General features: G+C 71.2%; 56 protein-coding genes. 30 read left to right on the top strand and 26 right to left on the bottom strand.

Translation table 11 applies throughout. The features are described 5' to 3' along the window. The first annotated feature begins 256 nt into the window (after positions 1-256). Both AC068Z_RS37475 and AC068Z_RS37470 read left to right on the top strand, forming a co-directional pair. The gene (locus AC068Z_RS37475; protein ID WP_019758351.1) at positions 257-475 is read left to right on the top strand and encodes a helix-turn-helix domain-containing protein; all 219 of its coding nucleotides are present in this window, start codon (positions 257-259) and stop codon (positions 473-475) included. A 141-nt stretch (positions 476-616) separates the two neighbouring features. After that, positions 617-1,408: an enoyl-CoA hydratase/isomerase family protein gene (locus AC068Z_RS37470; protein ID WP_478566492.1), complete on the top strand. Its 792-nt coding sequence runs from the start codon at positions 617-619 to the stop codon at positions 1,406-1,408. Positions 1,409-1,442: 34 nt separating this feature from the next. Here the strand turns inward: AC068Z_RS37470 and AC068Z_RS37465 are convergent, their stop codons facing one another. Next, positions 1,443-2,186, bottom strand: coding sequence for a nucleopolyhedrovirus P10 family protein (locus AC068Z_RS37465; RefSeq protein ID WP_478566489.1), 744 nt, complete (start codon positions 2,184-2,186; stop codon positions 1,443-1,445). Between the two features lie 88 nt (positions 2,187-2,274). Here AC068Z_RS37465 and AC068Z_RS37460 point away from each other — a divergent pair, with 88 nt between their 5' ends. From AC068Z_RS37460 to amaP, 5 genes are read left to right on the top strand one after another with little or no spacing between them, the layout of a single operon-like run. After that, positions 2,275-2,763, top strand: coding sequence for an Asp23/Gls24 family envelope stress response protein (locus tag AC068Z_RS37460; RefSeq protein ID WP_478566486.1), 489 nt, complete (start codon positions 2,275-2,277; stop codon positions 2,761-2,763). A 31-nt stretch (positions 2,764-2,794) separates the two neighbouring features. Then, complete coding sequence (locus tag AC068Z_RS37455) at positions 2,795-2,986, top strand: hypothetical protein (RefSeq protein ID WP_478566483.1); 192 nt, start codon at positions 2,795-2,797, stop codon at positions 2,984-2,986. Positions 2,987-2,991: 5 nt separating this feature from the next. After that, positions 2,992-3,363, top strand: a complete 372-nt coding sequence (locus tag AC068Z_RS37450) for an Asp23/Gls24 family envelope stress response protein (protein WP_478566480.1) — start codon at positions 2,992-2,994, stop codon at positions 3,361-3,363. After that, positions 3,360-4,025, top strand: coding sequence for a DUF6286 domain-containing protein (locus AC068Z_RS37445; RefSeq protein ID WP_478566477.1), 666 nt, complete (start codon positions 3,360-3,362; stop codon positions 4,023-4,025). Before AC068Z_RS37450 ends, AC068Z_RS37445 begins: the two co-directional genes overlap by 4 nt. After that, positions 4,022-4,609 carry an alkaline shock response membrane anchor protein AmaP gene (amaP, locus tag AC068Z_RS37440; protein WP_478566474.1) on the top strand — a complete coding sequence of 196 codons (588 nt, stop codon included), beginning with the start codon at positions 4,022-4,024 and terminating at the stop codon, positions 4,607-4,609. The genes AC068Z_RS37445 and amaP overlap by 4 nt, the downstream gene beginning before the upstream one ends. A gap of 9 nt (positions 4,610-4,618) precedes the next feature. Here amaP and AC068Z_RS37435 read toward each other — a convergent pair whose 3' ends face one another. From AC068Z_RS37435 to AC068Z_RS37415, 5 genes are all read right to left on the bottom strand, one after another. Next, complete coding sequence (locus tag AC068Z_RS37435) at positions 4,619-5,374, bottom strand: SDR family oxidoreductase (protein ID WP_478566472.1); 756 nt, start codon at positions 5,372-5,374, stop codon at positions 4,619-4,621. A 5-nt stretch (positions 5,375-5,379) separates the two neighbouring features. Next, positions 5,380-7,164: a glycoside hydrolase family 15 protein gene (locus AC068Z_RS37430; protein ID WP_478566469.1), complete on the bottom strand. Its 1,785-nt coding sequence runs from the start codon at positions 7,162-7,164 to the stop codon at positions 5,380-5,382. Between the two features lie 140 nt (positions 7,165-7,304). Then, positions 7,305-8,102 carry an SURF1 family cytochrome oxidase biogenesis protein gene (locus tag AC068Z_RS37425; RefSeq protein ID WP_478566465.1) on the bottom strand — a complete coding sequence of 266 codons (798 nt, stop codon included), beginning with the start codon at positions 8,100-8,102 and terminating at the stop codon, positions 7,305-7,307. A 49-nt stretch (positions 8,103-8,151) separates the two neighbouring features. Beyond that, positions 8,152-8,385 (bottom strand): hypothetical protein, encoded by a 234-nt coding sequence (locus tag AC068Z_RS37420; RefSeq protein WP_478566462.1) that lies wholly within the window; start codon positions 8,383-8,385, stop codon positions 8,152-8,154. Between the two features lie 79 nt (positions 8,386-8,464). Then, a complete protein-coding gene (locus AC068Z_RS37415) occupies positions 8,465-9,451 on the bottom strand; it encodes a DEDDh family exonuclease (RefSeq protein ID WP_478566459.1) in 987 nt (328 codons plus the stop codon). A gap of 158 nt (positions 9,452-9,609) precedes the next feature. On the opposite strand from AC068Z_RS37415, the gene AC068Z_RS37410 reads away from it, so the two are divergent. After that, on the top strand, positions 9,610-10,320 hold the full coding sequence (locus AC068Z_RS37410; RefSeq protein WP_478566456.1) for a VIT1/CCC1 transporter family protein: 711 nt from the start codon (positions 9,610-9,612) through the stop codon (positions 10,318-10,320). Between the two features lie 4 nt (positions 10,321-10,324). On the opposite strand, the gene AC068Z_RS37405 is transcribed toward AC068Z_RS37410, so the two are convergent. Further along, positions 10,325-13,390: an NACHT domain-containing protein gene (locus tag AC068Z_RS37405; protein ID WP_478566453.1), complete on the bottom strand. Its 3,066-nt coding sequence runs from the start codon at positions 13,388-13,390 to the stop codon at positions 10,325-10,327. A gap of 155 nt (positions 13,391-13,545) precedes the next feature. On the opposite strand from AC068Z_RS37405, the gene AC068Z_RS37400 reads away from it, so the two are divergent. The 3 genes from AC068Z_RS37400 to AC068Z_RS37390 are packed head-to-tail and all read left to right on the top strand — an operon-like array spanning position 13,546 to position 16,147. Further along, a complete protein-coding gene (locus AC068Z_RS37400) occupies positions 13,546-14,409 on the top strand; it encodes a sterol desaturase family protein (RefSeq protein ID WP_478566450.1) in 864 nt (287 codons plus the stop codon). Then, positions 14,406-15,071: a lysoplasmalogenase gene (locus AC068Z_RS37395; RefSeq protein ID WP_478566447.1), complete on the top strand. Its 666-nt coding sequence runs from the start codon at positions 14,406-14,408 to the stop codon at positions 15,069-15,071. Before AC068Z_RS37400 ends, AC068Z_RS37395 begins: the two co-directional genes overlap by 4 nt. A gap of 32 nt (positions 15,072-15,103) precedes the next feature. Further along, complete coding sequence (locus AC068Z_RS37390) at positions 15,104-16,147, top strand: zinc-dependent alcohol dehydrogenase family protein (protein ID WP_478566444.1); 1,044 nt, start codon at positions 15,104-15,106, stop codon at positions 16,145-16,147. Positions 16,148-16,188: 41 nt separating this feature from the next. Here the strand turns inward: AC068Z_RS37390 and AC068Z_RS37385 are convergent, their stop codons facing one another. From AC068Z_RS37385 to AC068Z_RS37370, 4 genes are all read right to left on the bottom strand, one after another. Next, positions 16,189-17,190: a CopD family protein gene (locus AC068Z_RS37385; RefSeq protein ID WP_478566441.1), complete on the bottom strand. Its 1,002-nt coding sequence runs from the start codon at positions 17,188-17,190 to the stop codon at positions 16,189-16,191. 101 nt (positions 17,191-17,291) lie between these two features. Then, a complete protein-coding gene (locus tag AC068Z_RS37380) occupies positions 17,292-18,629 on the bottom strand; it encodes a CoA transferase (RefSeq protein WP_478566438.1) in 1,338 nt (445 codons plus the stop codon). Positions 18,630-18,673: 44 nt separating this feature from the next. Then, entirely contained in the window at positions 18,674-20,176 is a 1,503-nt protein-coding gene (locus tag AC068Z_RS37375) for a S8 family peptidase (RefSeq protein ID WP_478566758.1), read from the bottom strand. Positions 20,177-20,202: 26 nt separating this feature from the next. Continuing rightward, a complete protein-coding gene (locus AC068Z_RS37370) occupies positions 20,203-21,726 on the bottom strand; it encodes a S8 family serine peptidase (protein WP_478566435.1) in 1,524 nt (507 codons plus the stop codon). A gap of 298 nt (positions 21,727-22,024) precedes the next feature. Here AC068Z_RS37370 and AC068Z_RS37365 point away from each other — a divergent pair, with 298 nt between their 5' ends. The 3 genes from AC068Z_RS37365 (at position 22,025) to moaA (ending at position 25,155) form a co-directional block, all read left to right on the top strand. Next, positions 22,025-22,381 carry a DUF485 domain-containing protein gene (locus tag AC068Z_RS37365; RefSeq protein WP_478566432.1) on the top strand — a complete coding sequence of 119 codons (357 nt, stop codon included), beginning with the start codon at positions 22,025-22,027 and terminating at the stop codon, positions 22,379-22,381. Continuing rightward, a complete protein-coding gene (locus tag AC068Z_RS37360; protein ID WP_478566429.1) occupies positions 22,378-24,018 on the top strand; it encodes a solute symporter family protein in 1,641 nt (546 codons plus the stop codon). Before AC068Z_RS37365 ends, AC068Z_RS37360 begins: the two co-directional genes overlap by 4 nt. A 147-nt stretch (positions 24,019-24,165) precedes the next feature. Then, the gene (gene moaA / locus AC068Z_RS37355; RefSeq protein WP_478566426.1) at positions 24,166-25,155 is read left to right on the top strand and encodes a GTP 3',8-cyclase MoaA; all 990 of its coding nucleotides are present in this window, start codon (positions 24,166-24,168) and stop codon (positions 25,153-25,155) included. 4 nt (positions 25,156-25,159) lie between these two features. Here the strand turns inward: moaA and AC068Z_RS37350 are convergent, their stop codons facing one another. After that, the gene (locus tag AC068Z_RS37350; protein WP_478566423.1) at positions 25,160-25,378 is read right to left on the bottom strand and encodes a hypothetical protein; all 219 of its coding nucleotides are present in this window, start codon (positions 25,376-25,378) and stop codon (positions 25,160-25,162) included. Positions 25,379-25,592: 214 nt separating this feature from the next. Then, positions 25,593-25,991: a DUF3099 domain-containing protein gene (locus AC068Z_RS37345; RefSeq protein WP_478566420.1), complete on the bottom strand. Its 399-nt coding sequence runs from the start codon at positions 25,989-25,991 to the stop codon at positions 25,593-25,595. A 202-nt stretch (positions 25,992-26,193) separates the two neighbouring features. Between AC068Z_RS37345 and AC068Z_RS37340 the strand changes: the two genes are divergently transcribed. After that, positions 26,194-26,472 carry a GlsB/YeaQ/YmgE family stress response membrane protein gene (locus tag AC068Z_RS37340; RefSeq protein ID WP_478566417.1) on the top strand — a complete coding sequence of 93 codons (279 nt, stop codon included), beginning with the start codon at positions 26,194-26,196 and terminating at the stop codon, positions 26,470-26,472. Between the two features lie 83 nt (positions 26,473-26,555). Here AC068Z_RS37340 and tyrS read toward each other — a convergent pair whose 3' ends face one another. The 3 genes from tyrS to AC068Z_RS37325 all read right to left on the bottom strand — a co-directional run bounded on the left by tyrS (position 26,556) and on the right by AC068Z_RS37325 (position 30,942). Further along, on the bottom strand, positions 26,556-27,824 hold the full coding sequence (gene tyrS / locus AC068Z_RS37335) for a tyrosine--tRNA ligase (protein ID WP_478566414.1): 1,269 nt from the start codon (positions 27,822-27,824) through the stop codon (positions 26,556-26,558). A 43-nt stretch (positions 27,825-27,867) separates the two neighbouring features. After that, positions 27,868-29,250 carry a metallopeptidase TldD-related protein gene (locus AC068Z_RS37330; protein ID WP_478566411.1) on the bottom strand — a complete coding sequence of 461 codons (1,383 nt, stop codon included), beginning with the start codon at positions 29,248-29,250 and terminating at the stop codon, positions 27,868-27,870. Positions 29,251-29,418: 168 nt separating this feature from the next. After that, positions 29,419-30,942 (bottom strand): TldD/PmbA family protein, encoded by a 1,524-nt coding sequence (locus AC068Z_RS37325; protein ID WP_478566408.1) that lies wholly within the window; start codon positions 30,940-30,942, stop codon positions 29,419-29,421. 244 nt (positions 30,943-31,186) lie between these two features. Here AC068Z_RS37325 and fabG point away from each other — a divergent pair, with 244 nt between their 5' ends. The 3 genes from fabG to AC068Z_RS37310 all read left to right on the top strand — a co-directional run bounded on the left by fabG (position 31,187) and on the right by AC068Z_RS37310 (position 33,219). Then, a complete protein-coding gene (gene fabG, locus AC068Z_RS37320; RefSeq protein ID WP_478566405.1) occupies positions 31,187-31,891 on the top strand; it encodes a 3-oxoacyl-[acyl-carrier-protein] reductase in 705 nt (234 codons plus the stop codon). A 5-nt stretch (positions 31,892-31,896) separates the two neighbouring features. After that, the gene (fabI, locus tag AC068Z_RS37315) at positions 31,897-32,664 is read left to right on the top strand and encodes an enoyl-ACP reductase FabI (RefSeq protein WP_478566403.1); all 768 of its coding nucleotides are present in this window, start codon (positions 31,897-31,899) and stop codon (positions 32,662-32,664) included. A gap of 219 nt (positions 32,665-32,883) precedes the next feature. Further along, a complete protein-coding gene (locus tag AC068Z_RS37310) occupies positions 32,884-33,219 on the top strand; it encodes a hypothetical protein (protein WP_478566400.1) in 336 nt (111 codons plus the stop codon). Here AC068Z_RS37310 and AC068Z_RS37305 read toward each other — a convergent pair. Next, on the bottom strand, positions 33,200-33,889 hold the full coding sequence (locus tag AC068Z_RS37305; protein WP_478566397.1) for a FadR/GntR family transcriptional regulator: 690 nt from the start codon (positions 33,887-33,889) through the stop codon (positions 33,200-33,202). The two genes, AC068Z_RS37310 and AC068Z_RS37305, sit on opposite strands and share 20 nt — an antisense overlap. Positions 33,890-33,971: 82 nt before the next feature. Here AC068Z_RS37305 and AC068Z_RS37300 point away from each other — a divergent pair, with 82 nt between their 5' ends. The 4 genes from AC068Z_RS37300 to AC068Z_RS37285 all read left to right on the top strand — a co-directional run bounded on the left by AC068Z_RS37300 (position 33,972) and on the right by AC068Z_RS37285 (position 36,429). Beyond that, positions 33,972-35,288, top strand: a complete 1,317-nt coding sequence (locus tag AC068Z_RS37300) for a CynX/NimT family MFS transporter (protein ID WP_478566394.1) — start codon at positions 33,972-33,974, stop codon at positions 35,286-35,288. A gap of 49 nt (positions 35,289-35,337) precedes the next feature. Further along, positions 35,338-35,457 carry an SGM_5486 family transporter-associated protein gene (locus tag AC068Z_RS37295; RefSeq protein WP_284048361.1) on the top strand — a complete coding sequence of 40 codons (120 nt, stop codon included), beginning with the start codon at positions 35,338-35,340 and terminating at the stop codon, positions 35,455-35,457. A 184-nt stretch (positions 35,458-35,641) separates the two neighbouring features. Beyond that, the gene (locus tag AC068Z_RS37290) at positions 35,642-35,845 is read left to right on the top strand and encodes a hypothetical protein (protein WP_478566389.1); all 204 of its coding nucleotides are present in this window, start codon (positions 35,642-35,644) and stop codon (positions 35,843-35,845) included. A gap of 65 nt (positions 35,846-35,910) precedes the next feature. Further along, the gene (locus AC068Z_RS37285) at positions 35,911-36,429 is read left to right on the top strand and encodes a SixA phosphatase family protein (RefSeq protein WP_478566387.1); all 519 of its coding nucleotides are present in this window, start codon (positions 35,911-35,913) and stop codon (positions 36,427-36,429) included. Positions 36,430-36,667: 238 nt separating this feature from the next. On the opposite strand, the gene serB is transcribed toward AC068Z_RS37285, so the two are convergent. Both serB and AC068Z_RS37275 read right to left on the bottom strand, forming a co-directional pair. Then, positions 36,668-37,876 (bottom strand): phosphoserine phosphatase SerB, encoded by a 1,209-nt coding sequence (gene serB, locus AC068Z_RS37280; RefSeq protein WP_478566384.1) that lies wholly within the window; start codon positions 37,874-37,876, stop codon positions 36,668-36,670. Positions 37,877-38,015: 139 nt separating this feature from the next. Next, complete coding sequence (locus AC068Z_RS37275; RefSeq protein WP_478566381.1) at positions 38,016-40,106, bottom strand: streptophobe family protein; 2,091 nt, start codon at positions 40,104-40,106, stop codon at positions 38,016-38,018. Positions 40,107-40,346: 240 nt separating this feature from the next. Between AC068Z_RS37275 and AC068Z_RS37270 the strand changes: the two genes are divergently transcribed. After that, positions 40,347-42,842 carry an ABC transporter ATP-binding protein/permease gene (locus tag AC068Z_RS37270; protein WP_478566755.1) on the top strand — a complete coding sequence of 832 codons (2,496 nt, stop codon included), beginning with the start codon at positions 40,347-40,349 and terminating at the stop codon, positions 42,840-42,842. 80 nt (positions 42,843-42,922) lie between these two features. On the opposite strand, the gene AC068Z_RS37265 is transcribed toward AC068Z_RS37270, so the two are convergent. The 3 genes from AC068Z_RS37265 to AC068Z_RS37255 all read right to left on the bottom strand — a co-directional run bounded on the left by AC068Z_RS37265 (position 42,923) and on the right by AC068Z_RS37255 (position 45,749). Further along, positions 42,923-43,669, bottom strand: a complete 747-nt coding sequence (locus AC068Z_RS37265) for a transglycosylase SLT domain-containing protein (protein ID WP_478566378.1) — start codon at positions 43,667-43,669, stop codon at positions 42,923-42,925. A gap of 296 nt (positions 43,670-43,965) precedes the next feature. Next, on the bottom strand, positions 43,966-45,054 hold the full coding sequence (locus AC068Z_RS37260; RefSeq protein WP_478566375.1) for an S-adenosylmethionine:tRNA ribosyltransferase-isomerase: 1,089 nt from the start codon (positions 45,052-45,054) through the stop codon (positions 43,966-43,968). After that, the gene (locus AC068Z_RS37255; protein WP_478566372.1) at positions 45,051-45,749 is read right to left on the bottom strand and encodes an SDR family NAD(P)-dependent oxidoreductase; all 699 of its coding nucleotides are present in this window, start codon (positions 45,747-45,749) and stop codon (positions 45,051-45,053) included. The genes AC068Z_RS37260 and AC068Z_RS37255 overlap by 4 nt, the downstream gene beginning before the upstream one ends. A gap of 217 nt (positions 45,750-45,966) precedes the next feature. On the opposite strand from AC068Z_RS37255, the gene AC068Z_RS37250 reads away from it, so the two are divergent. The 3 genes from AC068Z_RS37250 to chpE all read left to right on the top strand — a co-directional run bounded on the left by AC068Z_RS37250 (position 45,967) and on the right by chpE (position 48,173). Then, the gene (locus tag AC068Z_RS37250; RefSeq protein WP_478566369.1) at positions 45,967-47,112 is read left to right on the top strand and encodes a GAF domain-containing sensor histidine kinase; all 1,146 of its coding nucleotides are present in this window, start codon (positions 45,967-45,969) and stop codon (positions 47,110-47,112) included. Then, entirely contained in the window at positions 47,105-47,746 is a 642-nt protein-coding gene (locus AC068Z_RS37245; protein WP_478566366.1) for a response regulator, read from the top strand. The genes AC068Z_RS37250 and AC068Z_RS37245 overlap by 8 nt, the downstream gene beginning before the upstream one ends. A 178-nt stretch (positions 47,747-47,924) precedes the next feature. Further along, positions 47,925-48,173 carry a chaplin ChpE gene (chpE, locus tag AC068Z_RS37240; protein ID WP_478566363.1) on the top strand — a complete coding sequence of 83 codons (249 nt, stop codon included), beginning with the start codon at positions 47,925-47,927 and terminating at the stop codon, positions 48,171-48,173. A gap of 139 nt (positions 48,174-48,312) precedes the next feature. On the opposite strand, the gene AC068Z_RS37235 is transcribed toward chpE, so the two are convergent. Beyond that, complete coding sequence (locus tag AC068Z_RS37235) at positions 48,313-49,101, bottom strand: hypothetical protein (RefSeq protein WP_478566360.1); 789 nt, start codon at positions 49,099-49,101, stop codon at positions 48,313-48,315. A 151-nt stretch (positions 49,102-49,252) separates the two neighbouring features. Here AC068Z_RS37235 and AC068Z_RS37230 point away from each other — a divergent pair, with 151 nt between their 5' ends. The 3 genes from AC068Z_RS37230 to AC068Z_RS37220 all read left to right on the top strand — a co-directional run bounded on the left by AC068Z_RS37230 (position 49,253) and on the right by AC068Z_RS37220 (position 51,642). After that, on the top strand, positions 49,253-50,044 hold the full coding sequence (locus tag AC068Z_RS37230) for an ABC transporter ATP-binding protein (protein WP_451724438.1): 792 nt from the start codon (positions 49,253-49,255) through the stop codon (positions 50,042-50,044). Between the two features lie 54 nt (positions 50,045-50,098). Then, positions 50,099-50,530: an NfeD family protein gene (locus tag AC068Z_RS37225; protein WP_478566357.1), complete on the top strand. Its 432-nt coding sequence runs from the start codon at positions 50,099-50,101 to the stop codon at positions 50,528-50,530. A gap of 158 nt (positions 50,531-50,688) precedes the next feature. Beyond that, positions 50,689-51,642: an SPFH domain-containing protein gene (locus AC068Z_RS37220; protein WP_478566354.1), complete on the top strand. Its 954-nt coding sequence runs from the start codon at positions 50,689-50,691 to the stop codon at positions 51,640-51,642. A 54-nt stretch (positions 51,643-51,696) separates the two neighbouring features. Here the strand turns inward: AC068Z_RS37220 and AC068Z_RS37215 are convergent, their stop codons facing one another. From AC068Z_RS37215 to AC068Z_RS37205, 3 genes are all read right to left on the bottom strand, one after another. Further along, complete coding sequence (locus AC068Z_RS37215) at positions 51,697-52,203, bottom strand: HNH endonuclease (RefSeq protein WP_451724434.1); 507 nt, start codon at positions 52,201-52,203, stop codon at positions 51,697-51,699. A gap of 146 nt (positions 52,204-52,349) precedes the next feature. After that, the gene (locus AC068Z_RS37210) at positions 52,350-52,889 is read right to left on the bottom strand and encodes a YbhB/YbcL family Raf kinase inhibitor-like protein (protein WP_478566351.1); all 540 of its coding nucleotides are present in this window, start codon (positions 52,887-52,889) and stop codon (positions 52,350-52,352) included. A gap of 41 nt (positions 52,890-52,930) precedes the next feature. Further along, positions 52,931-53,713 (bottom strand): sporulation protein, encoded by a 783-nt coding sequence (locus AC068Z_RS37205; RefSeq protein WP_478566348.1) that lies wholly within the window; start codon positions 53,711-53,713, stop codon positions 52,931-52,933. 139 nt (positions 53,714-53,852) lie between these two features. Between AC068Z_RS37205 and AC068Z_RS37200 the strand changes: the two genes are divergently transcribed. After that, positions 53,853-54,503, top strand: coding sequence for a DNA-3-methyladenine glycosylase (locus tag AC068Z_RS37200; RefSeq protein ID WP_478566345.1), 651 nt, complete (start codon positions 53,853-53,855; stop codon positions 54,501-54,503). Positions 54,504-54,898 lie beyond the last annotated feature (395 nt).

Here is a 54,898-nt window from a genome sequence, read left to right as displayed (position 1 = left end):
GTGTGTCCTACACCCATTTTCCGGCCGAGCCCTTTGTCGACAAGGGCTCGGCCGTCGTGCATCCCTGACCTGGCACTTCGCGGAACAACCCGTTCGGCGGTACGGACACGGCCTCACGGAATCAGGGATTCCCTTTGTGTGGACCTGCTCCTGTCGTCACATCCATGTCGCACGGACCTTGCCGAATGGGTGGCCATGAAGCCCGGGAGGGGTGATCATGAGGAGACCAGAGCGCACTTCCCATGAGGAGGCACGGGTGGCCGAGACTCTGAAGAAGGGCAGCCGGGTAACCGGCGCCGCGCGCGACAAGCTCGCGGCAGACCTGAAGAAGAAGTACGACTCCGGTGCGAGCATCCGGGCGCTGGCCGAGGAGACCGGCCGCTCGTATGGCTTCGTACACCGGATGCTCAGTGAGTCGGGCGTCACGCTTCGTGGGCGTGGCGGGGCTACACGCGGCAAGAAAGCCGCGGGCTGACCCCGGGCGGCCCATCGGCTTCGATGGTGGCCACCCGGTCGCTCTCCCCCTGAGCCCTAAAACGGGCCCGGGGGAACCCCAGACCGGCCGGGTGGTTACTGTGCAGTCACTTAAGCGACCGCACAGCATCGGAGGCGCACCATGGCTTCGCTCGAACCGGCTCTCGACAAGGACGGCGTACGACTCACCGTCGACGACGCGGTCGCCACGGTGACCCTGACCAACCCCGACAAGCGCAACGCGCAGAGCCCCGCTCTGTGGCGCGCGTTGACCGAGGCCGGTCGGCTGCTGCCCGGATCCGTCCGGGTCGTCGTGCTGCGGGCCGAGGGCAAGTCCTTCTCGGCCGGACTCGACCGGCAGGCGTTCACGCCGGAGGGCTTCGACGGCGAGCCGTCGTTCATCGATCTCGCGCGCGGCAGCGACGACGAGCTCGACGCGACCATCGCCGAGTACCAGGAGGCGTTCACCTGGTGGCGGCGCAGTGACCTCGTGTCCATCGCCGCCGTCCAAGGACATGCCATCGGGGCGGGCTTCCAGCTCGCTCTCGCCTGCGATCTGCGCGTCGTCGCGGACGACGTGCAGTTCGCCATGCGGGAGACGAGCCTCGGCCTGGTCCCGGACCTGACGGGCACCCACCCCCTGGTGGGCCTCGTCGGCTACGCCCGGGCGCTGGAGATCTGCGCCACCGGGCGCTTCGTCACGGCCGAGGAGTCCGTCAGCACCGGCCTGGCCAATGTCGCCGTGCCCGCGGACCAGCTCGACGACGCGGTGCGCGACCTCACGGCCGCCCTGCTCGCCGCCCCCCGGGACGCGGTCATCGAGACCAAGGCCCTCCTGCGCGGCGCGACCGAGCGCACCTACGAGGACCAGCGCGTCGCCGAACGCGCCGCCCAGGCGCGCCGACTCCGGGACCTGGCCGGCGTAGGAGAGTAACCGTCCGTCCGCCGGCACCCGTGCGAGTGACGGTTCACCCGACGACGGCCGTGACCAGCACCGCCACCGTCGGGTGATCCGGCAGGGCCTGCGCCACCGCCGCGCGGACCGCGCGGGCCACGTCCACGGCCCGGTGGTCCGCGGCCACCGCGATCTCCAGCCGGACATGACGGGTCGGCAGGGCGCCCTCGCTCTGCCGCTCCTCGATGTGCACCGGCCGGCCGAGGCCGCCCAGGGACCCGGTCAGGCCCGTCACGCCCGGCACCCCGAGCGCGGCCCTCGCGGCGCGGGCCTCGTCGCCGTCCGAGGGTTCGCCGGCCGACGGCGGCTCCGCGGAAGCGGGCTCCGCGGAAGCGGGCTCCGCGGTCGCCGCCTCCGCGGAGTCGTCCAGCAGCGCCGTCACCCGCAGGTCCACCTCCGCGACCGCCAGCCCCAGCCGCTGCGCGGCCGCGTCCGCCAACGTCACCCGCAGCAGCTCCGCCACCGCCGGCAACGGCTCCACCGCCGTCGCCTCGAAGTCCGCCGACACCCGCAGTTCCCCGGGCGGCAGCGCGCTCGGCGGCGGCGGTACGACGGGTTCGGGCGCCCGCTCCGGGTCGGCCAGCGCGATCCGCAGCGCGCCGAGCCGTACGCCCTCCCTCTCCCGGGCCGCGCGCCGCAACGCGCTCCCGGCCGCCTCCTCCGTGATCCACGCGCCGTCCCGCGGCCCGCCCAGCGGCACCAGCCTGCCGAGACCCAACTGGCGACGCACCGCCCGCGCCCATCCGTCAGCTGTCATTCCCCCAGCCTGCCGCATCCCCAGCGCGCTCGAGCGCAACCGCACTTACCGTGGTCAAAGGAGGACGAACCGAAAGGGACGTACGGCCATGGATGAGACAACGGAGCGGAAGCAGACTGCCGAGGCGGCCGGGCAGGAAACGGCCGTGTCGACCCGCAAGCCCACCCGGCGCGGCGGCGGTGACCCGGCGACCCGGGGACGGACCACGATCGCCGACGGCGTGGTGGAGAAGATCGCCGGACTCGCCGCGCGCGACGTGGTCGGCGTGCACGCGATGGGCAGCGGCATCAGCCGTACCTTCGGCGCGGTGCGGGACCGGGTGCCGGGCGGCGCCTCGAAGTCGGTCACCCGCGGGGTGAAGGCCGAGGTGGGCGAGGTGCAGACCGCGCTCGACCTGGAGATCGTCGTCGACTACGGCGTCTCCATCTCCGACGTGGCCCGGGCCGTCCGGGAGAACGTCGTCTCGGCGGTGGAGCGGATGACCGGCCTGGAAGTGGTCGAGGTCAACATCGCGGTGAGCGATGTGAAGCTGCCCGAGGAGGAGGAAGAAGAAGAACTGGAGCCACGGATCCAGTGACCGAGCGACGCACCGCTGAGGGGAGCGCACGATGAGCATGGCCGTGGTCGGCATGATCGCCGGCATGGCACTGGGCTTCGCCGGGTATTTCGGCGGGTTCGGCGCCTTTCTGCTGGTGGCCGCCCTGGGGGCCGTCGGTTTCGTCGTCGGCCGGTTCCTCGAGGGGGACTTCGAGCTCGGCGACTTCTTCCGCACCCGCGACGACCGGCGCGACCGGCGGTGACGTAGGTGAGCGTCGATCCCGGCGAGGTCCGCGTGGAGCGGGCCGCTGTCGTGCCGCCCGCCGAGCGCGGCGCCACCCGGATCGCCGACCGGGTGGTGGCGAAGATCGCCTCCCAGGCGGCCCGCGAGGCCCTGGGCTCTCTGCCCGGGCACGCGTCACCCCCGCACGCGGGGGTGGTCGTCGCCCACGAGACGGCCCGCGTCCGGGTTCACCTCGAACTCGACTATCCCACCGACATCGGCGCCCGCTGCGCCGCCGTGCGTCGTCATGTCACCGAGCGGGTAGGCACGTTGGTGGGCATGGAGGTGCCGGAGGTCGCCGTCCAGGTGGAGCGGCTGCACCCGGCACACGGCGCGGCACAGGGGAGGACGCGATGAGCGAGCCCCAGGGCTCCGAGGGCACCACACAACGTCTGCCGGTCATTGAGCGGGCCGGATCGCAACGGTCCGCGTCGGGCGCCGACCACGACCCACCACCCGTTCTGGACAAGGACGGGCGCGAAGGCCGCTTCTGGTCGGCCCGCCGGGTCCCGGCCGCGATCGTCGCCGCACTGCTCCTGGCCCTCGCCGGACTGTTCCTCTACGACCTCGCGGCCGTGCGCGCCGGCCGGTCCGCCATGGCCTGGCGCCAGGAACTGGCCGACCAGCTCGCCGAACGCCCCCTCGACGACACCTGGGTGCTCGTCGGCGCGGGCGTCGCGGCGGCCCTCGGCCTGTGGCTGATCCTCCTGGCCGCCACCCCGGGCCTGCGCGCCCTGCTGCCGATGCGCCGCACGCATCCCGACGTACGCGCCGGGCTCGACCGCGAGGCCGCCGCCCTGGTCCTGCGGGACCGGGCCATGGAGATCTCGGGCGTGCAGTCGGTGCGGGTACGGGCGGGCCGCAAGCGGGCCGACGTCCGTGCCCTCGCCCACTTCCGCGACCTGGACGACGTACGAGCCGACCTCGACACCGCCCTCGCCGACGCCGTCCGGGGCCTCGGCCTGTCCCGGCCGCCCTCGCTGTCGGTGCATGTACGGCGGCCCGGACGGAAGGGGTGAGAGCCGTGCTGCGGACCGTCAACCGCGTTCTGCTCGCCGTCATCGGCGTCGTCCTGCTGCTCCTCGGCGGCTCCGTGCTGGCCGTGGGCCTCGGTCTGAACCCGCCGTCCTGGTGGATCCACGACGGCACGGACGACGTGCTGCTCAGCGACTCCGAGCGCACCCGCTGGCGGGACGAGGGCTGGTGGTGGCCGGTCGTCATCGCCGTGCTCGCGGTCCTGGTGCTGCTCCTCCTGTGGTGGCTCGTCGCGGCCCTGCGGCGCCGGCGCCTGACCGAGGTCCTGGTCGACACCGGCGACGGAGAGGGCGCGCTGCTGCGCGGCCGCGCCCTGGAGACCGTACTGACCGACGAGGCGGCGACGATGGAGGGCGTGCACCGGGCGCGGACCCACCTCACCGGGCGGCGGAACGCGCCCGCCGCCCGTGTACGACTGCTGCTGGAACCGCATGTGGACCCCGGCGCGGCCCTGGCGGAGCTGACCGACGGGCCCCTGACCCACGCGCGGGAGTCGGCGGGGCTCGCCGCGCTCCCCGCGGAGGTCAGGCTCAGGGCGGCCAAGCACCGCGCGGAGCGGGTGAGTTGACCCGGGTGCTCAGAACCCGTGCCGCATTCCGCCGTCCACCGGCACCATGACGCCGGTCAGATAGGAGGCCGCGGGCGACAGCAGGAACGCCCCGGCCCGCCCGAACTCCTCCGGCGTGCCGTACCGGCGCAGCGGGATCCGCGACTCACTGGCCGCCCGGGTGGCCTCCGGGTCCGCGGACATGCCGTCCAGCTGGCGGACCCGGTCCGTGTCGATACGGCCCGGCAGCAGGCCTACGACACGGACGCCCCGCGGACCCAGCTCGTCCGCGAGGGACTTGGCGAAGCCGGCGAGTCCGGGCCGCAGCCCGTTGGAGATCGTCAGCCCCGGGATCGGCTCGTGCACCGAACCGGACAGCACGAACCCGATGACACCGCCGGCCTCCAGCTCCGCCGCCGCGGCCCGCGCGAGCCGTACCGCGCCGAGGAACACCGACTCGAACGCCGACTGCCACTGCTCGTCGGTGGTGTCGGCGACGAACCCGGGCGCCGGGCCGCCGACGCTCACCAGCACACCGTCGAAGCCGCCGAAGTGCTCGCGCGCGGCCGCGATCAACCGCTCGGGCGTGTCCGGGTCGGCATTGCCCGCCGCGACCCCGACCGCGTTCGGGCCCAGCGCCGACGCGGCCTCGGCGACCGTCTTCTCGTCCCGCCCCGAAATGATCACTTTGGCGCCCTCGGCGACGAGCTCCCGCGCGGTGGCGTGGCCCAGACCCCGCGTGGCACCCGTGACGACGAACACCCGGTCCTTCAATCCAAGATCCATGGCCCCTATCCTGCATCGTCCGGGCCGAACAGGGCGAGGGCGGTGTTCACCAGGCCGATGTGGCTGAACGCCTGCGGCAGGTTGCCCAGCTGGCGGCCGTTGGCGGCGTCGTACTCCTCGGAGAGCAGCCCGACGTCGTTGCAGAGCCCGACGAGCCGCTCGAACAGCTCCCGCGCCTCCTTCGTACGGCCCGTCATGTGCAGCGCGTCCGCCAGCCAGAACGAGCAGACCAGGAAGGTGCCCTCGCCGCCGGGGAGCCCGTCGACGGGCGACTTCTCGGCGCTGTAGCGGCGCAGGAAGCCGTCGTGGCCGAGCTCCTTGTACACCGCGTCGACGGTGCCGAGCACCCGGGGGTCGTCCGGGGGCAGGAACCCCACGCGCGGGATGAGCAGCAGCGAGGCGTCCAGCTCGCGCGAGCCGTAGTACTGGGTGAAGGTGTTCCGCTCGGGGTCGTAGCCCTGCTCGCACACCTCCCGGTGCACCTCGTCGCGCATCGCGCGCCAGGCCTCCACGTCGCCGTCCAGCTCCGGGTCGCGCTCCACCGTGCGCACCGCGCGGTCGGCGGCCACCCACGCCATCACCTTGGAGTGCACGAACTGTTTGCGGCCTCCGCGCACCTCCCACAGCCCCTCGTCCGGCTGCCGCCACGCCGTGCACAGGAAGTCCATCAGGGCGACCTGGAGCGCCCACATGTTCGGTTCGGAGGGCAGGCCCGAACTCCGGGCCAGCGACAGCGAGTCCATGACCTCGCCGTAGACATCGAGCTGGAGCTGGTTCACGGCGTCGTTGCCGATCCGCACCGGACCGGTTTCCGCGAAGCCCGGCAGCCAGGGCAGCTCCATCTCGGGCAGCCGCCGCTCACCCGCCACGCCGTACATGATCTGCAGGTCCGCCGGATCGCCCGCGACCGCGCGCAGCAGCCAGTTCCGCCAGGCCTCGGCCTCCTCCTGGTACCCGGCGGACAGCAGCGCGCCGAGCGTGAGCGTGGAGTCGCGCAGCCAGCAGTAGCGGTAGTCCCAGTTGCGGACCCCGCCCAGCTCCTCGGGGAGCGAGGTGGTGGCCGCGGCGACGATGCCGCCGGTGGGCGCGTAGGTGAGGGCCTTGAGCGTGATCAGGGAGCGCACCACGGCGTCCCGGTGCGGACCGTCGTAGCGGCAGCGGGACGCCCAGGCCCGCCAGTCCCCGACGCTGGCCGCCAGGGCCTCGTGGGGGTCGATGAGCGGCGGGCGGGGCTCGTGCGAGGGGTGCCAGGTGAGGACGAACGCCACCGACTCGCCCTCGGCGACGGTGAACTCCGAGTACGTGCAGTGGTCCTCGCCCCAGGTGCGCACCTCGGGCTCGCTGCGCAGCCATGTCGAGTCCGGGCCGGCCACGGCGACCCGGTGGCCGTCGGAACGCCGTATCCACGGGGTGATCGAGCCGTAGTCGAAGCGCAGCCGGAGCGTGCTGCGCAGGGTCACTTCACCGCGCAGGCCCTCCACGATCCGGACGACGTCCGGCGCGCGGTCGCGTTGCGGCATCAGATCCGTGACGCGTACCGCCCCTTCGGCGGTCTCCCACTCGGTGTCCAGGACAAGGGTGTCCTTCCGGTAGGCGCGCCGGGTGCACTGGTCGGCGCCTTTGGGGGCGAGACGCCAGTGGCCGTTCTCCTCGTCGCCGAGCAACCTGGCGAAGCAGGCGGCCGAGTCGAACCTGGGCAGGCACAGCCAGTCGATGGATCCGTCCTTGCCGACCAGGGCGGCGGTCTGCTCGTCGCCGATGAGCGCGTAGTCCTCGATTCGGGGGTGCACGGGGAGCGGCTTCCCGCGAGAACGGAGGGGTAACCCGGGGGCAGGGGCATTCCGGCCGTACGGCTCACAGGGCGCCCGGCGCGAGAGGGGGACCGATGGCGTTCGGCGTGTGCGGTGTTGTGCTCGATGGCGCCCGGTGCTCACACCGTCGCGGGTTCCGCCTCCGCCGTGGTCTGCTCGGCCTCGCGCCGGCGCCGGTCGCGCTGTTCGCGCCGGACCAGGATGACCCAGCCGACGGGGACGCCCGCGGCGAAGAGCCACCACTGGATGGCGTAGGCGTAGTTCAGCGCGGCGTCCTCGTCGCCGGGCTCGCCGAGCTGCTGCGGGGTGTCGCCCTTCGGCTGCGGCTCGGTCTGCGCGATGTACCCGCCGAGCACCTGGGCGTCGAGGCGGCGGGCCTCGTGCTCGCTGTTGATCAGCATGATCTGCCGGTCCGGCAGCCCCTGGAGGTTCTTGATGCCGCTCGCCTCGGTCGTCTCGTCCGGCATCAGCCGGCCGGTGACGGTGAGCTCACCGCTCGGCGGGGCGGGGACCTTGGGGAACGCCGTCTGGCTCGCGCCCCGGTCCGCCGGGATCCAGCCGCGGTTGACCAGCAGCACCTTGCCGTCGTTCAGCACGAACGGAGTCAGGACGTGGTAGCCGACCTCGTCGTCGGAGTTGGTGCGGCGGCGGACGACGACCTCGGCGTCGGTGTCGAAGTGCCCCTTCGCGGTGACGGTGCGGTACCGCTCGTCGGTAGTGACGGTGTGCCCGGGGGCGGTCAGCTCCTCCACGGGGACCGGCTTCGCGTGCAGCGCGTCGGCGACCAGCTGATTGCGGGCCGTGCGCTCGTCGTAGCGGTGCATCTGCCAGATGCCCAGCCTGATCATCGTGGGGATGAGCAGCAGGGCGACCAGCGTGAGGATCACCCACTGCCGGGACAACAGGAAGCGGTACACCCCACGACCGTACATCTCGGTCGTGGGGTGCGGTCAGGCGGGTCGGGGGTCACACCTTGTCGATGATTCCCACCTTGCCCTCCGCGCGGGCGCAGTGGGCGCCGCAGTACCAGTGGCCCTCGACCTCGACGCCCTGTCCGATGATCTGGACGCGGCAGTGCTCGCAGATGGGTGCCATGCGATGGATCGCACACGCGAAGCAGTCGAAGACGTGCACAGCGCCCTGTGCGCGGATCTCGAAGGTCATTCCGTAGTCATTGCCGCAAACTTCGCATCTCGCCATGCGCCACAGGGTGGGCCGTCGGCACGGAACGAGCGAGCGCGCGCGGGGCGAGTCGCGCGGCAATCACCCATCCGTACGGTCACTGCTCCGACGCCGGTTCCACATCCCCGAGGAGTTGCCCGAACCCGGCCTCGTCCACCACCGGTGTGCCGTACTGCCGGGCCTTGACCACCTTGGACGTGCCCGAGTCGGGGTCGTTGGTGACGAGCAGGCTGGTCAGCCTCGAGATGCTGGTCGCCACATGCAGCCCGGCCTCGATCGCCCGGTCCTCCAGGAGGTCGCGCTCGACGGAGGTGTCACCGGAGAAGGCGATCCGCATGCCCTGCTTGAGCCTTTTGCCCTCTTCATAACGACCTGGGTTGGGATACGGGCATGCGGGCCGCTTCCGGGACGGCCGCCAACTCGTCGGCCGGTAACCGCCGCCGTAGCCGGACTGCTGCCGGGGCACGGCGTGGTCCGTCCACTCCGTCAGCGGGCGGCACTCGTGCAGCGGCAGCCGTACGCCCCCCGCGGCCGCGGCCTTCAGGCTCGGCCGGAACGCCTCCGCCAGCACGCGCGCGTCGTCCAGCGCGTGGTGCGCGCGCTGCTGGACCACCCCGAAGTGGGCGGCCAGCGACTCCAGCTTGTGGTTGGGCAGCGGCAGGCGCAGCTCCTTGGAGAGCGCGATGGTGCACAGCCGGTGGCGCACCGGGGCCTCGCGCTTCGCGCGCGCGTACTCGCGCGCGATCATCTGCCAGTCGAAGACGGCGTTGTGCGCCACGAGCACGCGGTCCGCGAGGCGGGTGGAGAACTCCTCGGCGATGTCCGTGAAGAGGGGCGCGCCCTCCAGTACGTCGCTCGTCAGACCGTGGATCCACACCGGGCCCGGATCGCGCTCCGGGTTGACCAGCGTGTACCAGTGGTCCTCGACCTCGCCGCGCGCGTCCAGCCGGTACACGGCCGCCGAGATTATCCGGTCGTCCCGGGCCAGTCCGGTGGTCTCCACGTCAACGACCGCGTATCCCTTCGGATACGCGGCCGGCCACGCTGTGGGGGAGGACGCTTCGGTCGTACGGTCTTCGAGCATGGTCACTGAGGATACGGGCCGGGACTGACAGTGCCGTCCGGGGTCCCGCCTCGGTACCCCGTCAGGTGACGGGTCGCGCCCGTCCGTTCGAGTGCCGGCCTCGGGCGGGCGCCAAGTCCCTTCCCGTGCCGGGCCGTCCGGAATGTCATTCTCCGGGTGTGACGGAACCAGCGCATGACGAGGCCCGTGGCGGATCGCTCGGCGAACGGCTGAACTGGCTGCGGGCGGCGGTCCTCGGCGCCAACGACGGCATCGTGTCCACCGCCGGGCTCGTGGTCGGTGTCGCGGGCGCGACCGACGACCGCGCGGCCCTGCTGACGGCGGGCCTGGCCGGGCTGCTCGCCGGGTCCATGTCGATGGCGGCGGGCGAGTACGTCTCCGTCTCCACCCAGCGCGACTCGGAGCGGGCCGCGCTCGCCGCGGAGAAAAGGGAGTTGCGCGAACGGCCCGAGGAGGAACTGGCCGAGCTCGCGGACCTCCTCCGGCGGCGTGGCCTGTCCGGCGACGTCGCCCAGGAGGCGGCCGTGCAGCTCACCGAGCGGGACGCGCTGCGGGCGCACGCGCGCGTGGAGCTGGGGATCGACCCGGACCGGCTGACGAACCCTTGGCACGCGGCGTGGGCGAGCTTTCTGGCGTTCACCGCGGGGGCGCTGCTGCCGCTGCTGGCGATGGTCCTGCCCCCGGCCTCGGCCCGGGTCGCGGTCACGGTCGTCTCGGTCCTGGCGGCGCTGGTGCTGACGGGGTGGAGCAGCGCGCGATTGGGGGCGGCGGATCCGGGGCGGGCGGTGCTGCGGAATGTGGGGGGTGGGGCGTTGGCCATGGGGGTCACGTATGGGGTGGGGTCTTTGTTGGGGGCGGCGGGGGTGTGACGGGTCAGTCGATGTACAGGCGGTCCAGGGGGATGAGGTCCTTGCCGGTGATTTGGTCGCAGTCGAAGAGGCGGATCTTGAGGCGGGGCAGACCGGCCAAGGGGGCTAGGTCGAGTGGGCCGCAGCGGGAGAACGAGACGGATTCCAGTGCGGGAAGGTCGGCGAGGGCCGCAAGGTTTGCCACGTCCGGAGAGCCCGCCAGGTGGATGGTCGACAGGCCCTGGTGGGGCAGTACCGCAGCGAGGTCGACGCGGGTCACGTCCAGGGTCTGGAGGGTTTTCAACGGCGCGAAGGGCCCGGCCGCGAGGAAGGCCCGCCACTGGTGCTCGTCGTTGACGGTGAGCCACTCGAGGGAAGTCAGGGCTTCGAGTCCGTCAAGTTTCGTGGCGCAGGCCTGCTGGAAGAACCCGAGGCCGATGAGCTGGGGAGCGAAGGCCCATTGGTCCAGATTCGTTTCCCGGGGCACGAAGTCCAGGGTGAGGTGCCGGAGGCTCGGCAGGTCGGAAAGGGGCGCCAGGGAAAGCCTGTCGGCGAGCCCGTACAGATAGATGTGCGTGAGCGCGAGCCCGGAGAGGGTGCCGAGATCCCTGATCGAGGCGCAGCGGTTGAGCGACAGGTCACGCAGGTGCGCCAGCGCCCGGAGCGGTGAGAGGTCATCGACAAGGTTGTTGTCGGTCAGCCACAGGGAGGCCAGGGGAGTGTGCGCGAGCACGGCGGGCGGGATGCCGTGGTTGCCGATCAGGTTCAGGGCCGTGAGGTGCGGCAGGCGCGGCAGGAGCGCCATCTTCTGGGTGTCCTCCATGCTGAGGATCTGGCCGGCCGCAACGGTGCCTTCGAGGATCGCCTCGAAGTACTCGACAGTGTCGAACGACGGCCAGGCGAAGTTGAGTTCGGCGCGCACAGGCGGGCGCTGATCGGTCCGGAAGCGCTTGATGACTTCCAGGCCGCCGTCGCCCCCGACCCGGCAGGCCGTCCCGACCACCGCCGCAGCCTCACGATCCGTCAGTTCGTCGGGCCCCGGCAACAGCTCCAGGACCAGTTCGCCGGCCCTGGCGAGCTGTTCCGCCTGCCTGAGATTCCTCGGCGGAACCAACTCCGCCATCCGCCCCTCCACCTCCCCCCGAACCCCCGGATCCAACTCCGGCGCATGCTCCAGGCTCGCCGCGGCCAGCAGCACCAGCCGCTCCCGGTGCCGCCGCACCTTGTCCGCCCGCCGCAGCAACTGCCGTAGCAGCCGCGTCCGTTCCTCCACGCGCGCGTGCCCGACAGCCATGCGGACCACGTCGTCCCACTGGTCGTCGTGGGCGTTGCGGACCAGGACCCCGAAGTCACGGGCTTCCACCGCCGCCTTCGCACCCAGGTAGTCCTGGAAGGTGCGGTGGACGAAGTCCACATAGCCCGGCACCGGCTCGCGCAGCAGCCCGCTGCGGATCAGGAGGTGGGTGAAGACCTGCTCGGCGTCGCCCTGTTCGCGCACCTGGGGCATGGCCGCCAGCCACTCGTCCAGCATCGCGATGACGTCCTGCCGGTCCGCCTCGACCTGCTGGTTGCGGATCATCCAGTAGGCGAGCCGTTGCAGCAGGGCCGTCTGTTCGTCGCGGGAGAGGGACACGCCCTCCACGGACGTGATCTCCCGCTCGGTGTCCCGCCGTACCAGCAGCATGTCCAGTGCCGCGTCGTACAGCTCCTTCCGGGCGCGGGGCAGGTGCATCCGCCGGTCCCGGTGCAGGGCGCACAGCAGGGCGCACATGAGCGGGTTGGTGGCGAGGCGGCCCAGGTCGCGGCGGGTGGTCAGGGCCTCGCTCAGGCCCGCCTCGTACCGGTCGAGTTCGGCCCGCTCCGCCTCCGGGACGCACTCCAGGCGGGCCGCGTCGTGCCAGTGCCGGACGAAGGCCTTGATGTCGACCCGTTCCATCGGCAGCAGGGTCTGTGCGGTGAAGTCCTGGGCCGCCAGCCAGTCCTCGGGGACCGCCGAGGGGCGGGTGGTGATCACGTACCGCGCCTTGGGGAACGCCGTGAGAAGCGACTTCAGCCACTTCTCCGTGCGCTCGCGCAGCCGTACGGGGACTTCGTCGACCCCGTCGACCAGGACCAGCGCCCGCCCGTTCGCGAGGAGTTCCTCCACCCAGCCGTCCGGCGCCCGCAGCGGTACGCCCGCGGCGGGGAGGAAGTCCTCGGGCATCGGCAGCCCGTCCGGTCCGTGGAAGGAGCGCAGGCGCAGGACGAAGGGCACGCAGCGGTTCCAGGCCGCGAGTTGCGGGCCGAAGCTCTGCCGGGCGGCGTTCAGGGCCAGCCACTGGAGCAGGGTCGACTTGCCCGAGCCGGCCGGGCCGCGCAGCAGCAGGCGGTGGCCCGCCGTGGCGAGCGCCTGCTCCACCTTCACGGGTGTCTGCGGCTCCTGGGGCATGCCGTCGCGCTGCGGCTCGTGGCGCCGGGCACCGCTCACCGCGAGGCTCAGGTAGGCCGTGTCCAGCGCCCACTCGGCCCGCCGCCGGCCGCCCAGGGTGAGCCCGAACAGTTCCAGCCGGGAGTGCGTCTCGGCGACGAAGCGCGCGTACCGCCCCTCGAAGTCCGGAGTCTCCCCTTGCGGGCGGCTCCGGAGCAGGTCACCGGTGCGCCGCGTCTGCTCCACCGCCGCCCGCGCGGGGAACGTCGGCTGCGCGGTGAGCTGTTCGACCAGGTGCTCGCAGCACAGGACGAGCAGTTCGCCGTAGAGGTCCCGGGCGCGGTCGGCCAAGTCGGCGACGGGCCGTCGCAGCTCCTCGGCCAGCCGCCCCGGATCCAGGTCCACCGCGAACAGCCGGTCCGCGTCGAGCGGTCCCGCCGCGGCGAACGTGTCCTGCACGGCCGCCACCGCCGCCAGCCGCTCGTGCTCCGGCAGCGAGCCGTACGCCCCCGCGATCCGCTCGCCCAGCACTCGCGCCAGCCGGTCCGGACCCGTCGGCCTCGGCAGCGGCCGTAACGGCTTCGCGACCAGGCCCGCGCCCGGCCGCGGCGCCAGGGCCGACTTCACAACCGTCTGGACCACCGTCGACGCAAGCCGCAGCAGAACGACCTCGAACCCCTGCATCCCACCACCCCCCTCTGCTCCGCATCGTAGATCCGCCCACTGACATCGCCGACGGCGATTGGCGGAGATCACCAACAAGTAAGCGCGTACCCCCGGTAATACTTGTGAGTAACAACCCCTAGCCGTGGCCGACCAGCGGTTCTACGGTGCCTAGCATGCCGAACCTGCCCGATGTCGTGCTGTGGTCGATCCCCGCCTTCGTCCTGCTCACCGTGGTCGAGATGATCAGTGTCCGGATCCATCCCGACGAGGAGGCGGCGGGCTATGAGACGAAGGACGCCGCCACCAGCCTCGGCATGGGACTCGGCAGTCTGTTCTTCGACTTCCTGTGGAAGATCCCCATCGTCGCGATCTACACGGCGATATATGAGCTCACACCACTGCGGGTGCCCGTCCTGTGGTGGACGGTGCCACTCATGCTGCTCGCCCAGGACTTCTTCTACTACTGGTCCCACCGCGGCCATCACGTCGTACGCATCCTGTGGGCCTGCCACGTGGTGCACCACTCCAGCCGGAAGTTCAACCTCACCACCGCGCTGCGCCAGCCCTGGACCTCGCTGACCGTCTGGCCGTTCTACGTCCCTCTCATCGCCTGCGGTGTGCACCCGGCCGCGCTCGCCTTCTGCTCCTCGGCGAACCTCGTCTACCAGTTCTGGATCCACACCGAGCGCATCGACAAGATGCCCCGCTGGTTCGAGTTCGTGTTCAACACGCCCTCCCACCACCGTGTCCACCACGCCTCGCAGGGCGGCTACCTCGACCGCAACTTCGGCGGCATCCTCATCGTCTGGGACCGGCTGTTCCGCTCCTTCGTCGCCGAGACCGACCGTCCCGTCTTCGGTCTCACCAAGAACATCGACACGTACAACCCGATCAAGGTCGCCACGCACGAGTACGTCTCCATCGCCAGGGACCTGAAGAAGGCGCGCACTTGGCGGCATCGGGCCGGGCACCTGCTGCGCGGCCCCGGCTGGCAGCCCGCCCCCGCGGAACCGGCCCGGGAGAGTGTCTCCGCGTGACTCCGCGCCGCGCTCTGCTGCTCGCCTTCGGCCTGGCCGCCGTCGTCGACCTCGGCTCCCTGGCGGCCGGCTACGACCCCGGGCATCTCGTCGCCAAGCCGCTGCTGATGCCGCTGCTCGCCGGGTACGCCGTCCTGTCGGGGGCGCCCCGGCTGCTGGTCGCCGCGCTGCTGTTCGGCTGGGGCGGGGACGTCCTGCTGCTGTCCGACGCCGAGCCCGCGTTCCTCGCGGGCATGGGCTCCTTCGCCGCCGGGCACGTCTGCTACCTCTTGCTGTTCAAGGGGCGCGGTGGCCACCAGCCGTTCCTCCTCGCCGGGTACTGCGTCGCCCTCACCACCACCGTCGCCGCCCTCTGGCCGGATCTCCCGGCCGATCTGCGCGTCCCGGTCGCCGGGTACAGCCTGCTGCTCACGGCCATGGCCTACCGGGCCGGCGCCCGGTTCGGCACGGTCGCCGGGCTCGGCGGCGCGCTCTTCATGGTCTCCGACACGCTCATCGCCACGGGGGTGGCGGAGTGGCCGCAGGCTCCCCGGCCCGACCTGTGGATCATGCTCACCTATATTGCCGCGCAGTTCCTGCTCTGCACCGGCACACTCAGAGCTCTCGAAGCGCGTCCCTACCCCGCGGCGACGTACGGTGAGGTGCGCTCGACCACCCCCTGAGCGCAGTTCACGACACCGCAGGAGAACCCACCATGCGCGCCACCACCATCCACGCCCCGTACGACATGCGGGTGGCGGACGTACCCGACCCCGTCGTCCAACTGCCCACCGACGCCGTGGTCCGGGTGCTGCGCGCCTGCATCTGCGGCAGCGACCTGTGGGCCTACCGCGGAGAGGCGGCCCGGCAGCCGGGGCAGCGGATCGGGCACGAGTTCCTCGGTGTCGTCGAGGAGACCGGCTCCGACGTCTCCGGCGTCCGCACGGGCGACCTGGTCGTCGCGCCCTTCATGTGGTCCGACGGCTCGTGCGACTACTGCCGGGAGGGCCTGACGACCTCCTGCGAGCACGGCGGCTTCTGGGGCTCCGTCGGCTACGACGGCGGCCAGGGCGAGGCCGTGCGCGTGCCCTTCGCCGACGGCACCCTCGTCAAGCTGCCCAAGGACGCCGCCTCCGACGAGCGGCTGCTGTCCGCCCTGCTGACCCTGTCCGACGTCATGGGCACCGGCCACCACGCCGCCCTCGCCGCGGGCGCCCGCCCCGGCGCCACGGTCGCCGTGGTCGGCGACGGCGCCGTCGGCCTGTGCGCCGTGCTGGCCGCCAAGCGGCTCGGCGCCGAGCGGATCGTGGCGCTCGGCCGCCACCAGGTCCGCACCGACATCGCGCGCCGCTTCGGCGCCACCGACGTCGTCGCCGAGCGCGGGGAGGCCGCCGTCGAGGCCGTCCGCGAACTCACCCGCGGCCAGGGCGCGCACGCCGTCGTCGAGGCGGTCGGCACCGAGCAGTCCATGCGTACGGCCGTGAGCATCACCCGCGACGGCGGCGGCATCGGCTTCGTCGGCGTGCCGCACGGCAGCGGCACCGGACTCGACCTCGGGGTGATGTTCGACCGGAACATCGCCCTGCGCGGCGGCGTCGCCCCGGTCCGCGCCTACCTTCCCGAGCTGCTGCCCGACGTCCTGGAGGGCCGCATCGACCCCTCGCCGGTCTTCGACATGACCGTCGGCCTGGAGGGCGTGCCCGAGGGCTACAAGGCGATGGACGAGCGGGTGGCGCTCAAGGTGATGGTCGCCATCTGAAACCCTTGGCCACAGTCGCCACCTGAAACCCTTGGCGACAGTCACCACCTGATCGGCACCGGCAGCGCCGTCAGCAGCCCCGACACCGCCACGACCACGCCCAGCGCGACGACCTCCGCGCGCGCGGGGGCGCAGGCCGTGAGCGGGTCGGGGGCCCGGCTCAGCCGGATCCGCGCCCACAGGGCGAGCGCGGCGACGGCGGCCACCAGCAGCACCTTGGCGAGCAGCACGCGTCCGTACGCCGTCGTCGTCAGCTGCTCGACGATCGTCTCCGACGGCATCCGGCGCAGCGAACTGCACACCCCGGTCGCCGTGATGGCGGCGAGCAGAACGGCGGCCACGCGCGCGTAGAGCCCCAGCAGTGCCGCGCCCGCCGGTGTGCCGCCCCGCAGGCGCCGCAGGACGTGCAGCAGGCCGCCCACCCACAGCGCCGCGCACGTCAGGTGGACCAGGGTCAGTCCGGAGCCGACGAGCGGGGAGTGCTCGGTGGTCGGATGGGCGCGCAGCGCCTCGGCCACGACCACCGCGGCCAGCGGCCAGACCTGGGTGCCCGGACGCCGGGACAGCGCGCACAGTCCCGCCACGGCGAAGGCGTTGACCTCCAGCAGCGCGAGCTTGCCGTCGCGGGTGGCGTACAGGCCGCCGACGTCGAGGTCGGAGAGGCTGCCCGGCACCAGATTGCCCGTCGACACCACCGAGGCGAGCCCGAGGGCGGCGAGGAAACCGGCACCGGCCGCGTACGGCGCCCAGCTGCGGTGCGCGGCCGGGGGAGTGCCGGGCACGGAACGGGCCAGCCGGTTCACGAACAGCTCGCCCACCTGAACGCACAGCGCCGCGAACAGCACCGTCCGCAGCAGCGCGATGCCGCGGGTGCCGGGCGCGGCGGCCTCCCCGGTGTCGTGCAGCGCGGCGGACGGGCCGAGCAGCGGGATCAGCGCCCCGAGCACCACCAGGACGAGAACGGCGACGGCCCGGCCCGTACCGGGGCGCCGTGGGCGTTCGTCGGGGTCGGCCGACCCCGACGTGGGTCGTATCAAGGTCACCTCGTGATCTTCACCAGTCGCCCCAGAACCGGGCAAGCGCAGGAAAACAACTGGCGGTACGGCATTCCGGCCATGAGTACGTTTTCGGACTCCGGTACGACTCACGTCCACCGGGCGGGATCGGTTCCCCACACCCCGGGCGGCCGTGCCCAGTCCGTCGGCCCGCCCTCGAACGCCACCGGTGGCAGGGCGTACCGCAGCCGCCCGAGCGCGCTGTCCGACCCGGCCAGCCAGGGTTCGGGGCCGTCGTACGCCGGCCCGTCCGCGTTCCCCGCCTCGATCCCGGTCGTCAGCCAGTGCGCGGTGCGCGCCAGCGCCAGCCGTACGAGCCTGCCGCCGCCCTCGTCGTACCGCTCGGTCAGGGCGCGCAGGACCGCCGCCGCCAGCAGGTACCCGGTGCCGTGGTCGAGCGCCTGCGCGGGCAGCGCGCCCGGTGCTTCCGCCGAGCCCTCCAGGAGGGAGATCCCGGTGGCCGCCTGCACCAGGCTGTCGAAGCCGCGCCGCTCGCCCCAGGGCCCGTGGGCGCCCCACGCCGACACCTGGGCCACGACCACCCCCGGCCGACGCTCCGCCGGCGCCTCGGGAGCGAGCCCGAACCGGTCCAGGGCGCCCGGCCGGTAGCCGGTGACGACCACGTCCGCGGCCGCCAGCAGGTCCTCGAAGGCCTGCCGGTCCGCGACGAGGTCCAGCACCGCGGACCGCTTCCCGAACCCTGTGTCGGCGTGCTGGTCGGGCAGTTCGGGGTACCGGGGCGGGTCGACGCGCAGCACGTCCGCGCCGAGCAGGGCCAGGGTGCGGGTGGCGACGGGTCCCGCGATGACCCGTGTCAGGTCCAGCACGCGCACTCCGTCGAGCGGGAGCGCCGCACCGCCCGCCGGAAGCGCACGCGCGCGTGCCGAGTCCAGCCGCTGCCGTTCCACCAACGGCAGCCCGGCCACCACGGCCGCCTGCGGATGCCCGGCCCACTCCTCGGGCGTACGCACGGCGACGGCGAGCCCGCCGGCCGCGTGCACGGCCTCCTCGACCTCCAGCGCGGACCGCTCGAGCAGAGACTCCGGGTGCCCCGTCACGGCCAGCAGCCGCTCGCGGTGATGCGGGTAGTTGGCATGCGTGCGCACCCACCCGTCCGCCGTACGCCAGAACCGCGACAGCGAGGCGAAGTTGACCGGCGCCCGTCCATTGATCAACAGATGCCGCTCGCTCAGGAACGCCGTGGCGACGGCGCCGTCGTCCACGCGCGCGTGCGGCACTTCGGCGAGCCCGGCCCGCCGCGCCCCCAGCTCGGCGGCGGCCAGCGCGCACGCTCCCACACACGCGCGGGCCAATTGACGTACGGGGAGGCGCCCCTGAAGAGCGCCTCCCCGCACCACGGTGGAGGCCCGCGCGAGAAGAGCGGGGTCACCGCCCAGAGCGGACCAGGCATACGCGATGTCGGTCATGACTGCACTATGCAGTATTGACCGAATCAACGTATGGAGTCGGCCTACTTGGTCACCGCGTCCAGCGCGTCCGCCGTGCCCCACCCGTAGAACCCGTTCCGGTTCTTCGTGCCCTCGCACACCGCGTCGATCTTGCCGTCGCCGTCTATGTCGTACGGATCCGTGCACGGCGTGGCGTCGGCCTCCGCGTACAGAAGCGCCTTGACCAGGGCCGGCGGGGCCTTCGGGTGCGTCGACTTGATCAGGGCCGCCACGCCCGCGACATGCGGGGACGCCATCGACGTACCGGCCATGTAGCCCCATCGGCCGCCGGGCAGCGTGCCGAGGATCAGGCCGCTGGTGGCCGGCGGGGCCGGGGTCTGGAAGCGGGTCGAGTCGCCGCCGGGTGCGGCGATGTCGATCACGCCCAGGCCATGGTTGGAGAAGGACGACTTGATGCCCTTCGCACCGGTCGACGCCACCGTCACGACACCCGGCAACTGGGTCGGTATGTCAAGGCACTCGGAGGGGTCGACGACCCGGTCCGAGGGCGTGCCGTCGTTCGGGGACACCGGGTCGGTGATCTCGTCGGCCGCGAGGTCGTAGTTCTCGTTGCCGGCCGCCGCGACGTTGACCGCGCCCTTCTTCTCCGCGTAGCGCGAGGCCCGGGCGACGGCGTCGACGAGCGCGCGCTGGTCCGGGTCGTCCGTGCAGTTGAAGTACCAAGGGTCGGTGTAATAGCTGTTGTTCGTCACGTCGACGTCGTGCTCGGCCGCCCACACGAAGCCGCACACCACGGCCTCCGTGTAGAAGTACCCGGCCGTCGTCGACACCTTGATCCCGGAGACCTTCACCCCGGGGGCGACACCGGTCATGCCGACGCCGTTCTTGGCGGCCGCGATCTCACCGGCCACGTGCGTGCCGTGCGCGCTCTCCGTCGGCCCCGGCCGCCAGGCGCCCTCGGAGGTGTCCGGCTTGCCCGTCACACAGTTGACCGAGGCCTCGCGGTCGAAGTTCGGCGCCAGGTCGGGGTGGGTGTCGTCGACGCCGGTGTCGATCACCGCGACGGTGACGTCCTTGCTGCCCAGCGACTTCTCATGGGCCTGGTCCGCCTTGATGGCGGGCAGGTCCCACTGCAGGGGCTGCAACGGGTCCTCGCCGTCGACGGCCTCGACCGCCGCCGCCTCGGCCGCGCTGATCACCTTCGGCGTACCGACGTCCGTCGTCGACTGCGCGGGCAGCGGAGCGTGCCGCGTGTTGCCCGCCGAGGCCACCCCGGGCACCTCGCGCAGCGTCTTGGCGAAGTCCGGGTTCGCCGAGTGGACCACGATCACGCCGATCTGGTCGTACGACGTCACGATGGTGCCGCCGGCCTCGGCGATGGCCCGCTCCACACGCGGCGAAGGGCCGTGCCCGGAGCGGAGGTTGACGACATAGCTGAGCGCGGTCGCGTCGGCCTCCGCCTCGGCCGCCACCGACACGTTCGGCAGGAGGGCGAGCGCCGTCGCCATGACCATCCCGGCGGGGACGGCCAGCGCACGGCGAGAGCGCGGGAAGTGCGCTGTCATGGTGTCCATCACTCCTGTCCGGTGGGTCACTTGACCGCGCGCAGCGCGTTGACGATGCCGAACCCGTAGAAGCCGTTCACGCGCGGGCCGCCCGCGCACACCGCGTCCTGCGTGCCGTCGCCGTTCTGGTCGTAGGACTCGGGGCAACCCGGGTTGTCCGCCTGTGCCTTGAGCATCGCCTGCAGCGTGGCGCCCTTGGCCCACGGGTGCTTGGACTTCAGCAGCGCGGCCACGCCGGCGGCGTGCGGCGAGGCCATCGAGGTGCCCTGCAGGAAGGCGTACTGCCCGTTCGGCATCGTCGACAGGATGCGGCCGTTCTTCGAGGGCGTGTCGGGTATCTGGTACAGCCGGTCACCGCCCGGCGCGGCGACGTCGACGACGCCCTTGCCGTACGAGGAGTAGTAGGACTTCAGGTTCTGCACGCCCGTCGCGCTGACGGTCACGATGCCCGGGAGCTGGGTGGGCACGTCGTAGCACTCGTGCGGGTCGATCGTGCGCTCCACCGGGGTGGAGTCGTCCGGGCTGGTGGTGTCGACGATGGCGTCCGAGTCCAGGTCGTGGTTGGAGTTGCCCGCCGAGGCCAGGTGGAGCAGCCCCTTCTTCTGCGCGTACAGCTGGGCCCGGTTGACCGCGTCGACGATGGCCCGCTGGTCGGGGTCGTCCATGCAGTTGTAGAGCCACGGGTCCACGTAGTAGCTGTTGTTCGTGATCTCGACGCCGTGGTCGGCGGCGAACACGAAGGCGCAGACGACGCTCTCCGGGTAGAACAGCCCGTTGTCCGGGTCGCTCACCTTGATGCCGGACACCTTGACGCCCGGGGCGACGCCCGCGACACCGATGCCGTTGCGCGCGGCGGCGATCTCACCGGCCACGTGCGTGCCGTGGTAGTCGTCCGCGGTGTACGGCCGCCAGGCGCCCTCGCTGGTGTCCGCGACACCGCCCACGCAGTTGGCCGACTGGGACTTGGAGAAGTTCGGCGCGAGGTCCGGGTGGGTGTCGTCGACGCCGGTGTCGATCACGGCGACGGTCACCTTGCTGCTGCCCGGGTTGATCTTCGCCGCCTTGTCGGCGCCGATCGCGCGCAGGTCCCACTGGTCGGCCTCGAGCGGCTCGCTGTCGGGGGTGGCGGCCTCGGCCGCCCGCGCGGCCTGGGCGTCGGTCAGGAACTCGGCCGCGCCCTGGTCGGTGGTGCCGGCGGCGGTCAGCGGCGCCGTGCGCGTGGCACCGGCCGACTGGACCCCGCGCACGGCACGCATCTGCTTGCCGAAGTCGGGGTTGGCGGAGTGGGCGACGATCACCCCGATCTTGTCGTACGACACCACGACGGTTCCCCCGGCCGTGGTCACGGCCTTCTTCACCGACTCGAGCGTCCGGCGGTCCGTCTTGGTGTTCACGACGTAGGCCAGGTTCGGCGCGTCCGCCGTCTGCGCGGTGGTCTCCGCGAGCGGGGCGGCCGTCGCACCGGTCGGCAGGAAGCCGAGCGAGGCGGTCAGCGACAGCACGACGGGGACGGCCAGAGCGAGTCGGCGTCTGGAAGGCAGATGAGCCATGGGATCTCCACATCATCCGGAAACGGAACTGCCCGAGACACAGGTGGTGCTCGGGCAGGTACATGACGGGCGTGCAGGGTGAAGCTATCTCCCCGCCTCGCTGGCCAGCAATGACCCACCACAGGTGAGTTCGGAAAGAAGTGAGCCGGGTTGAACCGGTCCTCGCGTGGCGCCGTGACGTTGGACAGGAGGCCCGAGCACGATCGAGCCCCCTGGTAACCGCGAGGAACAGAGCCGCCCCATGTCCGTACCCAACCCGTCCGATGTCGCAACAGCGCCCGCAACGCGAGGAGACTCCGTGGCCACCGACGCACCGCCCCCCTCGAAACAGCAACACCGACTCCCGACCACCGAGGAGTTCACCGAGGTGCAGGAGAGCGCGGAGTTCGGTGAACTGCGCCGCTCCTACCGCTCCTTCGCCTTTCCGCTGACCGTCGGCTTCATCGTCTGGTACCTGCTGTACGTCCTGCTGTCGAACTACGCAGGCGGCTTCATGGGCACCAAGCTGTTCGGCAACATCAACGTCGCCCTCGTCCTCGGCCTCGCCCAGTTCCTCACCACGTTCCTCATCGCCTGGTGGTACGCGCGGCACGCCGCCGCCAAGCTCGACCCCAAGGCCGACGCGATCAAGTCCCGGATGGAGGGCGGCGCATGAGCGGCGCGCAGACGTTTCTCGCAGGCGACGCGCTGCTGGCGGCGGACGCCGCGAGCGAGCACCGTACGCTGATCATCAGCCTGTTCGGGGTGTTCGTCGTCGCCACCCTCGTCATCACCGTGTGGGCGGGCCGCCAGACCAAGGACGCCGCCGATTTCTACGCGGGCGGACGGCAGTTCACCGGCTTCCAGAACGGCCTCGCCGTCTCCGGCGACTACATGTCCGCCGCGTCCTTCCTCGGCATCGCGGGCGCCATCGCCCTCTTCGGCTACGACGGCTTCCTGTACTCCATCGGCTTCCTGGTCGCCTGGCTCGTCGCCCTGCTGCTGGTCGCCGAGCCACTGCGCAACTCCGGCCGCTACACGATGGGCGACGTCCTCGCCTACCGGATGCGCCAGCGCCCGGTCCGCACGGCGGCCGGCACCTCCACCATCGTCGTGTCGATCTTCTACCTGCTGGCCCAGATGGCCGGCGCGGGCGTCCTGGTCTCCCTGCTGCTCGGCATCAGCAGCGACGCCGGCAAGGTGGGCATCGTCGCCCTGGTCGGCGTTCTGATGATCATGTACGTCAGCATCGGCGGCATGAAGGGCACCACCTGGGTCCAGATGGTCAAGGCCGTGCTGCTGATGACCGGCGCCCTGCTGCTGACCTTCCTGGTCCTGCTGAAGTTCGACTTCAACATCTCCGACCTGCTCGGCACCGCCGCCGACCAGAGCGGCCACGGCGCGGCCTTCCTGGAGCCCGGCCTGAAGTACGGCGCCACCGGCACCACCAAGCTGGACTTCATCTCCCTCGGCATCGCCCTGATCCTGGGCACCGCCGGTCTGCCGCACATCCTGATCCGCTTCTACACGGTCCCGACGGCCAAGGCCGCCCGTAAGTCCGTGATCTGGGCGATCGGCCTGATCGGCTCCTTCTACCTGATGACCCTCGCGCTCGGCTTCGGCGCCGCCGCGCTGATCACCCCGGAGGAGATCACCACCTCCAACAAGGCGGGCAACACGGCCGCACCCCTGCTGGCGCTCCATCTCGGCGGCGTCGACTCCACCTGGGGCGCCATCCTGCTGGCCACCATCTCCGCGGTCGCCTTCGCGACGATCCTCGCGGTGGTCGCGGGCCTGACGCTCGCCTCCTCGTCGTCCTTCGCGCACGACATCTACGCCAACGTCATCAGGAAGGGCCAGGCCAGCGAGAAGGAGGAGGTCAGCGCCGCCCGCTGGGCGACCGTCGGCATCGGCGTCGTCTCCATTGGCCTCGGCGCCCTGGCCCGCGACCTGAACGTGGCAGGCCTGGTCGCGCTCGCCTTCGCGGTCGCCGCCTCCGCCAACCTGCCGACGATCCTCTACAGCCTGTTCTGGAAGCGGTTCACCACGCAGGGAGCCCTGTGGTCGATCTACGGCGGTCTGACCACCGCCGTCGGCCTGGTGCTGTTCTCGCCGGTCGTCTCCGGAAAGCCCAGCTCGATGTTCCCGGACGTCGACTTCCACTGGTTCCCGCTGGAGAACCCGGGCATCATCTCCATCCCGGTCGGCTTCCTGCTCGGCATCATCGGCACCTACCTGTCGAAGGAGGAGCCGGACAAGGGCAAGTACGCCGAGCTGGAGGTCCGGTCCCTGACCGGCACCGGCGCCCACTGAGTACTGCCCCCGAAGCGGCCGCGTCGTAGGGAACTACGACGCGGCCGCGTCTTACCTCGTGGGATCGGGCACTGTTGATGTCAGTGCGGTCACGTAGGCTCGCAAGTGACGGAAAATGAGTGATCCGCGACGCGGGAGGGGGCCCACGTGCTCATCGACACTTACGGCCGAGTGGCCACCGACCTGAGGGTCTCCCTGACCGACCGGTGCAACCTGCGCTGTACGTACTGCATGCCCGAAGAGGGCCTGCAGTGGCTGGCCAAGCCCGATCTCCTCACGGACGACGAGATCGTCCGCCTGATCGACATCGCGGTCACCTCCCTGGGCATCGAGGAGGTCCGCTTCACCGGCGGCGAGCCCCTCCTGCGCCCCGGCCTGGTCGGCATCGTCGAGCGGGTCGCGGCCCTGGAGCCCCGGCCCCAGATGTCCCTGACGACCAACGGCATAGGCCTGAAGCGCACCGCGCGGGCCCTGAAGGCGGCCGGTCTGGACCGGGTCAACGTCTCCCTGGACACCCTGCGCCCGGACGTCTTCAAGACCCTCACCCGCCGCGACCGCCACAAGGACGTCATCGAGGGCCTTCAGGCCGCCCGCGACGCGGGCCTGACCCCCGTCAAGGTCAACTCCGTGCTGATGCCGGGGCTGAACGAGGACGAGGCCCCCGACCTGCTCGCCTGGGCCGTGGAGCACGACTACGAACTGCGGTTCATCGAGCAGATGCCCCTGGACGCCCAGCACGGCTGGAAGCGCGACGGCATGATCACGGCCGGGGACATCCTCACCTCCCTGCGCACCCGCTTCGAGCTGACCGAGGAGGGTTCCGAGGAGCGCGGCTCGGCCCCCGCCGAGCGCTGGACAGTCGACGGCGGCCCGCACCGCGTCGGCGTCATCGCCTCGGTGACCCGCCCGTTCTGCTCGGCCTGCGACCGCACCCGCCTCACCGCCGACGGCCAGGTCCGCACCTGTCTGTTCGCCCGCGAGGAGACCGACCTGCGGGCCGCCCTGCGCTCCGGTGCCCCCGACGAGGAGATCGCCCGGATCTGGCGGCTGGCGATGTGGGGCAAGAAGGCGGGCGCGGGCCTGGACGACCCGGCCTTCGTCCAGCCGGACCGCCCGATGTCGGCGATCGGCGGCTGAAACTTTACGGCGCGCCGGGCTCTTCCCACTCCGAGAACTTCACGACGTCCTTCAGGAAGCCCCGCACGCCCAGGAACTGGGAGAGATGCTCCCGGTGCTCCTCACAGGCCAGCCAGGTCTTGCGCCGCTCCGGCGTATGGATCTTCGGATTGTTCCAGGCCAGGACCCATACGGCGGCGGCCCGGCAGCCCTTGGCGGAACAGATCGGCGTCTCGTCAGTCACGGATTTCGTCTCACAAGGCCCGTACACATGGCGACGCCGAGCAGCCACGGGGGGAGCTGCCCGGCGTCGGTCCGTCGCTCCGACGGGGGATGCGGAGCGCCTACGAAGTATGTCATGGGTCACCCGCCGCCCGGCACCGGAACAACACTATTGATCTGAGCTTTTCTTGAGCTTGGTACGGAGGTGGGTTCCGTTTGCCAGACCCCCGCCAAGGTCATTTCCGGTCATGTGTTTCGCCGGCCCCACCCGGCGTCTGGTCGGCGACCACGTCTTCCGGGACGGGTTCCGCGAAGGGCGCGTCGGCCCTCGGCCCCGCGATCATCGGACGCGTCGGAGCGGCCACGAAAGTGGAGGGCAGCGAGGGCGCGTTCTCCCGCCCGGCGTTGGCGATCACCACCGCGATGTAGGGCAGGACCGCGCCGAGCACCAACGCCACGAAGGCCACGTGCCGTTCGACGTTCCACAGGGTCGCGGCGAGGATCACAGACAGCGTACGGATCGACATCGAGATGACGTACCGGCGCTGCCGCCCTCGTACGTCTTCCTGCAGGCCCGTCCTGGCTCCGGTGATCCGGAATACCTGGCCGTTGCCCGCGCCGTGCTGCTTCCGCATCACATTCCACCATCCGCCCGCATTGGACTCACCCCTGCCGTCCACGTTACGCCTGGCCTGCGCCGCCTACGAGACCGGGGCACCTTCCGCACAGGTGAGCGACCTCAGCCGTCCCGCGTACGGCCCCACCCGACATGCGGCGTACCGCGCACGGCCGGAGACTGGGCGTAATGCTCACGTCGAGCCGTACAAGGAGGCAGCCATGGGCTGGTTGTGGGCGATCATCGTGGGGTTCGTGCTGGGGCTGATCGCCAAGGCGATCCTGCCCGGCAAGCAGCACAGCCCCCTCTGGCTGACCACCATTTTCGGCATGCTCGGCGCCATCGTGGGCAACGCCATCGCCCGTGCGGCGGGCGTCGAGGAGACCTCCGGCATCGACTGGAGCCGGCACGCCTTCCAACTGGTCGCGGCGCTCATCATCGTGGGCGTGGGGGACATGGCGTACATGGCGACGCTGGGCAAGAACAAGCAGCGCACCTGAGGTTTCGTACGACGACCTCGTACGGCGAATCCTGCGCCGAAGGGGGCGGCCCTCCCCTCGAGAGCCGCCCCCTTCGTGTGCGCTCAGGCGCCGGTGACCTCGACCGCGGCCAGGTTCTTCTTGCCGCGCCGCAGCACCAGCCACCGCCCGTGCAGCAGCTCCCCGGCCTCCGGCACGGCGTCCTCGGCGGTGACCTTCACGTTGTTCACGTAGGCCCCGCCCTCCTTGATCGTCCGCCGGGCCGCCGACTTGCTCGCCACCAGCTCCACCTCGGCGAACAGATCGACGACCGGAGCCAGCTCAGCGACCTTGATGTGCGGCACCTCGGACAGCGCCGCCGCCAGCGTGCGGTCGTCCAGGTCCGTCAGCTCACCCTGCCCGAACAGGGCACGGCTCGCGGCGATCACGGCCGCCGTCTGGTCCGCGCCGTGCACCAGCGTCGTCAGCTCCTCGGCCAGCGCCCGCTGTGCCGCCCGGGCCTGCGGCCGCTCCTGGGTCTGCCGCTCCAGTTCCTCGAGCTCCTCGCGGGACTTGAAGGACAGGATCCGCATGTACGTCGAGATGTCCCGGTCGTCCGCGTTCAGCCAGAATTGGTAAAACGCGTACGGCGTCGTCATCTCCGGGTCGAGCCAGACGGCGCCGCCCTCGGTCTTGCCGAACTTGGTGCCGTCCGCCTTGGTCATCAGCGGGGTCGCCAGCGCGTGCACGTGGGCGTGCGGCTCCAGCTTGTGGATCAGGTCGAGACCCGCCGTGAGGTTGCCCCACTGGTCGCTGCCGCCCTGCTGGAGGGTGCAGCCGTGCCGCCGGTACAGCTCCAGGAAGTCCATGCCCTGGAGCAGCTGGTAGCTGAACTCCGTGTAGCTGATGCCCTCTTCGGACTGCAGGCGCCGGGCGACCGACTCCTTGGTGAGCATCTTGTTGACGCGGAAGTGCTTGCCGATGTCCCGCAGGAACTCGATGGCCGACAGCCCGGCCGTCCAGTCCAGGTTGTTGACCATCACCGCGGCGTTCGAGCCCTCGAAGGACAGGAACGGCTCGATCTGCGCGCGCAGCCGGGTCACCCAGTTCGCGACCGTCTCCGGGTCGTTCAGCGTGCGCTCGGCCGTCGGGCGCGGGTCGCCGATCTGGCCGGTGGCGCCGCCGACCAGGGCCAGCGGGCGCAGGCCCGCCTGCTGGAGCCGGCGCATGGTGAGAACCTGCACCAGGTGACCGACGTGCAGGCTGGCCGCGGTCGGGTCGAAACCGCAATAGAACGTGACGGGACCGTCCGCGAGCGCCTTGCGCAAAGCGTCCTCGTCAGTGGACAGGGCGATCACGCCACGCCACTTCAGCTCGTCGACGATGTCCGTCACGGTTCTCGTATCTCCTTAGGAGTGCTCCGGGTCAGGTACGAGGTTATACGCCCTGACTGACAGAGCTCATATTGAAGTCCGGCACCCGCAGGGCCGGCATCGCAGCCCTAGTGAACCAGTCGCTCCACTCCCTGGGCAGCGTCTTTTCCGTGCGCCCGGCCTCGGTGGCCCGGCCCAGCAGGTCCACCGGCGACTCGTTGAACCGGAAGTTGTTGACCTCGCCGGTCACCTCGCCGTTCTCCACCAGGTACACGCCGTCCCGGGTCAGGCCGGTCAGCAGCAGCGTCGCCGGGTCGACCTCGCGGATGTACCACAGGCAGGTCAGCAGCAGCCCGCGCTCGGTGTCCGCCACCATCTCCTCCAGCGAGCGCTCGCCGCCGCCGTCCAGGATCAGGTTGTCGATGCCCGGCGCCACCGGCAGCCCGGTCAGGCCCGCGCTGTGCCGGCTGGTCAGCAGGTGCCGCAGCTCGCCCTCGCTGACCCACTCGGTGGGCGAGAGCGGCAGGCCGTTGTCGAACACCGAGGAGTCGCCCCCGGAGGAGTGGGCCAGCACGAAGGGCGCCGACTCCAGACCCGGCTCGTTCGGGTCGCTGCGCAGGGTCAGCGGCAGTTCGGTCAGCCGGTCGCCGACGCGGGTGCCGCCGCCCGGCTTGGAGAACACGGTGCGTCCCTCGGCCGCGTCCCGGCCCGACGCCGACCACATCTGGTAGATCAGCAGGTCCGCGACGGCGGTCGGCGGCAGCAGCGTCTCGTAGCGTCCGGCGGGCAGCGCGACCTTGCGCTCGGCCCAGCCGAGGCGTACGGCCAGTTCGGCGTCGAGCGCCGCCGGGTCGACGTCCTTGAAGTCACGCGTGGAGCGGCCGGCCCAGGCCGAGCGGGTGCGGTCCGGGGACTTGGCGTTCAGCTCCAGGGTCCCGTTCGGCTGGTCGTGACGCAGGCGCAGCCCGGTCGACGTACCGACGTAGGACGAGACCAGCTCGTGGTTGGCGAAGCCGTACAGCTCGCGTCCGCCCGCACGCGCGCGTGCGAAGGCCTCGCCGAGCGCGGGGGCGAAGTCGGCGAACACCGCGGAGGAGGTCTCGGCCGGCGCGTCCGTGAAGTCCGGGGACGCCGGTACGTCGGCCACCAGCGGCTGCGCGTCCTCGGCGGGCCCGGCGCCCCGCGCGGCGGCCTCCGCGGCCCGCACGAGCGGCTCCAGCTCCTCCGTGGTCACCGCGGACCGGGTGACGACTCCGGAGGCGGTGCCCTCCTTGCCGTCGACGGTCGCGACGACGGTGAGCGTACGCCCGCGCGTCACGCCGTTGGTCGTGAGCGCGTTGCCGGCCCAGCGCAGGTTGGCGGTGGACTGCTCGTCGGCGATGACGACACACCCGTCCGCCCGGGACAGCTCCAGAGCCCGCTCGACGATCTCGTGCGGCTTGTTCATCGACCGGCCTCCTGAGTGGTGTTGAGACTGTGCTTGACCGGGGGATGACCCCCGGACCCCCAGCCGATCCCGGACTTGACGCTCATCGACCGGCCTCCTGCGTGGTGTTGAGACTGTGCTTGACCGGGGGATGACCCCCGGACCCCCAGCCGATCCCGGACTTGACGCTCATCGACCGGCCTCCTGCGTGGTGTTGAGGATGTTGACGCTCCGGAACAGGGCCGACGGGCAGCCGTGGGACACCGCCGCCACCTGGCCCGGCTGGGCCTTGCCGCAGTTGAAGGCGCCGCCGAGGACGTACGTCTGCGGGCCGCCGACGGCCGCCATGGAGCCCCAGAAGTCGGTGGTGGTCGCCTGGTAGGCGACGTCCCGCAGCTGCCCGGTGATCCGGCCGTTCTCGATCCGGAAGAACCGCTGGCCGGTGAACTGGAAGTTGTAGCGCTGCATGTCGATCGACCAGGACCGGTCCCCGACGACGTAGATCCCGCGCTCGACGCCCCCGATGAGATCCTCGGTCGACATCCCCGCCGGATCCGGCTGCAACGACACGTTGGCCATCCGCTGCACCGGCACATGGCCGGGGGAGTCGGCGAACGCGCAGCCGTTGGACCGCTCGAACCCGGTCAGCCTCGCGATCCGCCGGTCCAGCTGGTAGCCGACCAGCGTGCCGTCCTTGACCAGGTCCCAGGTCTGGCCCTCGACGCCCTCGTCGTCGTAGCCGATGGTCGCGAGGCCGTGCTCGGCGGTGCGGTCACCGGTGACGTTCATCAGCTCGGAGCCGTACCGCAACTTGCCGAGCTGGTCGAAGGTGGCGAAGGAGGTGCCCGCGTAAGCGGCCTCGTAGCCGAGCGCCCGGTCCAGCTCGGTGGCGTGCCCGATGGACTCGTGGATCGTCAGCCACAGGTTGGAGGGGTCGACGACCAGGTCGTACACGCCCGCCTCGACGCTCGGCGCGCGCATCTTCTCGGCGAGCAGCTCCGGGATCCGCTCGAGCTCCGCGTCCCAGTCCCAGCCGGTTCCCTTCAGGTACTCCCAGCCGCGTCCGACGGGCGGCGCGATGGTGCGCATGGAGTCGAACTCGCCGCTGGACTCGTCGACCGAGACCGCCGTCAACTGCGGATGCAGCCGTACCCGCTGCTGGGTGGTCACGGTGCCGGCGGTGTCGGCGTAGAACTTGTTCTCGTGCACGGTGAGCAGCGAGGCGTCGACATGGTTCACCCCGTCCGCGGCGAGCAGCCGCGTGCTCCACTCGGCGAGCAGCCCCGACTTCTCCTCGTCGGGCACGGTGAACGGATCGATCTCGTACGACGAGATCCACGTCCGGTCGGCGTGCACGGGCTCGTCGGCCAGCTCGACGCGTTCGTCCGAGCCCGCCGCCTTGATCACCTGCGCCGACAGCTTCGCCATCGCCACGGCCTGCGAGGCGACGCGCGCCGCCGCGTCCATGGTCAGATCCACTCCGGAGGCGAAACCCCAGGTCCCGCCGTGCACGACACGTACCGCGTAGCCGAGGTCGGTGGTGTCCGAGGAGCCCGCGGGCTTGGCGTCCCTGAGCCGCCAGGACGCGCTGCGCACCCGCTCGAACCGGAAGTCCGCGTGCTCGGCACCGAGGGCACGCGCGCGTGCCAGCGCGGCGTCCGCAAGGGCGCGTAGGGGTAGTGCCGTGAAGGACTCGTCGATGGTATGAGGCACCTGGGTCTCTTCCTGTCGCCGTTACCGTGGTCGCCCCGATCATGTCGCGAGGCCCGGGCCGGGGACCACACGTTTGCGCGCCGCGGCCGGTTCCCTTCTGTAGGGATCCGACAGTGACTCCCGCGAGCCACTGTCGGTGCCCGCTTCTCCGCGAGGGCCCCGGGCCCGATAGGTTTTCGGGGAAGCCGCCTGTCATCCAGGTGTTCGGGCGGGTCAGACAGACCGCTATCGAAAGGGTGATCCGTTGAGCCGCTCGGTTCTCGTCACCGGAGGCAACCGGGGCATCGGCCTCGCCATCGCCCGCGCATTCGCCGACGCCGGCGACAAGGTCGCCATCACATACCGCTCGGGTGAGCCGCCGGCCGGCTTCCTCGCCGTCAAGTGCGACATCACCGACACCGAGCAGGTGGAGCAGGCCTACAAGGAGATCGAGGCCGAGCACGGCCCGGTCGAGGTCCTCGTCGCCAACGCCGGCGTCACCAAGGACCAGCTCCTGATGCGCATGTCCGAGGAGGACTTCACCTCGGTCGTCGACACCAACCTCACCGGCGCCTTCCGCGTGGTCAAGCGCGCCAACCGCGGCATGCTGCGCGCGAAGAAGGGCCGTGTCGTCCTCATCTCGTCGGTCGTCGGCCTGCTCGGCGGTCCCGGTCAGGCGAACTACGCCGCTTCCAAGGCCGGCCTGGTCGGCTTCGCGCGCTCCCTCGCCCGTGAGCTCGGGTCGCGCAACATCACTTTCAACGTCGTCGCGCCCGGCTTCGTCGACACGGACATGACCAAGGTGCTCACCGACGAGCAGCGCGCGAACATCGTGTCGCAGGTCCCGCTCGGCCGGTACGCGCAGCCGGAGGAGATCGCCGCGACGGTGCGGTTCCTCGCCTCGGACGACGCCTCGTACATCACTGGAGCCGTCATTCCCGTTGACGGCGGACTGGGAATGGGTCACTGATCACCATGAGCGGAATTCTCGAGGGCAAGCGCGTCCTGATCACCGGCGTGCTGATGGAGTCCTCCATCGCCTTCCACACGGCCAAGCTGGCCCAGGAACAGGGCGCCGAGATCATCCTGACCGCCTTCCCGCGCCCCACGCTGACCGAGCGCATCGCCCGCAAGCTCCCCAAGCCCACCAAGGTCATCGAGCTGGACGTCACCAACGACGAGCACCTCGGCCGGCTCGCCGACGTCGTCGGCGAGGAGCTGGGCGGCCTGGACGGCGTCGTGCACTCCATCGGCTTCGCGCCGCAGGACGCGCTCGGCGGCAACTTCCTGAACACCCCGTTCGAGTCGGTCGCCACGGCCATGCACGTCTCGGCGTACTCCCTGAAGTCGCTGACCATGGCCTGCCTGCCGCTGATGCAGAACGGCGGCTCGGTCGTCGGCCTCACCTTCGACGCGCAGTACGCCTGGCCGCAGTACGACTGGATGGGCCCGGCCAAGGCCGCCCTGGAGGCCACCAGCCGCTACATGGCGCGTGACCTGGGCAAGCAGAACATCCGCTGCAACCTCGTCTCGGCCGGCCCGATCGGCTCGATGGCCGCCAAGTCCATCCCGGGCTTCTCGGAGCTCGCCTCCGTGTGGGACACCCGCGCCCCGCTGGAGTGGGACCTGAAGGACCCGGAGCCGGCCGGCAAGGGCGTCGTCGCCCTGCTGAGCGACTGGTTCCCGAAGACCACGGGCGAGATCATCCACGTCGACGGCGGTCTGCACGCCATCGGCGCCTGACGCCGCCGCTCGGCCCGGCTTCGGCCTCGGCTTGCTCGAGGGCCCCGCACCCTGCCGGTGCGGGGCCCTCGGTCGTCTCTTCTCGCCTCTAGTCCTCTTTTTGTCGGGTGTCCCTCGTTCGGCCTAGCCGATCGGGCGGAGCGGCACGACAACTGGGCACTCTGGATTACGCGTTCATCGCGTGATTTCCCTCCCCAGCCCGGCCGAGGAGGTCCCCTTGTGTACCTGTCCCGCAGCCTGGCCCCAGTGCCCCTCGCCTTCGCCCTCGCGTTCGGCACACCGTACGAAGCGGCGGCCCACGCGCGCGTGGAGAGCGGCACGCCGCCGTTCGGCGCCGAGTGCCGTACGAGCGTCCGCGGCTCCCACGTGGTCGCCCACTGCCACAACGCGTACGTCGACGTGGACCGGGTGCGCCTGCACATAGAGTGCGCCCGCTGGTGGGACCTGGACACCGACAGCACCGCGGTCGACGCCGGGCCGGCCGTGACCGTACGGCTGACCGGCCGGTGCTGGAAAGAGGTCGGCTCGGCGTGGGTCAGCCACCAGAAGCGCTGAACTTCCCCGGGCGGCACTGGAAGGGATAGCCGGCCGCCTCCTCGGCTGCCGTCACCGCGTCGCCCGCCCGGATCGCGTCCAGCAGCCGGGTGTGGTCCATGTACGTCTCCGGCGTCAGCTCCTCGCCGACGTCCTCGCGCAGCCAGTCCCGCAGCACCTCGCCCAGGTCCGCGTACACGGCCGTCATCGCGTCGTTGTGGGACGCGGCCACCACGGCCAGATGGAAGGTGGCGTCGGCCGCCACGAACGCCTCCGCGTCGCCCGACGCCCACGCCTCCTCGCGCCGCGTCAGGAGCGCGTCCAGCTGCTTGAGGTCCTTCTCGGTGCGCCGCTCGGCGGCCAGCTTCGCGGCGCCCGACTCCAGCGTGGAGCGCAGCTCGGCGATGTGCCGCGGGTCGGCGTCGGCGAAGCGGCGGTGCATCACCCCGGCCAGCTCACTGGTCGCCACCACGTAGGTGCCCGAGCCCTGGCGGATGTCCAGCAGGCCGTTGTGGGCGAGTGCCCGGACGGCCTCGCGGACCGTGTTGCGGGCGACGCCCAGCTGCTCCACCAGCTCGGGCTCGGTCGGGATCCGGGAGCCGACCGGCCACTCGCCCGAGGTGATCTGGTTCCGCAACGCGGCGATGACCTGCTCGGACAGGGCCGAACGACGCTGATGGCTCAGGGGCATGGCTCACCTTCGCACGGGACGGGCGGCCGGAGGCAGCCGGGTGATGGACAGCCATTCATCCCATGATTCTATGATGGGCGTCATGGCGAGCGAGGAAACCCGGACGACGACACCCACGACCCTGCCCGGTTCGGCCCAGGCGGCCCCGGCGGCCGAGGCGGCCCAGGCATCCCCGACGTCGTCCACGCGCGCGTGGCGGACCCGTCTGGTCGTCGTCGGCATCGTGCTCGCCGCGCTGAACCTCCGCCCCGCCATCACCAGCCTGGGCGCCCTGCTGGAGGAGGTCCGCGACGGCCTCGGCATGAGCGGCAGCGTCGCCGGGCTGCTCACCTCCGTGCCCCCGCTCTGCTTCGCCGTCTTCGGTGTCACGGCGCCGCGTCTCGCGCGCCGCTTCGGCCCCGGCGCCGTCGTCTGCGCCGGCATGGTCGCGATCACGGCAGGACTGCTGATCCGCCCTTACGCGGGCGGCACGCCCGCGTTCCTGGCCGCCAGCGCCCTCGCCCTGATGGGCATCGCGGTGAGCAACGTCCTGATGCCGGTCATCGTCAAGCGCTGGTTCCCCGACCGCGTCGGCTCCATGACCGGCCTGTACTCGATGGCCCTCGCCCTCGGCACCTCGGCCGCGGCGGCCGTCACGGTGCCCATGACGGACGCGCTCGGCGGGAACTGGCAGTCCGGGCTCGTCGTGTGGGCGGGCCTCGCGGCGGCGGCCGTACTGCCGTGGCTGCCGTTCGTGCGGGACCGGCGGGAGAAGCCCGCCGCCGAGCCGGAGCCCGCGCGCGGGGGAGCGGCCGGGCGGCAGGAGGCGCCCGCCCTGCGGATCACCCGCAGCCGTACGGCCTGGGCGCTCGCCGTGTTCTTCGGGCTCCAGGCCACCGCCGCCTACATCACCATGGGCTGGATGGCGCAGATCTTCCGGGACGCGGGCGTGCCCGCGGGCACCGCGGGGCTGCTGCTGGCCGTCACCATGGTGATGGGCGTCCCGCTTGCCTTCGTCATCCCGCGCGTGGCCACCCGGCTGCCCCACCAGGGCCCGATCGCCCTCGTGCTCGGTGTCTGCGGGCTCGCCGGATACGCCGGCCTGTACTTCGCGCCCGCCGCCGGCGCCTGGGCCTGGGCCCTGCTGCTCGGCGTCTCCAACTGCGCCTTCCCGCTGGCCCTGACCATGGTCGGAATGCGGGCCAGGACCGGCGCGGGCGTGGCCCAGCTGTCCGCGTTCGCGCAGAGCACCGGCTACCTGATCTCCATCCCGGGCCCGCTCCTGGTCGGCGTGCTCTACCAGCACAGCGGAGGCTGGGGCCTGCCGATCGCGCTCATGGCCGCCCTGATGATCCCGCAGATGGCGGTGGGCATGCTGGCCGGGCGCGACCGCACGGTCGAGGACGAGGCGGCCCGCTGAGCCGGACCCCGCGGGTCCGCCTCCGGGCCGCGGGTGTCAGACTTGCCGTATGTCGCCAGTGCTCGACCCGAACCCGCAGAACGGCCAGAAGAAGATGCTCCTCGTCTTCGGCTCGTTCCTCGCCATTTTCGTGATCATCGCCGTCATCGCGACGATCGCCTCACCGTGACGGCTGGGCGCTGCGGCGCCGATGGTGGGCGCCGATGGTGGTGCTAGCCCCACCATCCCCTAGGGGGTGTAGGTCAGGGTCAACTGGGTGGATCACCGGATGGGTTGAGGGCTTCGGATTCCGTAGCTTCGAGGTGTGGCCGCGAGAGGCGGGCACAGACCGTTCGAGGACTCACGGAGGCGTCATGTCGGCCACGCACACCCCGCCCCACCCGGTGTCCAAGGGCCGTGCCGACATCCGGCTGCCCTGGTGGGCCCTGGCCCTGCCCGTCCTGGCCTTCGTCACCCTGCTGGTGCTGATACTCGACCCGTCCGAGGCCCATGCCGCGACCGCCGATCCGGCGATCACCCAGCTCCTGGAGCGGGTCCAGCAGCTGATGGGCCGCTGAGCAGCCGTGCGGCCGCCCGTCAACTCCTGGCGCCCCATGGCCTGTTTCATGCGAAGCTGGGACGCATGAGCGTCGCAGAACCCCGCAGGATCGTCCTCTTCCGGCATGCGAAAGCCGACTGGCCACAGGTGACCGACCATGAGCGGCCGCTCGCTGAGCGGGGCCGCATGGACGCCGCCGTCGCCGGACGCAGGCTCGCCGACACCGGTGTCCCCTTCGACCTGGCCCTCTGCTCCACCGCGACCCGTACCCGGGAGACCTGGAAGCTCGCCGTCCACGAGTTCCCGCACCGGCCGAAAACCGTCTACGAGGAGCGGATCTACGAGGCCTCGCCCGGCGAACTGATCGCCGTGCTCAACGAGACCCCGGACGAGGTGCAGAGCGCGGTCCTGATCGGCCACAACCCCGGAGTGCAGGGCCTTGCCGAGGTCCTCTCCGGCTCGGCCGACGAGGAGGCCCGCGAGCGCCTGAGCCGCCGAGGCTTCCCGGCCGCCGCCTTCGCCGTGCTGACCTTCACCGGCTCCTGGAAGGCCCTGGAGCCGGGCGTGGCCACGCTGGCCGACTACTGGGCGCCCTCGGAGTGACCCCGGCACACGGAAGGGGCCCGGTGCGGTACCGGGCCCCTCGGCCGTGATGCGGGCGCTCAGCCCTGCGTGACGCGGGCGCGCAGTCCTGTGTGATGAGGGGAAGCAGCCGCGTGATGCCGGAGGTCAGTCCTGCGTGACGCGGGGGGAGCGGCCGCGTGATGCCGGAGGTCAGTCCTGCCTGACCCGGGGGAGCGGCTGCGTGAGGCAGGACATCAGGTGCTGAGGGCGTGTGTGCTCAGTCCTCGTCGTGGGTGTCGGCGGCCTCGACCTCTTCGCGGGTGACGCCCAGCAGATACAGGACGGTGTCCAGGAAGGGCACGTTCACCGCGGTGTGCGCGGCCTCCCGGACCACCGGCTTGGCGTTGAAGGCGACCCCGAGCCCGGCCGCGTTCAGCATGTCCAGGTCGTTGGCGCCGTCGCCGATGGCCACCGTCTGCGCCAGCGGCACGCCCGCCTCGGCGGCGAAGCGGCGCAGCAGCCGCGCCTTGCCCGCGCGGTCCACGATCTCGCCGGTGACCTTGCCCGTCAGCTTCCCGTCGACGATCTCCAGCGTGTTGGCCTGGGCGAAGTCCAGACCCAGCCGCTCCTTCAGATCGTCGGTGACCTGGGTGAACCCACCCGAGACGACACCGACTTGGTAACCGAGCCGCTTCAGCGTACGGATCAGCGTGCGCGCGCCCGGCGTCAGCCGTACCTCGCTGCGCACCTTGTCCACGACCGAGGCGTCCAGGCCCTCCAGGAGCGCCACGCGCGCGTGCAGCGACTGCTCGAAGTCCAGTTCCCCGCGCATCGCCGCCGCCGTCACCTCGGCGACCTTGTCCTCGCAGCCCGCGTGCGCGGCGAAGAGCTCGATCACCTCGTCCTGGATCAGCGTGGAGTCCACGTCCATGACGACCAGCCGCTGGGCCCGCCGGTGCAGTCCGGCCGCGACGACCGCGACGTCGACCCCGAGCTTCGCCGCGTCGGTCACCAGGGCGGTGCGCAGCGGCTCGGTCTCCACTCCGGAGACCGCGAACTCGACCGCCGTCACGGGGTACTTGGCGAGCCGGAAGATACGGTCGATGTTGCCGCCCGCGTGAGTGATCTTCGCGGCGATGGCGCTCGTGGCCTCCGCGGTGAGCGGATGCCCGAGCACCGTGACCAGGGAACGGCCGAGCCCGCGCGGCCGGTTGTCGCCGAGTCCGGAGATGATCTCGGCCTGCATCTTCATGGACTCCGCCCAACTGTGGACGGTGGCCCGCAGATCCCCCTCGAGACCGCGTGGCGGCTCGGTCACGAGCGCGCACAGCACGATCCGGCCACGGGTGACGACCTGCTCGATGTCGACCACGTCGACGGAGTAGGCGGCGAGGGTGTCGAAGAGGCCGGCCGTGATGCCCGGCCTGTCCTTCCCGAAGATCTTGACGAGAAGGGTGGGGACGTCGGAGGTCTGCGAAGCGCTCATGGTGCTTCCACCGTATCCGGCACGCAGTGCCTTCCGCCCCAGTGGTCCGCCTAGCGGACAGAGAACACTGGGTGTCGGCCCGATGGCCCACGCCTTACGGGGCGATCAAGTCTCGGCCCTTTCCTGTGCGGCGCGCCCGTCAGCCGCGCCCCTTGGGCCCCCGCGGCGGCGCGGGAGGGGGTGGGGGAGGGGGCGGCGGCCCGTCGTCCTGCCCCTGGGAAGGCGGTCGTCCGCCGTCGTTCCGCCCACGCGGGGACCGACGCGACTCCCTGGGGGGCGGCGGGCCCATCGGCCGCACCACGGTGGGAGCGCCGTACACGTCATCGTCGCCGCGGCCCGCGTCACCGGGAGGCGGGGACATCGGCCCCTGCGAGGACCCGTCCTCCGCCCTCCGAGGCCACCCGTCCTCCGGCCGCCCCGGCCGCGTCTCCTGCGGCGTCCCGGCCCGCGTCTCCTCCGGCGTCCCGGGCCGGGTCTCCCCCTGCCTCATGGGCCGCGCGTCCTCCGGCTCGCCCGGTTTCCGCAGGCCCTCGGGCACCCGCAAATACGGATTGGTGTCAGGATTCGGCGGCCGGTACGGCGCACCCGGCACGTACGGCCCGGACCCGACGGCCTGCCCGGGCCCCGCAGCTTGCCCCGACGACCCGACGCCCTGCCCGGGCCCCCCACCCTGCCCCGATGACCCGACGGCCTGCCCCGACGACCCCGCAGCCCACCCCGACCCCACGGCCTGCCCGGGCCCCGCAGCTTGCCCCGACGCCCCCGCAGCCGGCCCCGACGCCCCCGCAGCCCACCCCGACCCCACGGCCTGCCCGGGAACCCCGACCCCCTGCCCCGCCGCAGCCCCGGCCCCGTCACCCAGTGCCAACGGCGCCGCCCGCTGCCCCGCGGCCCCCGTGGCTCGGGCGAGCAGCGCCCCCCCGCCCCCGGCCGCCGCCCCCCACAGCGCCCCGAGCACCAGGGCCATCCCGAGCTGCCCGTGCAGTTCGATCCCGGCGTCGAAGGCGTCGATGCCGAGCACCGCCAGGGACGCGTCCACGGACACCTCCGTCAGCCACGCCAGCAGCGGCAGCGTCAGCGCGGTCGCGATGCCCAGCCGCAGCGCGCACCGGCCGGCGAAACCGAGGGTGCCGGTCTCCACCGGGGTCCGCACGGCCGTGAGCACGCCGGCCAGCAGCATCGCCATCACGGCCGCGGCCCCCAGCAGCCACACCCGTCCGTCCAGCTCCGCGAGGCGCGCCAGGGTGACGGCCCGGTCGGAGTCGACCAGCAGATCGTCCAGCGGATCGGGCAGGAACTGCGCCAATGGGCCGCTCGCCTCGCCGTCCCACGGCACGAACAGGCCGATCGGGATGCCCAGCCACACCCCGTTCGGCGCCCCGAGCAGCGCGGCGCCCGCGATCCGCTTCGGGTTGTCGTCGCCGATCAGCGCGTACGCCGCCGCCGCGAGCCCGGCGAGGACCGCCATCAGCAGCACCCCGACGAGGGCGGACACGGCCGGCCGCACCACCCGGTGCAGGGCCGCCCAGCCGGCCGGCAGGGGAGTGCGCCGCGAGGCCAGCAGCGCGATCAGCAGGATCCCGGCCGACCAGCACGCGCCGCCGAGCAGCGTGGGCGCCGTGTCGACCGTGAAGCCGACCGCCGCCTCGGCGTCGATCAGGTCGCCGATCTGATCGGGCAGCAGCCCGCCGATGTCCCCGACGTCGCCGAGCCCCGGGATCTCGACGCCGCCCCCGCCCGAGCCGCCGGGCAGGTCGTCGAGCCCGAGGGCGCCGCCGTCGAAGGTGATGACGTCGTGTCCCGCCCAGGCCAGACCGCCGAGCATCGCCACGAACAGCGCGACCACCGTGCCCGCGCGCGCGAGCAGTTCGGCCGGCGCGATCACAACGCCCGCCGCGCGCAAGGACCGTAGAAAGAACCACGACAGCAGCAGCGCGCCCACCAGGCTCACGCCCAGTGGCGTGATCTCGATGGCGGTCGTGGCCTCCGCTCCGGTCAGACCGAAGGCGGACACATCGCCCGACGGCGTGACCGAACCACCCGCCCCGAGCGCCACAGCGGCCGCGGTCATCGGACCCAGCGAACCCGCCGAGTCCGCCTCCAGAAGGTGCAGACCCAGGGCGGCCGTACCCACCATCCCGATCAACGCCCAGCTCACGGCGGCGACCGCGGACAGCAGGACGTCCACCCATGGCACCTTGGCGCTCTCGACGTTCCTGGACGCGCTCATGGCAGACCCCCCGATCCGCAGACGGCGCTCTCGCCGCGCATGTCCCCCTCGCGTGGATTACCACTCTCCGGCCCGGTTTCAACCCCGTCAACGGAACCAGTCGATGCGTGTGCGCGTGGTCTTCACAAGGCCCGACTTTCGGTCAGGGGGCCGAGCCTGAAATAGTTCCCGACGATGTTCGACATCCCTAGACTCCCTGTGATGGGGCGTTACTCGGGGGACTACTCAGTGGGGCATGGAGTGCCGGAACTCGTACTGGAATTGAACGGACAAACCTGGACGCTCGACCCGTCCAGGACATACACCCTCGGCCGTGATCCGCAGGGTGACATCGTGCTGGACGACGCCAGAGTCTCCTGGCGGCACGCCACGATCAGCTGGAGCGGCCGGAGTTGGGCCATTGAGGACCACGGCTCCACCAACGGCACGTTCGTGGCCGGCCAGCGGATCCACCAGCTGGAGATCGGTCCCGGCTCGGCCGTCCACCTGGGCAACGCGACCGACGGACCGCGGCTGAGCCTGTCCGGCTCCGCGGCCTCCGTCGCCAAGCAGCAGCCGTACGCGGCCCAGGGCGCGAACCCGGGCTGGGGTCAGCAGGCCCCGCAGCAGCAGGCGCCGCAGGCCGGCTGGCAGCAGTCGCAGCAGGCCGCGCCCAACATCCCCCAGCAGCAGGGCCCCGGCGTCGGCGCGGGGGCGCCGCCGGTCTACGGCGACCGCAGCCCCACCACGTTCCACCAGTTCTCCATCGGCCGCGTGATGCGCATCGGCCGTGCCCTGGAGAACGAGCTGGTCGTCTCCGACCTCCAGGTCTCCCGGCACCACGCCGAGTTCCACTCGACGCCCGACGGCCGCATGGAGATCCGCGACCTCGGCTCGCACAACGGCACGTACGTCAACGGTCAGCCGATCCCCAAGGGCGGCTCCCAACTGCTCGGCCCCGCCGACATCGTCGGCGTCGGTCACTCCACCTTCCGGATCGTCGGCGACCGTCTCGAGGAGTTCGTCGACACCGGTGAGGTCTCCTTCTCGGCCCGCCATCTGACCGTCACGGTCGACGGCGGCAAGCAGATCCTGAAGGACGTCTCCTTCGGCGTCCCCGAGAAGTCCCTGATCGCGGTCATCGGCCCGTCCGGGTCCGGCAAGTCGACGCTGCTCAAGGCGCTCACCGGCTACCGCCCCGCCAACCAGGGCGATGTCCTCTACGACAACCGGAACCTGTACAAGCAGTTCGCCGAGCTGCGTCAGCGCATCGGTCTGGTCCCGCAGGACGACATCCTGCACAAGGAACTGACCGTCAAAAAGGCCCTCAAGTACGCGGCCAAGCTCCGCTTCCCCGCCGACACCACGGCGCAGGAGCGCGAGGCCCGCATAGACGAGGTGCTGCGCGAGCTGAAGCTGGACATCCACAAGGAGAAGAAGGTCACCTCCCTCTCCGGCGGCCAGCGCAAGCGCGTCTCGGTGGCCCTGGAGCTGCTCACCAAGCCGTCGCTGATCTTCCTCGACGAGCCCACGTCGGGTCTCGACCCGGGCATGGACCGCGATGTCATGCAGCTGCTGCGCGGCCTCGCCGACGACGGCCGTACGGTCCTCGTCGTCACCCACTCGGTCGCCGAGCTGGCGATCTGCGACAAGCTCCTGGTGATGGCGCCGGGCGGCGCGGTGGCGTACTTCGGTCCGCCGGAGGAGGCGCTGAACTTCTTCGGCTACGACACCTGGGCCGATGTCTTCTCCGCCTTCGAGAACTACCGCGACTACGACTGGGCGGGCCGCTGGAAGGGCTCACAGCACTACCAGATGTACGCCGCGGACATCGACGCCATCGCGCCGCAGTCCGTACAGATGCCGCCGATGCAGGCGATGAAGCCGCCCAAGCCGCAGGGCTGGGCGTCCCAGTTCGGCACGCTGGTGCGCCGCTATGTCTCGGTCATCGCCTCGGACAAGGGCTTCCTGGCCCTGTCGATCATCCTGCCGCTCGTCCTCGGCTCGGTGAGCCTGCTCATCGACTCCGGCAAGGACCTGCTGGTCAACACGGAGATCAACCCGAACACCGGCAAGCCCGTCGCCAACGGCACGGCCCTGACGGTCCTGCTGATCCTCGCGGTGGGCGCCTGCTTCGCCGGCGCCGCGAACTCCGTCCGTGAGCTGATCAAGGAACGGGTCATCTACGAGCGGGAGCGCGCGACCGGCCTGTCCCGGTCCGCGTACCTGATGTCCAAGGTGTTCGTGCTCGGCCTGATCACCGTGCTCCAGGGCCTGATGGTCGGCGTCATCGGCTTCTCCAGCCGCACGATCCCGGACGAGGGCCTGGTCCTCGGCAGCCAGATCCTGCTGGAGCTGTGCATCCCGATCATGGCGCTGGGCTTCACCGCGATGATGTTCGGCCTGATCATCTCGGCCCTGGTGAAGACCGCCGAGAAGACCATGCCGCTGCTGGTCATGTTCGCGATCGTGCAGGTCGTCTTCACCGGCTGTCTGTTCCCGCTGGCCAACTCGGTCGGCGTGAACGAGCTCTCGTACCTGATGCCGTCGCGCTGGGCGGTCGCCGCCGCGGGCGCCACGCTCGACTTCAACAACATCAGCCCGCCCGCGAAGGGCGACAGCGACGACCCGCTGTGGGAGCACACCGTCGGCGCCTGGGGCATGGACATGGCCGCCCTGCTCGTCCTCGGCGTGATCTGCGGCTTCTTCGTGGCCCGCTTCCTGCGCCGCCACGAGCCCGAGGTCATGCGCAAGTAGTCCTCGCCGTGACAACGCCGAAGGGCGGCACCCGTCAGGAGGTGCCGCCCTTCGGCGTTCGTACGAGGTCCGCGCCGACCTCAGTACGCGCTGTTGACGTTGTCGATCGAGCCGTACCGGTCGGCCGCGTAATTGGCGGCGGCGGTCAGGTTGGCGACCGGGTCGTACTGGCTCCAGGCGGTGCCCGGAACGTGGTACGCGTCGAACGTCGGCTTGATGACCTGGAGCAGACCGATGGACGGGACGCCGTTCTGGGCGTTGATGTCCCAGTTGTTGATGGCGTTCGGGTTGCCCGAGGACTCCCGGATGATGTTCTTGTGCAGACCGTGGTAGGTGCCCGGGATGTTGTGCTTCTTCATGATGTCCAGGGCCTCACGGATCCAGCCGTCGAGGTTGTTGGCGTAGGTCTTCTTGACGGCGACCGGCTTGGCCGGGACACGCTTGGCGGAACGGCTCGCGGCCTCCTTGGCCTTGCGCTCCTGCTCGGCCTTCTTCTTGGCCGCGGCCTCGGCGGCGGCCTTCTTCGCGGCCTCCGCCTTCTTCTTCGCGGCGGCGTCGGCGGCGGCCTTCTGCTTGGCGGCGATGGCCTCGGCCTTGAGGCTGGCGCTCGCGAGCTGGTCCGTGACGCTGGCCTTGACGTCCTTGATCTGCTCGGACTTGAAGGCCACCTGGGCGGCGGCGGGCTCGGCGTTCGTCGTGGTCTGCGCGTTGCCCGGAACGGCGGAGAACGCGAGGGCGGCGGCGCCGAGCGTGGCGACACCAGCGATGGCGATCTTGTGGTGCTTGGTCAGCGCACGACGATGACCAGCGAAAGTGTTCTTGGGCATGGCGGGGGGACCTCTTCGAATAGCGCGGAGGTCGCTCGCTGTCCGGTGGGGACACGGGTGCTTCCGGCACAAACGCCGCGGGGGGAACCCGCGGCGCTGAGCGACGGAGCCATTCTTAGCGGCCGCAAAATGGCCAGGCAAAGGTGTGACGTACGATCCCCGATAGTGGATCAGGGAAGGGCAAATCGGGACAGATGGGAATGTCCTTCCCGCTCAAAAGGGACCCTTCATCTCCTATGTTCCCTCGTACGTGATGTGGGTCCTATGCGCGGCCTCACATCGGCCGGGTGGCGGTCTCACCGGCAGTTGCTGAAGCAATGCTCTGTGTGAGGGGCCTCCGCCGGAAGGAGGAGATGCACGTCCCCGAACTCGTGCCACAGGTAGCGCCCGCGCAGCGCCTCGTCGTACCCACGCTCGATCGCGGCCCGTCCCGCGACCGCCTCCAGCATCAGCAGATGCGAGGCCTCCGGCTCGTGCAGCCCGGTCAGCAACCCGTCCACGACCCGCACCCCACGCGCGGGGGTCACCACGAGATCCGTCCACCCCGCACGCGCGCGTACGACCCCGTCCGCGCCGGCCGCCGACTCCACGGCCCGCACCGCGGTCGTCCCCACCGCGATGACCCGCCCGTCCCCGGCCCTCACCGCGTTGATCAACCGCGCCGACGCCTCCGGCACCGCGAACCGCTCCGGATACGGCGGCTCGTGCGCCTCCGCCGAGGCCACCCCGGTGTGCAGCGTGACCGGCGCGAACTGCACCCCTCGGCTCACCAGCTCCGCCACCGTCCCCGCCGTGAAGGGACGCGCGGCACTCGGCATCTCCGCGCTTCCGTCGCCGTCGAGCGAGGGAAGCGCGAACACCGTCTGATAGGCGGACAGCGGCTGATCACGTGACGTATAGGAGTAACGAATGGGCCGCCCGTGCTCCCGAAGCATGCCGAGGAGGCCGCCCACCCCGTACACCCGGGCCCACCACAGTCGCTCCCCGTCCGCGCTCAGCGGCTCCTCCAGCACCAGCCGCAGGCTCCCCGGCAGCCGCACCTCCATCCCCGCGGGCCCGCCCGCACGCGCGCGTGTGGTGCCCGTGCCGTCCGGATCCCTCAGTTCGACCGCCCACCGCCCGTCGTCCCCGCGCGTGGAGAAGTGCACCACCACGCGCGCGTGCCCGGTCTCCCCGTCCACGGCGGCGGCCCGCGTCGGCGAGGTGTTCACCACCAGCAGATCCCCGGCCCGCAGCAGCCCGGGCAGCTCCCGGAACGCGTGATGCGTCACCCGCGTCCCCCGCGACACGAGCAGCCGTACGGAGTCCCGCCCGAGCCCCGGCCCGCGCTGCTCGGCCGGGACCCGCGCCGACAACTCCCCGGGCACCCGGACCGCCGACGTCATCGCCGTCCCTCCGACAGCGCCGGCGCCCCGTACCGCCCGCTCGCCGGCCGCTCGTCCAGCAACCGCAGGAACCCCGGCACCACGCTCCCCGGCTCCGGCCGCGGCCCGTCGTCCTCCGGTACGGCCGCCGCGTACAGGTCCGTGGCCATGTCCCCGGGATCCACCGCCCAGACCCGCAGCCCGGGCTCCTCCACGCCCAGCACGGCCGCCAGATGGTCCAGGGCCGCCTTCGAGGCGCCGTAGCCGCCCCAGGTCTCGTACGCCTCGGCGGCCGCGTCCGAGCTGAGGGTGACGACGGTCCCGGCCGGGGCTGCCCGCAACAGCGGCAGCGCCTCCTGGACCAGGCCCAGCGCGGCCACGGTGTTCACCTCCAGCGCCCGCCGCAGCCCCTCCAGCGGCAGTTCCTCCAGGCGTACGAGCGGCTCGGCGCCCAGCGCGCTCGCGTTGTGCACGAGCAGATCGACCCCGCCCAGCCGCCAGGCGGCCGCCACCAGCGCCGCCCGGTGCCCGGCGTCCGTCACATCGCCCGGCAGCGCCTCCACGCGCGTGCCGTGCGCCGAGACGGCCGACGCCGTCTCCTTCAGCACCTCCTCGGTCCTGGCGTCCAGCACCAGATCCCAGCCGCGCGCGGCCAGCGCCTCGGCCAACGCCCGTCCCAGCCCCTTCGAGGCCCCCGTGATGATCGCTACCGGCATGACACGTCCCCTCACTCACCCGATGTGATGTGCCGTGGTGATGTGCCTTCAACCTAGGAACGGGCCCGCCCCGCCGCCTCGGACGCGGGCCGCAGAACGCCGGGTCCCTTTGGCGGGGGGCCTGCGCCCGGGGACCTCAGCCCTAGGCCCACGGGCCTAGGCGGGGGCGGTCACAGGTCCGATCCGCACTGTCACACCCCGCCGGTACCGTGAGGGCATGAATCAAGGTCCAGGGTCCGGCCTTGCGGCGGTGAGCTCCGCGCTGCTGGCCATGAGCAGGCATCTGGAGGTGCGCGACGTCCTCAAGACGATCGTCGCCTCGGCCCGCGAGCTGCTCGACGCGCAGTACGCCGCCCTCGGCGTCCCGGACGACCACGGCGGCTTCGCCCAGTTCGTGGTCGACGGCGTCAGCGACGAGCAGTGGAAGGCCATCGGCCCGCTGCCCCGCCAGCACGGCATCCTCGCCGCGATGCTCCAGGAGGCCAAGGTCGAGCGCCTGGCCGACGTCCGCAGGGATCCCCGCTTCGAGGGCTGGCCGTCGGCGCACCCCGACATGTCCGACTTCCTGGGCCTGCCGATCCGCGACGGCGACGAGGTCATCGGCGCCCTGTTCCTCGCGAACAAGAACTGCCCCAAGCCGGAGGGCAGCTGCGGCTTCACGGCCGAGGACGAGGAACTCCTCTCCATCCTCGCCCAGCACGCCGCGATCGCCCTGACCAACGCCCGTCTGTACGAGCGCAGCCGCGAACTGACCATCGCCGAGGAGCGCTCCCGCCTCGCGCACGAACTGCACGACGCGGTCAGCCAGAAGCTGTTCTCGCTCCGACTGACCGCCCAGGCCGCGGCGGCGCTCGTCGACCGCGACCCGTCCCGCGCCAAGGGCGAGCTCCAGCAGGTCGCGGTGCTCGCCGCGGAGGCGGCCGACGAACTGCGCGCCGCAGTCGTGGAGCTGCGCCCCGCGGCCCTGGACGAGGACGGCCTGGTCGCCACTCTGCGCACCCACGTCCAAGTCCTCGACCGCGCCCACAGCGCGCGCGTGAGCTTCGACGGATCCGGGGTACGGGCCCTGCCCGCGGCCCAGGAGGAGGCGCTCCTGCGCGTCGCTCAGGAGGCCCTGCACAACGCCCTGCGCCACTCGGGCGCGGAAGGCGTCGAGGTGACCCTCCACCGCCGCGGTGGCGGGGCGGTGCTGCGGGTCACGGACGACGGCAGCGGCTTCGACACGAAGACCGTGCGCCGGGCCGGCCGCCATCTCGGCCTTGTCTCCATGCGGGACCGGGCGAGCGGGGTCGGCGGCACACTGACCGTGGAATCGGCGCCCGGCAAGGGCACCATGATCGAGATGGAGGTGCCCGGTGGCTGACGCAATCAAGGTGCTGCTCGTCGACGACCACCAGGTCGTCCGCCGGGGCCTGCGCACGTTCCTCGAGGTGCAGGACGACATCGAGGTGGTGGGCGAGGCGGCCGACGGAGCCGAAGGAGTCGCCCGCGCGGAGGAACTGCGGCCCGACGTCGTCCTCATGGACGTCAAGATGCCGGGCATGGACGGCGTCGACGCGCTGCGCAAGCTCCGCGAGCTGGGCAACCCCGCGCGCGTGCTGATCGTCACCAGCTTCACCGAACAGCGCACTGTGGTCCCGGCCCTGCGCGCGGGCGCCGCCGGTTACGTCTACAAGGACGTCGACCCCGACGCGCTGGCCGGCGCCATCCGCTCCGTCCACGCCGGGCACATCCTGCTCCAGCCCGAGGTCGCCGGCGCGCTGCTGTCCCAGGAGGACTCGGGGCCCGGCCAGGGCAGAGCGGGTTCGCTGACCGAGCGGGAGCGCGAGGTGCTGGGCCTGATAGCGGACGGCCGCTCGAACCGGGAGATCGCCAGAGCGCTGGTCCTCTCCGAGAAGACGGTGAAGACCCACGTCTCGAACATCCTGATGAAGCTCGACCTGGCGGACCGCACGCAGGCGGCGCTCTGGGCGGTACGGCACGGGGTGACGGGTTAGAGCACCGGCCCGGGGCAATCCAGAGCTTTGGCCCGAGGCAATACGGAGCGTCCTACTCCGGACTGAGATTCATACCGTAGTGGGAATGTCCCCCGGACGGCGCATCCTCGGCGCCGCTCCGCCGTTCTCCAGTGCGTGCCGCGGCGACTGCCGTGGTGATCGCTAGGAGGGCTCAGAAGTGAAGAACCTGAAGAGGGCAGCGGCCGTGACGATGGTGGCGGGCGGTCTGGTCGCCGCCGGAGCCGGAATGGCCGCCGCCACCGACAGCGGCTCGCTCGCGGACGGCAAGGCCGTGGGCTCCCCGGGTGTCGGCTCGGGCAACGTCGTCCAGGCGCCGATCCACATCCCGGTCAACGCCGTCGGCAACAGCGTGAACGTCATCGGCGTCCTGAACCCGGCCTTCGGCAACCTGGGCCTCAACCACTGACCCAGGTCGCCACGCGACCTCCGGCCTCCCGGGCGACCCGGGAGGCCGGTCAAGCGTGGTGCCCGTGACTCTTCTCGGCCCCTGGGGGCGAGGCACCCCGGGCAGGTACACGCCGACTCCGCTCACCTCGGACCGAAGGTCACCGCACCCCCCGCTCCCGCTCCTCCACATACGCGTTGTACGCGGCGACCTGCGCCCGCCGGGCCGTCCGCTCCACCGGCCGCAGCGCGGCCGCCCGCGCCGCCATCTCCCCGGACGTCACCGCGGCCCCGTGCCCGTTCTCGGACGCCAGCGTCACCAGCACTCCGACCCGCTGCGCAAGCTCCAGCACCCGCACCGCCCGCGGCGGATACCCCGGCGCCAACACCTCCCGCCCCCGCTCGGCCCGGGCCCGGTACGCGTCGATGGCCGCCTCGGCCACCGGCCCCGAGCCGGCCACGTCCAGCCGGGCCAACACCTCCGTCGCCTCCCGCAGAGCCTCCGCCAGCTCCCGCTCCGCCTCCCCGAGCGAGGGCACGTCCGCGGGCGGCGCCTCCCGCACCGGCAGCACGTGCCAGACGACCTCGACATGCTCATCACCGTCGGGCCCGGCCGCGTACACCTCGGGCACCAACCCGAAGGCGGCCCCATGACAGACGACGGCCTCCTCGGCCTCCAAGGCCCGCGCGTTGAACTCCGGCGGCCCACTGAGCCCCAGCGGATGCCCCGGCGCCGGCAACGCGACCCGCATCCCCGCCACCCCGAGCGCCCGCAGCCGACCGAGGGCCAACGTCAGCCCGACCGGCCCCGACTCGCCCGGCAGTCCTTCGACCCGGTGCACGGCATCGTCCCCGACGATCGCGAGCACACAGTCATCCGGAGAGACAAGTCCGGCCAAAAGGGCATTTCCCCAAGCGGCAAGGCGTCCTGAACGCGGTTCCGAGAGCATGCCTCCAGCCTAAGGACCGGACCGATGGAATGAAGCGCGGCACCGGTGGCGTAGATTTCGTTGAGGGGTGCGCCCATGAGTGCGCCCACAACGCGCACGCGACCACCGAGACGCCGAGACCGGTCACACTGCAAGGGGAGACAACGCGCTCATGAGCGATGTTCTGGAGCTTCAGGACGTATCCGTGGTCCGTGAGGGCCGGGCTCTGGTGGACCAGGTCTCCTGGTCGGTCAAGGAGGGCGAGCGCTGGGTGATCCTCGGTCCCAACGGCGCCGGCAAGACCACCCTCCTCAATGTCGCGTCGAGCTACCTCTACCCCAGCAAGGGCACCGCCACGATCCTCGGCGAGACCCTGGGCAAGGTCGACGTCTTCGAACTGCGCCCGCGCATCGGCATGGCCGGCATCGCCATGGCCGACAAGCTCCCCAAGAGCCAGACCGTCCTGCAGACCGTGCTGACCGCCGCCTACGGCATGACCGCCGGCTGGCAGGAGGAGTACGAGGAGATCGACGAGCAGCGCGCCCGCGCCTTCCTCGACCGCCTCGGCATGAGCGAGTACCTCGACCGCAAGTTCGGCACCCTCTCCGAGGGCGAGCGCAAGCGCACCCTCATCGCCCGCGCCCTGATGACCGACCCCGAGCTGCTGCTCCTCGACGAGCCCGCCGCCGGTCTCGACCTCGGTGGCCGCGAGGACCTGGTCCGCCGCCTCGGCCGCCTCGCCCGTGACCCCATCGCCCCCTCGATGCTCATGGTCACCCACCACGTCGAGGAGATCGCCCCCGGCTTCACCCACGTCCTGATGATCCGTCAGGGCAAGGTCCTCGCCGCGGGACCGCTGGAGCTCGAACTCACCTCCCGCAACCTCTCCATGTGCTTCGGTCTCCCGCTCGTCGTCGAGCAGGTCGGCGAGCGCTGGACCGCCCAGGGCCTGCCGCTGTCCTGATCCACCTGATCTGCGCCCTGTCGGCGGCAGGTTGTGCGGTCCTACCATGACCATGTGAACGACATCGACGCATGGGTGTGGTGGCTCATCGGCGCGGCCGCGCTCGGAATCCCGCTCGTGATGACCGCGATGCTCGAACTCGGCATGCTCGCACTCGGCGCCGTGGCCGCCGCGGGTGTGGCCGGACTCGGCGGCGGAGTTGTCTTCCAGGTCCTCGTCTTCACGGCCGTATCGGTCGCGTTGACCCTCGCCGTGCGCCCGCTCGCCGCCCGGCACCGCACCCAGCGACCCCAACTCGTGTCGGGGGTGGAGGCGTTGAAGGGCAAGCAGGCCGTCGTACTCGAGCGTGTGGACGGCTCGGGCGGCCGCATCAAGCTCGCCGGGGAGGTCTGGTCGGCCCGCGCCCTCGACGGCGGCCATGCCTACGAAGTCGGCGATGAAGTGGACGTCGTGGACATCGAGGGGGCCACGGCGATCGTCATGTGACCTCGGGCGACGTAACTGAGGGAACACCCCACCGGGCCCCCGACGTTTCTGTCAGACTCGACCGGCAAGATCTTCAACAAGCATAAGATCTGCACCAGTTAGGATCCGCAGGATCCTCGACAGCGCGCTGAGGCGGAGAAGGGTACGGGGAGCCGACGATGGAACCGGTCATCATCGTCTTGATCATTCTGGTGGTGTTGGTCTTCATCGCCCTGATCAAGACGATCCAAGTCATCCCACAGGCCAGCGCCGCCATCGTCGAGCGCTTCGGCCGCTACACGCGGACCCTCAACGCGGGACTGAACATCGTCGTCCCGTTCATAGACACCATCCGCAACCGCATCGACCTGCGCGAACAGGTCGTGCCCTTCCCGCCCCAGCCGGTGATCACCCAGGACAACCTGGTCGTGAACATCGACACCGTCATCTACTACCAGGTGACGGACGCCCGCGCGGCCACGTACGAAGTGGCCAGCTACATCCAGGCGATCGAGCAGCTCACGGTCACCACCCTGCGCAACATCATCGGCGGCATGGACCTGGAGCGCACCCTCACCTCCCGCGAGGAGATCAACGCGGCCCTGCGCGGCGTCCTCGACGAGGCCACGGGCAAGTGGGGCATCCGCGTCAACCGCGTCGAGCTGAAGGCGATCGAGCCGCCGACCTCCATCCAGGACTCGATGGAGAAGCAGATGCGCGCCGACCGCGACAAGCGCGCCGCCATCCTCACCGCCGAAGGTACGCGCCAGGCAGCCATCCTCACCGCGGAGGGCGAGAAGCAGTCCCAGATCCTGCGCGCCGAGGGCGAGGCCAAGGCCGCGGCCCTGCGCGCCGAGGGCGAGGCCCAGGCGGTCCGTACGGTCTTCGAGGCGATCCACGCCGGCGACCCGGACCAGAAGCTCCTCAGCTACCAGTACCTCCAGATGCTCCCCAAGATCGCCGAGGGCGACGCGAACAAGCTCTGGATCGTCCCCAGCGAAATCGGCGACGCCCTCAAGGGCCTCTCGGGCGCGATGGGCAACTTCGGCCCCCTGGGCGGCGGTTCCGGTTCAGGCGGCGGCACCGTCCCCAGCCAGGGCACGGAACGCCGGGAGAAGCCCAACATCGACTGAGGTACGACAGAGGGGCCGCCTTGGACGAAGGCGGCCCCCAACTCGTCACACGACCTACGCGGCGTCAACCCCGAGCCAGTCCGGCAGAGCCGCGAAGTCCTCGTGGCCCAACGACAGCAGCATGGCGTCCGCCGGAGTCGGCTCGAACGGCTCCCGGAGCAACGGCATCCCCGCCTCCGCCGGCGTCCGGTTCGCCTTGCGGTGATTGTCCTCAGCGCACGAGGCCACCGTGTTCAGCCAGGTGTCCTGCCCACCCTGCGACCGCGGCACCACGTGGTCCACGGTCGTCGCCCGCCGGCCGCAGTAAGCGCACCGGTGCCGGTCCCTGACCAGCACACCCCGCCTCGACCACGGGGCTCGTCTTCGGAAGGGCACCCTCACGTACCTGCACAACCGGATCACCCGGGGGGCCGGTATGTCGACCGCGGCTCCGCGCATGCGCAGTTCGGGGTGGGACTGCTCCACAACAGCCTTGTCCTGAAGCACCAGAACGACGGCTCGGTTCAACGTCACCGTCGACAGCGGCTCGAAGCTCGCGTTCAGTACCAGCGTGTCCCGCATGACCAGCCCACCTCCTATGCGCAGCGGCCCACCCCCTGGCGGGCTGGGATCAACTCTGGCCGGGCACGCCGAGATGGACAACGAAATAAAAAATGCCCGCCCCTGATCACTTCCATGACCAGGGGCGGGCAAACGTTCAATGAACGTCAGGCTTCGGCGGGCACCTCGTACTCACCGATGAGCTGGGCGCGCGCCAGCGCGTGGAACCGCAGATTGAATCCGACCACCGCCGGCGAGGCGTCGGAGTCCGGACCGAGCTTCTCCTGGTCCACGGCGTACACCGTGAACACATAGCGGTGCGGACCGTCCCCGGGAGGCGGCGCCGCGCCACCGAAGTCCTTGGACCCGTAGTCGTTGCGCACGTGCACCGCGCCCTCGGGCAGCCCCTCGAACTTGCCGCTGCCGGCACCCGCGGGCAACTCGGTCACCGACGCCGGGATGTCGAACACGACCCAGTGCCAGAACCCGCTGCCCGTGGGGGCATCGGGGTCGTAGCAGGTCACGGCGAAGCTCTTGGTCTCGGGCGGGAAGCCCTCCCACCGCAGCTGCGGCGAGGTGTCCCCGGCCGCCTGGACCTGAGCGTCCTTGAGGGTCGCGCCCTCCGAGACGTCCTCACTCGTGACCGTGAACGACGGCACGGGCGGATGGAAGTCGTGGGGGAGCGGCCGCCTCTTGAGCTCGGTCACCTCGGTACCTCCTGGATCGGATCGTTCAGTGGGTTCCGAGCCTAGAACCAGTTGCGCTTGCTGCCGACCTCGGACAGCCACTGGTTGAGGTACGCCGCCCAGTCGGTGCCCTGGTAGTCGTTCAGACCCACCTGGAAGGAGCGGAAGGTGTCGCTGCCCTCGCTGAACAGACCCGGCTTCTTGTCCATCTCCAGCACGACGTCCATCGCGTTCTGGTCCGCGACGAAGCTCAGCTCGACCTGGTTGATGCCCCGGTACTGCTGCGGCGGGAAGAACTCGATCTCCTGGTAGAACGGCAGCTTCTGGCGCGTACCGCGGATGTGGCCGCGCTCCATGTCCGCGTTCTTGAAGCGGAAGCCCAGCTGGATGAACGCGTCCAGGATCGCCTTCTGCGCCGGCAGCGGGTGCACGTTGATCGGGTCCAGGTCACCGGAGTCCACCGCACGCGCGATCTCCAGCTCGGTGGTCACACCGATGTGCATTCCGCGCAGGGTCTGCCCGTCGATCGTCGTGATCGGGGTCTCCCACGGGATCTCAAGACCGAACGGCACCGCGTGCACGGCCTCGGCCTGGAGCTCGAAGGCACCGCCGAGCCGCACCTTGGTGAACTCGATGTCCTGCTTGTACTCCTCCTCGCCGCTCTCGACCTCGACCTTGGCCTGCAGCCCGACCGAGAGCGCCTCGATCTGCTGGCTGACGGAACCACCCTGGATCCGCACCTCGCCCTGGACGACACCGCCCGGAACGACATTGACCTCGGTCAGCACCGTCTCGACCGAAGCCCCACCGGCCCCCAGACTCGCGAGCAGCTTCTTGAACCCCATGACTCTCCCTCTACGACTGCATCCTTGATCCCTACAAACGCGATCCGGCCCTGGCCGGTTCCGCGCCCTCACCCTTGCAAGGGGAAGGGCGCCTGACCACCCCGTGACCGCCCACCCGTCTGCACTACCCTCGGACGGCATGATCGCGACCCCTGACCGTACGCCGCTTCCCAGGGACTTCTTCGACCGGCCCGTCCTGGAAGTCGCCCCCGACCTCCTGGGCCGCATCCTGGTGCGCACGACCCCGGACGGTCCGATCGCCCTGCGCCTCACAGAGGTCGAGGCCTACGACGGCCCCAATGACCCAGGCTCCCACGCCTATCGCGGCCGCACGGCCCGCAACGGGGTGATGTTCGGTCCGCCCGGGCATGTGTACGTCTACTTCACGTACGGCATGTGGCACTGCATGAACCTGGTGTGCGGCCCTGACGGCACCGCGTGCGCGGTCCTGCTGCGCGCCGGCGAGATCGTCGAGGGCGCGGAGCTGGCTCGCAAACGTCGACTCTCGGCCCGGAACGACAAGGAACTGGCCAAAGGCCCGGCACGCCTGGCGACCGCCCTTGGTGTGGACCGAGCCCTCGACGGCACGGACGCCTGTGCCTCCGGCGCCACCGAGCTGAGGATGCTGACCGGCACGCCGGTCCCCTCTGACCAGGTGCGGAACGGACCGCGCACGGGAGTGTCCGGCGACGGGGGCAACGGAGACGTCCATCCCTGGCGCTTCTGGGTCGCCAACGACCCCACGGTGAGCCCCTATCGGGCCCATGTGCCGAGGCGCCGCCGAAGTTGACTCGCCCTGGGGAGGCGCGTAACGTAGCCCGAGCCGCTGAACCGGGTACGGCAATCGCCAGCAGCCGGAGCGGCCAAACCACTACCTACGTCTTCCCTCAGCGGGGGCGAATTCTGCGTGCCCGCACGCCTGAATTCGGAAGCCGCGAAGACTCGATTATGAGTCGGGCAGGGAATCGGCTAACGTAGTGAATGCCGAAGGGCCGCAAGGCCAAAAGGCAAATCCCGCCGACCGGGAATCGGAGCCGAAAGGATCTGATAGAGTCGGAAACGCAAGACCGAAGGGAAGCCCGGAGGAAAACCCGAGAGGGTGAGTACAAAGGAAGCGACCGTTCCTTGAGAACTCAACAGCGTGCCAAAAATCAACGCCAGATATGTTGATACCCCGTCTCTCCC

The sequence above is a fragment of the Streptomyces sp. NPDC043726 genome (assembly GCF_056436565.1).
Note: the sequence above shows the minus strand (reverse complement) of the source record. Positions and strands in the feature narration are given on the sequence as shown.

What these genes read in the sequence shown, in the direction of transcription:
- AC068Z_RS37470 (WP_478566492.1), top strand. Translation starts at nt 617, where the DNA reads ATGGCTTCGCTCGAACCGGCTCTCGACAAGGACGGCGTACGACTCACC.
- AC068Z_RS37465 (WP_478566489.1), bottom strand. Translation starts at nt 2,186, where the DNA reads ATGACAGCTGACGGATGGGCGCGGGCGGTGCGTCGCCAGTTGGGTCTC.
- AC068Z_RS37460 (WP_478566486.1), top strand. Translation starts at nt 2,275, where the DNA reads ATGGATGAGACAACGGAGCGGAAGCAGACTGCCGAGGCGGCCGGGCAG.
- AC068Z_RS37455 (WP_478566483.1), top strand. Translation starts at nt 2,795, where the DNA reads ATGAGCATGGCCGTGGTCGGCATGATCGCCGGCATGGCACTGGGCTTC.
- AC068Z_RS37445 (WP_478566477.1), top strand. Translation starts at nt 3,360, where the DNA reads ATGAGCGAGCCCCAGGGCTCCGAGGGCACCACACAACGTCTGCCGGTC.
- AC068Z_RS37435 (WP_478566472.1), bottom strand. Translation starts at nt 5,374, where the DNA reads ATGGATCTTGGATTGAAGGACCGGGTGTTCGTCGTCACGGGTGCCACG.
- AC068Z_RS37420 (WP_478566462.1), bottom strand. Translation starts at nt 8,385, where the DNA reads ATGGCGAGATGCGAAGTTTGCGGCAATGACTACGGAATGACCTTCGAG.
- AC068Z_RS37415 (WP_478566459.1), bottom strand. Translation starts at nt 9,451, where the DNA reads ATGCTCGAAGACCGTACGACCGAAGCGTCCTCCCCCACAGCGTGGCCG.
- AC068Z_RS37405 (WP_478566453.1), bottom strand. Translation starts at nt 13,390, where the DNA reads ATGCAGGGGTTCGAGGTCGTTCTGCTGCGGCTTGCGTCGACGGTGGTC.
- AC068Z_RS37400 (WP_478566450.1), top strand. Translation starts at nt 13,546, where the DNA reads ATGCCGAACCTGCCCGATGTCGTGCTGTGGTCGATCCCCGCCTTCGTC.
- AC068Z_RS37390 (WP_478566444.1), top strand. Translation starts at nt 15,104, where the DNA reads ATGCGCGCCACCACCATCCACGCCCCGTACGACATGCGGGTGGCGGAC.
- AC068Z_RS37380 (WP_478566438.1), bottom strand. Translation starts at nt 18,629, where the DNA reads ATGACCGACATCGCGTATGCCTGGTCCGCTCTGGGCGGTGACCCCGCT.
- AC068Z_RS37375 (WP_478566758.1), bottom strand. Translation starts at nt 20,176, where the DNA reads ATGACAGCGCACTTCCCGCGCTCTCGCCGTGCGCTGGCCGTCCCCGCC.
- AC068Z_RS37370 (WP_478566435.1), bottom strand. Translation starts at nt 21,726, where the DNA reads ATGGCTCATCTGCCTTCCAGACGCCGACTCGCTCTGGCCGTCCCCGTC.
- AC068Z_RS37360 (WP_478566429.1), top strand. Translation starts at nt 22,378, where the DNA reads ATGAGCGGCGCGCAGACGTTTCTCGCAGGCGACGCGCTGCTGGCGGCG.
- AC068Z_RS37345 (WP_478566420.1), bottom strand. Translation starts at nt 25,991, where the DNA reads ATGCGGAAGCAGCACGGCGCGGGCAACGGCCAGGTATTCCGGATCACC.
- AC068Z_RS37340 (WP_478566417.1), top strand. Translation starts at nt 26,194, where the DNA reads ATGGGCTGGTTGTGGGCGATCATCGTGGGGTTCGTGCTGGGGCTGATC.
- AC068Z_RS37330 (WP_478566411.1), bottom strand. Translation starts at nt 29,250, where the DNA reads ATGAACAAGCCGCACGAGATCGTCGAGCGGGCTCTGGAGCTGTCCCGG.
- fabI (WP_478566403.1), top strand. Translation starts at nt 31,897, where the DNA reads ATGAGCGGAATTCTCGAGGGCAAGCGCGTCCTGATCACCGGCGTGCTG.
- AC068Z_RS37305 (WP_478566397.1), bottom strand. Translation starts at nt 33,889, where the DNA reads ATGCCCCTGAGCCATCAGCGTCGTTCGGCCCTGTCCGAGCAGGTCATC.
- AC068Z_RS37300 (WP_478566394.1), top strand. Translation starts at nt 33,972, where the DNA reads ATGGCGAGCGAGGAAACCCGGACGACGACACCCACGACCCTGCCCGGT.
- AC068Z_RS37295 (WP_284048361.1), top strand. Translation starts at nt 35,338, where the DNA reads ATGTCGCCAGTGCTCGACCCGAACCCGCAGAACGGCCAGAAGAAGATG.
- AC068Z_RS37290 (WP_478566389.1), top strand. Translation starts at nt 35,642, where the DNA reads ATGTCGGCCACGCACACCCCGCCCCACCCGGTGTCCAAGGGCCGTGCC.
- AC068Z_RS37285 (WP_478566387.1), top strand. Translation starts at nt 35,911, where the DNA reads ATGAGCGTCGCAGAACCCCGCAGGATCGTCCTCTTCCGGCATGCGAAA.
- serB (WP_478566384.1), bottom strand. Translation starts at nt 37,876, where the DNA reads ATGAGCGCTTCGCAGACCTCCGACGTCCCCACCCTTCTCGTCAAGATC.
- AC068Z_RS37275 (WP_478566381.1), bottom strand. Translation starts at nt 40,106, where the DNA reads ATGAGCGCGTCCAGGAACGTCGAGAGCGCCAAGGTGCCATGGGTGGAC.
- AC068Z_RS37265 (WP_478566378.1), bottom strand. Translation starts at nt 43,669, where the DNA reads ATGCCCAAGAACACTTTCGCTGGTCATCGTCGTGCGCTGACCAAGCAC.
- AC068Z_RS37260 (WP_478566375.1), bottom strand. Translation starts at nt 45,054, where the DNA reads ATGACGTCGGCGGTCCGGGTGCCCGGGGAGTTGTCGGCGCGGGTCCCG.
- AC068Z_RS37255 (WP_478566372.1), bottom strand. Translation starts at nt 45,749, where the DNA reads ATGCCGGTAGCGATCATCACGGGGGCCTCGAAGGGGCTGGGACGGGCG.
- AC068Z_RS37250 (WP_478566369.1), top strand. Translation starts at nt 45,967, where the DNA reads ATGAATCAAGGTCCAGGGTCCGGCCTTGCGGCGGTGAGCTCCGCGCTG.
- AC068Z_RS37235 (WP_478566360.1), bottom strand. Translation starts at nt 49,101, where the DNA reads ATGCTCTCGGAACCGCGTTCAGGACGCCTTGCCGCTTGGGGAAATGCC.
- AC068Z_RS37230 (WP_451724438.1), top strand. Translation starts at nt 49,253, where the DNA reads ATGAGCGATGTTCTGGAGCTTCAGGACGTATCCGTGGTCCGTGAGGGC.
- AC068Z_RS37220 (WP_478566354.1), top strand. Translation starts at nt 50,689, where the DNA reads ATGGAACCGGTCATCATCGTCTTGATCATTCTGGTGGTGTTGGTCTTC.
- AC068Z_RS37215 (WP_451724434.1), bottom strand. Translation starts at nt 52,203, where the DNA reads ATGCGGGACACGCTGGTACTGAACGCGAGCTTCGAGCCGCTGTCGACG.
- AC068Z_RS37205 (WP_478566348.1), bottom strand. Translation starts at nt 53,713, where the DNA reads ATGGGGTTCAAGAAGCTGCTCGCGAGTCTGGGGGCCGGTGGGGCTTCG.
- AC068Z_RS37200 (WP_478566345.1), top strand. Translation starts at nt 53,853, where the DNA reads ATGATCGCGACCCCTGACCGTACGCCGCTTCCCAGGGACTTCTTCGAC.